Here is a 57,671-nt window from a genome sequence, read left to right as displayed (position 1 = left end):
GCATACGACCTCTATGGCGAGCGCCTTGCAGGCCGAACCCATATGATCGACTACGACAACGGCGACGAATACTACGAGGCCGTCGCCGGTCACGTCAACGATTTCATCGAGGCAATCGCCGCGAAACTCAGCGTGGACGAATCATCCATTCTCGGCGTCGCGTTCGCCGTGCAGGGCATCGTCTCGCCGGACGGCAGCCACCTGACCTTCGGCATGATCCTCGGCAACACGGGTCTGACGCTCAGCCGCCTGAGCGAACGCATCCCCCACCCCTGCCGGCTCATCCACGACTCGCATGCCTCGGCCATCGCCGAGCTCTGGCTCGATGACGCCATAGCCAACGCCACCTGCATCTACCTCGATGAGCATGTGGGCTGCGCGGTGATCTCCGACGGACAGATCAACGAGGGCGAGAACCTGCGCAACGGCACCTGCGAACACATGACCCTCGCCATCGACGGGCCGGAATGCTATTGCGGGCAGCGCGGCTGCATGGATGTCTACACGTCGCGGGCGGCATTGCTCGACGATTCGGGATGCGACAGCCTCGCCGAATTCTTCAGCCGCGCGCACGACGGCGACGACGACTGCGCACGGCGGCTCGACAGGTACCTGACGTACCTGGCCCACGCCATCAAGAACGCGCGAACGGTGCTCAGCAACGACGTCATCATCGGCGGTCGCATCGCCTACCTGATGTCGGACGACGATTTCGCCGCGCTGCGAAAGAAGACCGACGCCATCGCCTCGTTCCCCGACGACCGGTTCGCCATCATCCGCAGCGTATGCTCCCAAGGCCAGAACATCCTTGGCGCGGCATTGTCATATATCAAGCCGTTCCTCGACGAGGAGATCGACACCCGCGCACGACGCTAGGACCCATAAACGATAAAAACCGAAATATGGTAAATCCGGTCATGGAGGCCCGACAAACGACCTCTGCATGACCGGATTTACCAAATAACCGAAGAATGAGTCGGATCAGTGGGTGGCGATCTCGTCGACCTTGGTGACGTGGCCGCCGAACTGGGCGCGCATGGCGGTGACGACACGCAGCACGTCGTCCGCACCGCCGCGCGACGCCTGGCGGGCGTAGAGCGCGGCGCCGGTGGCGGGCGTCGGCACGCCAAGCTCGAGCGCCGCCTCGACCATCCACTTGGCCTCGCCGGATTCGTTGGCGACGGCCGGCACGTCACGCAGTTCGGGATCGTCCTTGGTGGCGTTCTCGAACAGATCGAGCAGCCAGGATGCGACGACCGAACCCTCGCGCCACGAGACCATGGTCTTGGCGGCGTCGTCGATGTATTCGCTGCGCATCATGGTGGCGAAGCCTTCGCCGAACGCCTGCATCATGCCGTATTCGATGCCGTTGTGCACCATTTTGGCGAAGTGGCCGCCGCCGACTGGGCCGGCCAGCACCAGACCGTATTCGCCTTCCGGCTTGAGGGTCTCCAGCAGGGGCCTGACGTGGTCGAAGGTCTCCTGCTCGCCGCCGAGCATGAGCGCGTAGCCGCGTTCGGCGCCCCACACGCCGCCGGAGACGCCGCAGTCGAGGAATTTGATATCCTTTTCAGCCAGTGATGCGGCGTGGGCACGGTCCTCGGTGTACTTGGAGTTGCCGCCGTCGATGACGATGTCGCCCGGCTCGAGCAGTTCCCTGAGCCCGTCGATGGTCGATTCGGTGGGCTTGCCGGCCGGCACCATTACCCATACGACGCGAGGGGCGTCAAGCGCGGCGACGAGCGATTCGAGGCTGTCGACGTCGCGGGCGGAGTCGGGGTCCATGTCGAAGCCGACGACCTCGTGACCGCCGTCGCGAAGGCGCTTGACCATGTTGCCGCCCATGCGGCCGAGTCCGATCATTCCGATCTGCATGATGTGCTCTTTTCTTGTGTGGTGCGGATGGTGAGGAAATGAAGATATGAGGCGCGAAAGGCTCCGGACATCCGAAGGATCCGCAGAGAAACGATTATGGGCGAGGAACGATGCGAGAGCATGGATGAAAACGACGCAGGCAAGAAGGACACCCACGCAACATCTGGACGGCACCCGGACGCCCGAACGACGTCCGCGCCGCATATGAATGACGCCGGCTCCCCTCCCCCGTGAGGGGAGCCATGCGCGACGATTATGCGGCCAGGGCGCGCTCCTCGGCGGCGGCGTGCGCCTTGACGGCCTCGATGGCGCGGGCGACCATCTCGTCGACGCTGCCTTCGATGGAGACCTTGATGCCCGGCTCGTCATCCTCGAGCGGTTCGAGATCGGCGAACTGGCTGGGCAGCAGCGACGGCGGCATGTAGTGCCCTTTGCGGGCGGCCATGCGCTTGCCGATGACCTCCTCGCTGCCGACCATGTGCACGAAGAACACGGGGATGTCGCGGCGCAGCACGTCGCGGTAGGCGCGCTTGAGCGCCGAACAGGAGACGACGGTGGAGTTGCCTTCGGCGGACTGGTCGCGCATCCACTTGTTGATGGTGTCGAGCCAGGGCCAGCGGTCCTCGTCGGTCAGCGGGATGCCGGCGCGCATCTTGTCGACGCTGGCCTTGGGATGGAACTCGTCGCCTTCGGCGTAGACATAGCCCAACTGGTCCCGAACGGCCTCCGCGATGGTGGTCTTGCCGCATCCGGCGACGCCCATAACCACGACGTGCACTGTCATCGTCTGCTCCTTTGCTCGGCGGCCGCGTTGCGGCCACGATATGACTGCGATTTGATGGGATTATTATAATCAGATTTCGTAATCTTTGTCAATTTAAAAAGAGTACTTTTAAAAATTATCGTGATGCCCATTAGTTGGATTGGCATTCTTTTCGTTGATTGGTAATCTTTTTATTATGACTGATACGCCGAAATCCAACGATGGGAAAACCAACGATGCCAAGCTGATGCATCTGCCCATCGCGGACCAGCTGGCCACCGACATCATCGACGGACCATGGCCCGTGGGTACAAGCACGACGCTCGAGGACATCCAGCGTCGGTTCGGCGTCTCAAGGACGGTGGCGCGCGAGGCCGCGCGATACCTGGAGGCCACCGGCGCCGTGACCATCCGGCGCCGTGTGGGGCTGGTCGCGCAGAGCCCCGAGACGTGGGCCGCGTTGAACCCGCAGGTGATTCACTGGAAGCTGCATTCGAACCAGCGCAAGCAGGAGCTGCTGTCGCTCACCGAGCTGCGTCTCGCCGTGGAGCCGGCCGCCGCCGCATGCGCCACGCACCGCGCATCGTTGGAGACGCGGGCGAAGATGCCGGTGCTGGCGTTGGAGATGCGCAGGCACGGCGAGGCCGGCGACCTCGACCCGTTCCACGAGCTCGACATCGAGTTCCATTCGACGCTGCTGCGCAACAGCGGCAACGAGCTGTTCGCCTCGCTTGCCCCGATCGTGGAGACCATCCTGCGCGGGCGCGTGGAGATCAACATGTATCCGAGCCGGCCGTCCGCCAGCGCACTCGACGCGCACGACGAGGTGGCCGACGCCGTGTGGAAGGGCGACGCCGAACGCGCCCGCAAGGCCATGCACGACATCGTCGACGAGGTCAGCACGGTCATCGCCGCCAGATAGCCCCTCCCCCACGCGCCTCATCGCGCACCCCGCACGGCCATGTCCGAAGGCACGGCAAAAAACGCCGAAATCCGCGATCCATGGTGCCTTCGGGACGTTTCTGACGAGTAAAACGTCCCTTTCGCACCGCGAATCGCGGATTTCGGCTGTTGCGGCCCGTATGTCACGGGCCGATGGGGGATGTTCCCGGTCTTACTTCACCAGGTAGCCGCCGTCGACGGGGATGACGGTGCCGTTGACGTAGTCGCTGGCGGAGGAGGCGAGGAACAGGACCGGTCCCTTGAGGTCCTCGGGCAGGCCCCAGCGGTTGGCCGGGATGCGGACCGTGCACTCGTCCTTGCGCTCCTGGGTCATGTTGGCGCACATCTCGGTGTCCATGTAGCCGGGGGCGATGGCGTTCACGCAGATGTTGTAGCGGGCGCAGTCCACGGCGAGGCTCTTGGTGAGCTGGCTGACGGCGCCCTTGGAGGCGGTGTAGGCCGGGACGGTGGTGCCGCCGAACCAGGTGACCATGGAGCCGATGTTGATGATCTTGCCGCCGGTGGGCTGGTCCTTCATGATGGCGACGGCCTTCTGGCACATGAACCACACGTGGTTGAGGTTGATGTCGATGACGAGCTTCCACTCGTCCTCCGGGAACTCCCACGGCTGGTGGCGGCGCTGGATGCCGGCGGCCGGGATGAGCACGTCGAGACGGCCGTCGAGGATCTCCATGGCCTCGTCGAACATGCGGTCGATGTCGGCCTTCTTGGAGAGGTCGCCGACGACGGCGTAGGCGTCGTAGCCCTGGGCGCGGTACTCCTCGACGACCTTCTCCAGCTTGTCCTTCTGGACGTCCATGACGACGACCTTGGCGCCGTTCTCCAGCAGGCCCTCGGCCATGCCGCGGGAGAGGCCCTGGGCGCCGCCCGTCACGATGCAGTTCTTGCCGGCGACGTTGAACTTGTCCTGGTAGTTGAAAGCCATCATTGGCTCCTTTCAATTGTTCCTATTGGATAGGTGTTGTTTGGTTTCGGTTGGTTTGCTTGGTGGATATTAAGTTATGGGTCTGTGTTTTATGGATCCGTGATGGACGGTCCGGCGGGCGCCGGCCGGTCACGGGGTGACGAGGGCGCCGTCGCGGCGGCGGGTCTGCGTCCACGTGGTCACCGTGTTCTCGCACGGGTACTTGGCGGCCTCGGCCTCGTCGAGGTCGACGCCCAGGCCCGGCTTGTCGTTGGCGTAGACGTAGCCGTCCTTGTACTCGGGCAGTCCGGGGAACACGTCGAGCAGTGCGCCGTGCGGTCCCTTGAGCTCCTGGATCACGAAGTTCGGCGGCTCGATGCCCGACCATTCCTGCACGCCGAAGTTCTGCGCGGCCAGGTCGATGTGGATGTTCGCCGCGTGGGCCAGCGGCGACATGTCGCCCGGGCCGTGCCATGCGGTGCGCACACCGAACTGCTCGGCGAAGATCTGCAGCTTGCGGGCGGCGGTGATGCCGCCGATCTGGCTGATGTGCACGCGGATGAAGTCGATGAGGTGCTCGGTGATGAGCGTCTTCCATTCGGCCGAGTTGTTGAACAGCTCGCCCTGTGCGATCGGGATGCTGGTCTGCTGGCGCAGGCGGCGCAGCCAGTCGGTCTGCTCGATCGGCACCGGGTCCTCGAGGAAGAACAGCTCGTAGGGTTCGAGAGCCTTGGCGAGCTGCAGGGCCTCGACCGGGGCGATGCGCTCATGCACGTCGTGCACGAGGTTCATGTCGTAGCCGATGCGGTCACGGATGCCGGCGAACAGCTCGACCGTGTCGTGGATGTACTTCTTGGAGTCGAGGTAGACGCCTGGGTGGGCTCCTTCGGGGGCGGTGGCCGGGGTGTTGCCGTAGTCCTCGCCGCCGTAGCCGCCGCACTGGCAGCGGATGGTGGTGATGCCCATCTCCTGGAACTGCTGGATGTTGTCGCACAGCTCCTCGAGGTCACGGCCGTCGGCGTGGCGATAGACGGGGATGCCTTCGCGGACCTTGCCGCCGAAGAGCTGGTAGACCGGCATGCCGGCCATCTTGCCCTTGATGTCCCACAGCGCCATGTCGACGCCGGAGATCGCGTTGTTGGAGATCGGTCCGTTGCGCCAGTAGGCGTTCTGGTGCATGAGCTGCCAGATCTCCTCGATGTTCTCCACATCGCGGCCGCGCAGCAGCGGGTCGAGGTACTCCTCCACCACGGTCTTCACCGCGAGGTGGCGGTAGGCGTAGGTGGCGCAGCCCAGACCGTAGAGGCCCGGCTGGTTGGTCTCCACGCGGACGACGACGAGGTTGATGCCTTCGGGCGCCGTGCAGATGACGCGCACCTTGTCGATGGTGACTGTCATGTCGTTCTCCTTGGATTTGGATGGTCGTACGGTTCGGATGATTGTTGCGGTTGTGTTTGATTGTTGCGGTCGGGGTCGCGGCCTGGCCCCGCGACCCCGGATTGCACGTCGGTTACATCGCGTCTTCTCGGGTGGTGAGGTCACGGCCGGCGACTTCCGGCATGACCACCGCTGCGAGGAAGGTGAGCACGAGGCAGACCGCCATGATGGCCGCGATCGCGATCCACGATCCGCCGAACGCCGTGACCAGCGCGGCTGCGGTCAGCGGGCCGAAGCCGCCGGCGATGAGGTTCGGGATCTCCTTGGAGAGGGCGAGCTGCTCGTAGCGGTGTGCGGAGCCGAAGCACTCGGCCATGGTCAGGTTCTCCAGCGAGGCGAGCGAGAGCACGGCGAGGTTGTGCAGCACGATGTAGCCGATGAAGAACAGCAGGTCGGGGTTCGAGAAGTGCGGGACGAGTCCGGAGGAGGTCTGCTCCATGGTGGTCTGCGTGCCGAGGTTGTTGACCATGAGCAGGAAGCAGGGCACCAGCAGGAACACATCGATGATGGTGACGACCATGTACATGCGCTTGCGTCCGAAGACATCGCCGAGCCAGCCGATCAGCGGCACGGTGGCGAATCCGACGAGCGAGGAATACACGACGACGCTGGAGGCGACGGACTTGGAGACGAGCAGGTTGGCGGTCATGAAGGTGATGAGGTAGGTCTGCACCATGGCGGAGGTGCCGCACTGGCCGAAGCGCAGGATGCAGGCGACGATGAACGCCTTGAGGGAGCGCGGGGTCTTGGCGATCTCGGCGGCGGCCTTCTTCTCGGCCTCCTTGCGGGCCTTCTCGGCCTCGGCGTCGGCGGTCTTGTTCAGCGGCTTGTCGTACTCGGCGATGGTCTCCTCCACCGAGGCCTCATAGACCGGGGTCTCCTTGAGGTGCATTCGGATGAAGACGGCGGCGCCCATCACGATGACGGAACCGAGGAACGGGATGCGCCAGCCCCAATCGACCACGGCGTCGTTGCCGAGCCATGCCAGCAGCACGGCCCAGATGGCGCCGGCCAGCAGGGTGCCGGAGTTGGTGCCAAGCGCGGTGAAGGCGGAGACGATGCCGCGATGCTTCTTCGGGGCGTATTCGGCGAGGAGCACGGAGGAGCCGGCGATCTCGGCGCCGGCGCCGAAGCCCTGGGCCAGTCGGAGAACCACCAGCAGCGCCGGGGCGAGGAGTCCCACCTGGTCGAATGTCGGCAGCGCGCCGATCAGCGTGGTGGCGCAGCCCATGATGGCGATGGTGATGAACAGCACCTTGGTGCGGCCGATGCGGTCGCCGAGGCGACCGAAGTACCAGGCGCCGATCGGGCGGGCCACATAGCCCACGCCGTACACGGCCATGGCCGACATGATGGCCACGGCGGCGGAGCCGTGTCCGAAGAAGATGTCCTTGAAGACGAGTGCGGCGGCCAGCGAGTACAGCTGGAAGTCCATGAACTCGAGCGCGGTGCCGAGCCAGCCGGAGACGGCGGCCTTGATGAGATCGGCGGTGGTGCGTTCGGCCAGGGTGGGATCGGATTTCTCGGCCGCGGGTTCGACGTTGACCGCGGTCATTTCGGCGGCGACCTCGGTCGTTCCGTCGATGGTCATAGCAGACGACATGGTTTGCTTCACCTCATATATATATACGTAATCGGTTATCGGCACGGGCGGCATTGTCCGCGCCGCAGTATCGGAATCGTTTTGTCCGTATCGTTCGTATTTCGGGGAATCGTGTGATGTCGGGGCCTTTCGGCGTCGAGAGGCCCCGACATGATGTATGGCCTCTATGCGGCTCAGAATTCGACGAGCACCTTGGAGGACTGCGAGGAGTCCCTGGCGACGGCGAATGCGTCGGCGACCTTGTCGACCGGGTAGACCTGCGTGATGACCTCCTTGAGCGCCGGGGTGTCGGCGAGGATCTGCAGCGCCTGGTCGATCTCGTCGTAGAAGCGGAAGCTGCCGATGTAGGTGATCTCCTTGCCGTTGATGGCGGAGAGGTTCAGCGGCACGTCGCGGTCGAGCAGCATGCCGACCTGGACGATGGTGGCGCCGGGGGCGGCGGCCTTGAACGCGGCGCTGATGGCGGGGGCGGCGCCGGCGCATTCGAACACCAGATCGTAGGTGTTGGCGGGCAGCGACTCCTGCGCAACGTTGAAGACGCCCTGCGCACCGACCTTCTTGGCGACCGCAAGCGGGGCGTCGAGCACGTCGGAGACGTCCACGCGGGCGGCGCCGAGCGAGACGAGCGCGCCGGCGGCGAGCAGGCCGATGGGGCCGGCGCCGGAGACGAGCACCTTCTTGCCGCGCACATCGCCGGCGAGGCGGATGGCGTGCAGGCCGACGCTGAGCGGTTCGGCGAGTGCGGCCATGTCGAGGGAGAGACCCTCGGGGAGCACGCGGAGCTGGTCGGGACGGACGACCATCTTCTCGGTCATGCCGCCGTGGGTGTGGGGGAAGTACTGTGCGGAGCCGAAGTAGGAGCCGTTCGGCCAGATCTCGGGCTTGTCCTCGATGCCGGGGAGCTTGTCGCCGAAGGTGGCGGGATGGACGGCGACCGGGGTGCCGGCCGGGACGTTCTTGCCGTCGATGACGGCGTCCTCGTCGAGCACGGCGCTGATCTCGTGGCCCGGGGTGAGCGGCTCGCGGATAACGGACAGGCCACAGGAGCCATCGGCCAGGTAATGCAGATCGGAACCGCAGATGCCGATGAACTTCGGACGAATGACCACGTGCGTATCGTCGGCGACGGGTTCGGGGGCTTCGATGACCTCGAGCTGGCCCTTGCCGGGAATCTTGACTACCTTCACAGCATCCTCCTTGATTGCATGTGTTGTGCTGTTAGATGTAACGATACACTAAGTTTTTATAACCAAAGTATTTTTCGCATGTTTTCAACGTTTTATCGGCGTGTTGCGATTAGTTTATCGTTTCAGTAAAATGAAATCGCAACGATGTGAGCGGACACATGCCGCAGCCCGGAAAAACCATCTTGGTCGAAGGCGGCGGTAGAATTCCCTTCATTCCCCCTATCACCCACAGGATCGAAGAAACCATGGCCAGACGCAAAACCATCACCATCAAGGAGGTCGCACGCATGGCGGGGGTCTCCGTCACCACCGTGTCCAATTACCTCAACGGACAGATGGCCCGCATGAGCGCCGACACCCGCGAGAAGGTGGGCAAGGTCATCGAGGACCTGCACTACCAGCCGTCGTCGGCCGCGCAGAGCATGCGATCGAACTCCACGAAGATCATCGGCGTCATCGTCGGCGACATCTCCAACATCTTCTCCTCGATGCTGTTCGGCGGCATCCAGAAGGTCATCAAGCCGAGGAACTACAGCCTGATGCTGCTCAGCACCGGCAACGACCCGGCCGACGAGAACCTGTGCATCAACAAGCTCATACGCCAGAACGTCGACGGCCTGATCATCCAGCCCACGCAGGACGACCCGGAGGCCTTCTACCCCATCGTCAACGCGCATACGCCGCTGGTCATCGTCGACGGCATCGTCAAGGCGACGCCGAAGAACGCCGCGCACGTCATATCCGACAACACACCGTCGAGCAAGGCCATGTGCCGGGAGCTGCACGAACGCGGATACCGCCGCATCGTCACCGTGAGCGAAACCACGGCGCCGACGTCGTCGCAGCTGCCCAGGCTCGAGGCGGTCCGGCACTGCACGGCGAAGCTGGGCATGGAGCATGTCATGCTGGACGTCCGCGGCCATGATGACGCATGGCTCGCGGAACGGCTGCGCGAGAACGCCGGTCCGGACGCCCCGCGCACGGCCGTGTTCCCGCTGATGGGACCGCTGCTGTTCCGCACACTCACCGCATTGCAGGCGGCCGGCCTCGAATTCCCCGGGGACCTCGGCCTCGTCAGCTTCGACGACTGGAACTGGGGACGGTTCATCGGCGGCGGCGTCGACCTGCTTCAGCGAGACATCGACGAGATCGGCCGCCTCGCCGGCGAAAGCATCCTGCAGATCATCGAGCAGGGCCACCCGGAGCAGACGGAGATCAGTGTGCCGACCCGTCGCATCGCCGGGCACTCGCTGTAAGCCGGACACTCGCCGTAAGCTCCGCGGGGTCGCATGGCAATCGTCATGCGACCCCGCGAACGTCTTCAAACAACGGTCCCGCATATACGCCGATGCCGGTTCGCGCCCTCCGGGGAGGGAACGAACCGGCATCGTGCAATCAAGGGATTTCAGGGGTAGGTCTTATATCACATCGCATCCTCTCGGACGGTCAGGTCGCGGCCGGCGACCTCGGTCATCACGACGCTGGCGCCGAAGGTGACCGCGGTGTAGAAGAACATCAGCACGGCGAGGGCGACCCAGGAGCCGAACACGGTGACCAGCGCGGCGGCGATCAGCGGGCCGAAGCCGGCGGTGATCAGGTTCGGGATCTCCTTGGAGAGGGCCAGCTGCTCGTAGCGGTGGGCCGAGCCGAAGCACTCCGCCATGGTCAGGTTCTCCAGGGAGGCCAGGGCCATGACCGTGAGGTTGTGCAGCACGATGTAGCCGATGAAGAACAGCAGGTCGGGGTTCGAGAAGTGCGGGACCAGACCGGTGGAGGTCTGCTCCATGACCGTGTCGGTGCCGCGGTTGTTCAGCATCATCAGGAAGCACGGCACGATGATGAAGAAGTCGATGACGGTGACCACGGTGTACATGCGCTTGCGGCCGAACTTGTCGCCGAGCCAGCCGATCAGCGGCACGGTGGCGAATGCGACGAGCGAGGAGTACACGACGATGTTCGAGGCGACGGTCTTGGAGACGAGCAGGTTGGCGGTGAGGAAGGTGATGAGGTAGGTCTGCACCATGCCGGAGTTGCCGGACTGGCCGAAGCGCAGGGCGGAGGCCACGAGGAAGGCCTTCCAGGAGCGCTTGGTCTTGGCGAGCTCGGCGATGGCCTCCTTGCGGGCCTCGGCGGCGGCCTCCTTCTTGGCCTTCTCGGCCTCGCGGTCGAGCGGCTTGTCGTACTCCTCGATGATCTCGTCCACGGAGGCCTCGAAGACCGGGGTCTCCTTGAGGTGGATTCGGATGAAGACGGCCACGCCCATCACGATGACGGAGCCGAGGAACGGGATGCGCCAGCCCCAATCGACGACCGCGTCGTTGCCGAGCCAGCCGAGCAGGATGGCCCACACCAGACCGGCGAACAGGGTGCCGGAGTTGGTGCCGAGGGCGGTCAGCGAGGCGATGATGCCGCGCTGCTTGGTCGGTGCGTACTCGGCGAGGAGCACGGAGGAGCCGGCGATCTCGGCGCCGGCGCCGAAGCCCTGCACGAGTCGCAGGATCACCAGCAGTGCCGGGGCGAGGAGGCCGACCTGGTCGTAGGTGGGCAGCGCGCCGATCAGCGTGGTGGCCACACCCATGATGGCGATGGTGATGAACAGCACCTTGGTGCGGCCGATGCGGTCGCCGAGGCGGCCGAAGTACCAGGCGCCGATCGGGCGGGCGATGTAGCCCACGCCGTATACGGCCATTGCCGACATGATGGCCACGGCCTGCGAGCCGTGTCCGAAGAAGATGTCCTTGAACACCAGAGCCGCCGCCAGCGAGTAGAGCTGGAAGTCCATGAACTCGAGCGCGGTGCCGAGCCAGCCGGAGACGGCGGCCTTGACCAGGTCGCCCATCGTGCGCTTGACCAGCGAGGGGTCGCCGCCTCCATTGGCGGCAGTCGAAACTTCAGCAGAAGACATAGGAAACTTCACCTTTCCAACAGGGTTCTCTCTTGGTTGCATAGGGAGGGTTCCTCCCCTCCCATTCCCCGTAAGGCACGCATGCCATGGCATGCCCTCCGGCAGGTCCGCACAGGTAAGGGGAAGGAAACCAGTGCGGCACCCGTATGTTCACCGTCGCGTCTTCGTCGCCGCGACCGGTGGACGGGAGAGCGGCCGAAACCGCAGGCCCTCTCCCGATTCCCGCGCCGGGTCCATCCCGACGCAAGTCTTGTTCGGCGGACCGGCCGCAGCCGGCCCGCGTCGTCATCGCCCGACGACTAGCGCAGCAGGTAGCCGCCGTCGACCGGCAGCATCACGCCGGTGACGTAGTCGGAAGCCTCGCTGGCCAGGAACACCATCGGGCCCATGAGCTGCTCGGGCACGCCCCACTCGCCGGAGGGGATGTGCTCGCGGATTTCGGGACCGCGGACCGGGTCCTGCTGCAGGGAGCGGGTCATGTCGGTGATGATGTAGCCGGGGGCCAGGCCGTTGACCTGGATGTTGTACGGAGCAAGGGCGTCGGCGTAGGCGCGGGTGAGGCCGAGCACGCCGTGCTTGCTGGCCGCGTACGGGAAGATGCGCTTGCCGGCGCGGTAGGACTGCATGGAGCCGATGTTGATGATCTTGCCGTGCTTCTGCTTGGCCATCACCTTGGCGGCGGCGTGCGAGAGCATGTACAGGCCGTTGAGGTTCACGTCGATGACCTTGTACCAGTCCTCGTCCTTGAAGTCGAGCACGTCGTTGCGGATCTGGATGCCGGCGTTGTTCACGAGGATGTCGAGGTGGCCGAACTTCTCGATGACGGCGTCGACGATGGTGTCGGCGGCGCCGGGCTTGGTGATGTCCTGCTTGATGAAGCCGATCTGACGGCCGTTGGCCTCGACGATCTCGCGGATCTCGTCCCAGCCCTCCTCGTTCTCGGCGGCGACGAAGATGTCGGCGCCGTACATGGACAGCGCGATGGAGTAGTTGCGGCCGAGTCCTCGGGCGCCGCCGGTGATGAGGGCGACCTTGCCTTCGAGGTTGTAGCTGTTGCGATCGAACTTGGGCATGGTTTCTCCTTAGAAACGTGTCTTCGGAATCGCAGTCGGTCTTCCATGATCGACGCGAAATCAGATGATGATTGCGGCGATCGCCGTGATACAGGCGATCGGCCGGGGTTGATGATTATCGGGAGGGAGGCCGGGAGACCGCGCTTTTGGCGCGTCCCCCGGCGGAGACGTCACATGGCGATGAGCACCTTGGCGGACTTGGACGCGTCGGCCGCGGTGGCGAACGCCTCGCGGTAGTCATCGACGTCGAAGACCTGGGTGATGACCTCTTCGAGGTTCGGGTTCTTCGCCAGCACCTCGACGGCGTCGCGGATCTCCTGGAAGAAGCGGAAGCTGCCGATGTAGGTGATCTCCTTGCCGTTGATGGCGGAGATGTTGAGGCTGGCGTCGCGGTTGACCATCATGCCGACCTGGATGATGGTGGCGCCGGGGGCGGCGGCCTTGAAGGACGCGCTGATGGCCGGGGCGGCGCCGGAGCATTCGAGGATGAGGTCGTACTCGTTGTCGGGCAGGGACTCCTGCGCCACGTTGAAGACCTTGGTCGCGCCGAGCTTCTTCGCCACGGAGAGCGGGTGGTCGAGCACGTCGGAGACGGCGACGCTCGCGGCGCCCTCGGTGAGGGCGGCGCCTGCGGCCAGCAGGCCGATGGGGCCGGCGCCGGAGACGAGGACCTTCTTGCCGCGCACTCCGCCGGCGAGGTTGATGGCGTGCAGGCCCACACCCAGCGGCTCGGCCAGGGCGGCGGCCTTGAGCGAGACGCCTTCCGGCAGGACGATGAGCTGGTCGGGGCGGACGGCCATCTTCTCGGTCATGCCGCCCTGCTCGTGCGGCAGGTACTGGGCGGAGCCGAGGTAGCGGCCGTTCGGCCAGATCTCGGGCTTGTCCTCGATGCCGGGCTGCTTCTCGCCCCACGTGGAGGGGTGGATGGCGACCGGGGTGCCGGCCGGGATGACCTTGCCGTCGACCTCGACGTCCTCATCGGTCACGGCGCTGATCTCGTGGCCGGGGACGATGGGCTCGCGGACGACGGACATGCCGACCTGTCCGTCGGCCAGGTAATGCAGATCGGAACCGCAGATGCCAATGAACTGCGGACGGACGACGACCTTGCCGTCCTGATGCTCGGGTTCGGGGCGTTCAGCCAGGTCAATCAGTCCCTTGCCGCTGATAAGTACCGACTTCACTTCGACATCCTCCTTGATGTTCGATGATTTCATTTCCCAAGGTATATCGTTTCCCTTGTGGGGTTAACGTTACACCTAAATCAGTTATAATGTCAATATACATTGAAATTTGAGGCGTGTCTTAAGGTTTACAGCATGGTTTTAACGTTTTCCTAAAAACTGTATAACGACACGTTTGCGAAAGACGGCGCAGATAAGGAGCGAACCGTAGAATGACCAATGACCACAACCGTTTCGACCGATATTGAGCACCATGAACAGCCGAAAGACCATCACCATCAAGGAAGTAGCCAAAGTGGCGGGAGTCTCCGTCACGACCGTGTCGCGCTATCTCAACGGCAATCTCGGCAAGATGAGCGTCGCCACCCAGCAGAAGATCCAGCAGGTGATACAGGACCTCAACTATCGGCCGTCCGCCGCGGCGAAGAACATGCGGTCGGACAGCACACACATCATCGGCGTCATCGTCGGCGACATCTCGAACGTCTTCGCGTCCATGCTGTTCACCGGCATGTACAAGGCGCTGCAGCCGCAGAACTACAGCGTGATGCTCCTCAACGCCAACGACGGCGCGGACGAGGAGCGAGAATGCGTGGAGAAGCTGCTGCAGCAGAACGTAGACGGGCTGATCATCCAGCCGAGCCGCAGCAATTTCGAGGACTACTACCCCATCGTCAACGCACGCACGCCGCTCGCGTTCGTCGACCGATACGTGGACGCGACGCCGCCGTCGGTGATCCACGTGACGTCGGACAACTACGAGGCCAGCCAGCGCATGTGCGAGGAGCTGGCAGGCAAGGGATACCGGCATATCGTCGTGGTGAACATCACGACCGTGGGCACCTCGGCGCAGATCCCGCGACTGCACGCCATCACCGAGGCCGCGCGTCGGCTCGGGCTGCGCCTGTCGGTACTTGACCTCGCCGGCGGGGACAATGCCTGGCTGACCGACACGCTGCGGGTCATCAGCGCGAACAGCGCACAGGAGCGGACCGCCGTGGTCTCGCTGATGGGACCGCTGCTGCTGCGCGTGCTCGCCGCGGCACGAGAACTCGGCATGGATTTCCCCCGCGACATGGGGCTGCTGAGCTTCGACGACTGGGAATGGGGGGAATACGTCGGCCACGGCATCGACCTGATTCTCCAGGACCCGGAAACCATCGGCCGCAAGGCCGGGGAGGCGCTGCTCGCCACGATCCGCAAGCAGCCGCCCGTCAGCAACGAGATCGTCGTCCCCACGAAGCGGGTCCTCGGCCACTCGCTGTAATCACATGCGCAAATGGCCGAAATCCGCGATTCACGGTGCTTTCGGGTCGCTTTCAACGAGGAAAGCGACCCTTTGGCACCGCAGATCGCGGATTTCGGCCATTACGGACCGCATTACGACCCATCAGCCATCTCAGCGGTCCTACGACTCAACGGACCGACGGCTCAGACGACCTTGCGCTCGAACGGATCGGAGCTGATGCCCTTGGCGAGGATGTCCTTGCACCATTCCTTCGCCGTGAACAGGCTGTGGTCGCGGTAGTTGCCGCAGCTCTCGATGGTGGTGGCGGGCACGTCGTCCCACGTGGCCTTGTACGCGATGAACTCCAGCGACTCCTTGAGCGCCTTGGCCACGTCCTCGGTGGAGTGCTCGCCCCAGGTGAGCAGATGGAAGCCAGTGCGGCAGCCGAACGGCGAGCAGTCGATGTAGCCGGGGATGCGCTCGCGCAGCAGCACGGCGATGGTGTGCTCGATGGTGTGCAGGCCGCCGGTCGGGATGGCGTTCTCGTTCGGCTGCACCAGGCGCAGGTCGTAGTTGGAGATCACGTCGCCGTGGGGGCCGGTCTCCGTGTCGATGTAGCGCACGTACGGCGCCTTGACCTTGGTGTGATCCAACTGGAAGCTTTCGACGACCGGCTTGTCTGCCATGATGTCCTCCTTGAAAGACGGGATGCATACTCGCATGCCGGTAACGCATGCGACCGCTATCTACTGTCGTCGCAAAACCGTCAATCGTCAACCGCATGGTCGCCGTCATGTCATAGTTGTCGTCTATCGCCGGCCATCATGGCCGGTTATCGGACGGCCGGCACCACGGTCGCCAAATTGCGACGTGCCGGCCGGCGGCGCTATCGCCGGTCGTTGCGCTGATAGGCCAGTCGTTCGGCGTCGCCCTCGCGCCGCACCAGCGTGATCACTCCGCAGCGTGTGAAACCGCTGGATTCCAGCACATGCTGCATGCCGTGGTTGTTGCGGTGGGTGTCCATGCGCACGTTGCCGTAGTGCTTCACGGCCCAGTTCAGGCAGTCGCGGCCGGCATGGCCTCCAAGGCCCGACGCGGCCACGCGATGCACGGCCATGTAGTCGTCGTCATCCAGCCACGCGCCGTCGATCTCGGCGTACGACGGGTCGGGGCCGGGGCACAGCACGAATACGGCGAGCGCCCGCTCCGCGCCGGGGTTGCCGTCGTCGTCCGTTCCGGCGTGGTCGACGAGCAGACGCGTGCGCCCTTCGGCGATGTCGGCGCGGACGGTGGATTCCAGCGGGAACCGGTCGGCCCATTGCGTGGGGTTGCCGTTTTCGGCCATGAGCTTTCGCGCGCGGGCGTACATCGTCTGGATGACGTCGAAGTCGGCGGCGGTCGCCGTACGGACGATGCGGGTGGTGGACGGAGTGGAATCGGATGTCACGATGGTCCTTTCGTCTGGGTTGATGGATTGGCAGTATTCTCGGCTCCCCTCATGATTGAGGGGAGCTGGCCGCCAAAGGCGGTCTGAGGGGAGTTGAAACATCCGACCACACGCCCCCTCAGTCGGCCGCACCGACAGCTCCCCTCGCTGAGGGAAGCCATTGCATGAGGCATCCGTAGCGCCGTCATCCCGGGCAGAGCAATCGGCAGAGAGGCAGATAGGCGATACCTAAGCGAGGAAGTCGCGGATGACGGGGAGGAAACGATCGCCGTAGAGCTCGAGCTTGTGCTGGCCGACGCCGTTGACCTCGAGGAATTCGTCGTCATCGGTCGGCTTGAGCTCGCACATGCTGCGCAATGATTTGTCGGAGAACACGATGTACGGCGGCTTGCCGATCTCGCGCGCGATCTCGGTGCGCAGCTCGCGCAACCGGTCGAACAGTTCGGCGTCGGTTCCGGAAAGCTCCTCGGGAACGGCGGAGCGTGTGCCGCGCGACGGGCCGGACGAACCGCCGTATGATGATTCGCCGTCCCGGCCGGCGGGACGTTCCACCTGCTTGATGACCATGTGGAAGTCGTTGCGCACGGTCTGCGCGGCACGCGTTCCGAATGTGATGGTCTGGTATTTGCCGTCCTCCACGGCAAGATAGCCGTCCGACGTCATCTGCGATATGACGTCGCGGATGCGCGCCGCCGGCACGTCGCGAAGGCTGCCGTACGTGGGCGCGGAGTCGAGATGCCGCCAGTCGTGCATCTCCTGCGCGTCGGAGCCGCGCAGTATCTGGGTGAGCTTGCCGGCGCCGAGATTGCGCGGCCGGCCGTTCTCGCCGAGGCCGAGGAGCACCTGCACGTCATGCACGCATCGGCTTACGGCCACGGCGATCTTCGTCACGTCGACGGTCTCGAACTCGCTGTCGCAGTTGGAGCAGCCGGAGCATGGCGTATCGTCGGTCTCGCCGAAATACGACGTGATGTATCTATGCAGGCAGTCGGTGGTGCGGCAGTAGCCGATCATGCCGTCGAGCAGCACGCGTCGGCGGTTTCGTATGATTTCGGCCTCGTCGGCGCTGAGGCGTTCGTTGTCGCTGCCCATCTCGATGAAACGGCGTCGGGTGGTGATGTCGCCGTCGCTCCACAGCAGGGTGCATCGGGCGGGTTCGCCGTCTCGCCCGGCACGGCCGGCCTCCTGATAGTAGGCTTCGATGCTGTCGGGCATGTTGTGGTGGACGACGTAGCGCACGTTGGATTTGTCGATGCCCATGCCGAATGCGTTGGTGGCGACGACGACATGCGCATCGTCGTTGACGAAGTCGCGTTGCGCCCGGCTGCGTTCGTCGGCCGGCAGCCCCGCGTGGTAGCAGACGGCGGCGATGCCGCGGCCGCGCAGGTCGTCGGCGAGCGCTTCGGTCTCCTTGCGCGTGGCACAGTAGATGATGCCGGATTCATCGGGCCGGGCGGTCACGTATCGTTCTATCCATTGGCGTTTGGCGGTGGGCGTGGCCTTGATGACGTCGAAGTACAGGTTGGTGCGGTCGAAGCCGGTGACGCTGACCTGGGGATTGCGGAGCCCGACGAGGTTCACGATGTCGTGGCGCACGCGTTCGGTGGCGGTCGCGGTGAACGCGGCGATGACGGGACGGTATGGCAGGCCGGCGCTGAAGTCGCCGATGCCGAGGTAGGCGGGGCGGAAGTCCTGCCCCCATTGGGAGACGCAGTGGGCCTCGTCGATGGCAAGCAGGGCGATGCGGTTCCGGGCGGCGAAATTCGTGAACTGCTGGGTGCCGAGGCGTTCGGGCGCCACGTAGACGGCGTCGCATCGTCCGGAGGCGGCTTCGGCGAGCGCGGCGGACTGCTCTTCGAGGCTTTGCGTGGAGTTGACGTAGACGGCGTGGATGCCGTTGTCCTCGAGTCCGGCGACCTGGTCGGCCATGAGCGACACCAGCGGCGAGACGACGACGGTGAGACCGCCGAGCAGTACGGCGGGTATCTGGTAGCAGATGGATTTGCCGGCGCCGGTGGGCATGACGCCGAGTGCGTCGCGGCCCTGCAGAATCGCTTCGATCAGCGGCTCCTGACCGGGTCGGAACCCGTCGTAGCCGAAGTAGTGCTTGAGCGCCGCCCGCGCATCGTTCATGTCTGCCATGCTCCCGAGTCTATGGCCGGGCGGCGAAAACCCGACGCGCCGGTCAGCGCACGGCAAGACGGATGTTCTCACGCAGGGAGTCGATGCCGGCGGCCCTGGTGGTGGAGCTGATGATGGCGGCCATGAATTCGATGGATTCCTTCCGCCCGTTTCTGAACCAGTCGCGAATCACGTTCATGACGCCGCCGAGGATGTAGTCGAACTGGTAGTCGCGCACCATCCGCGCGTGTTCGATGTCCACGTCGTCCGCGCCTTCCAACGCCGCCGAAACGGGGTCGAGCGCATCATTGCAGATGTCGCGGATACTGTCGGCAAAGTCATTGAACAACGCATTGCCGAAGGACGACATAAGCACGGAGAACAGCCCGTCATGCTCGTCGATGTAGGTGAGCGCGGCGACGGCGAACGGTCGGTACTCCCCCGCGATCATCTCCTGCGCGTGGTTCTCGACGACGTCGCGGAACTGTTGCACGGCATCGTCCTCGATCCGGCCGAGCAGCTCCTGCACGTTGTTGTAGTGCGCATAGAAGGTCACGCGGTTCACGTCGGCACGGTCGGCCAGCTCGGTCACGGTGATGGATTCCACCGGCTTGGTGCGCATGAGCTCGATGAGCGCGTCCGCCAGGCGGGCGCGGGTGCGTCGCACCCGTCGGTCGCCGTTCGGTTTCGTCGTGCGCACTGCCGTCTTCGTCATTGTCGATGCTCCTGACCGTTGTTGAAGGACCGTCCCGTAGGAAAAACGATATGTATTGTATATCGATTTTTCCTTACGATTGATTATTACACTACACTTGTAGTATAACTTATATCCGTAAGTTTTCGCTGCGACGACCATACGTCGCGCAAGCCGCAGGACATCAACGAGATTCACCGAGGGACAATGAAACACGTATTCCAGGTATTCGCGCGCGACATCCGCCGCATACTCGCCGTGCCCATGGCCGTGATCACGGTGCTGGGCATCTGCACGATTCCCGCGTTGTACTCCTGGTTCAACGTCGCCGCGTTCTGGAACCCGTACGACAACACCGGAGCGCTGCGCGTGGCCGTGGTCAACGAGGACAGGGGCGCGAAGGACGAGACCATGGGCGAGCTGAACATCGGCGACCAGGTGGAGACGTCGCTGCACGACAATCATCAGCTCGACTGGACGTTCATGGAGCGCGAGCAGGCGCTTGACGAGGTACGCGCCGGCAGAAGCTACGCGGCCATCATCATCCCTAGGGATTTCTCGGCCGACCTCATGACCATCGCCACCGGCGACTTTCATCAGCCGAAGATCGACTACTACGCCAACGAGAAGACCAGCCCCATCACGCCGCGCATCACCGACACCGGCGCCGGCACATTGGAACGACAGATCAACAGCCAGTTCCTCTCCACGGTGAGTAAAACGGCGGCCGAAGCCATGGCCAAGGCCGCGAACACGACCTCGGCCCATGCCGATGCGGCGCACCGCGAGACGTCGAACGGCGTGAACAAGGCGCTGGACGGCATCGACGACGCCGAGACCAAGCTTGATTCGCTCATCGCCGCCGTGGACGACGGGTCCGCGAAGGTCGCCGAGGCACGGAAGGCATTGAACGGCATCTCCGGCAAGGCCGCGAAGGCACAGAACACGCTGGACTCGGGCATCGCGTCGCTGAGCGACGCACAGAACGGGCTGACCTCGCTCAGCTCCGGGCTGGCGGTGAAATCGGCAAGCGCCTCGGCGGCGCTGTCCACAGGATCGCAGAATGCGAACTCGTTCATCGGCAAGGCGTCCGGCAGCGTGCTCGGCGCCAAGGAACGGGCCGATTCCGCGGTGGACTCCGCGCAGGATGCGGTGGATGCGAACGCCGCCATCGTCGACGCGCTGAAGGATTCGGAGTTCGCCGGCACGGACTCCGGCAAGGCGCTCATCACCCAGCTGGAGCAGCGCAATCAGGAAAGCCGGAAGGCCCTGGACGCCCTGCGCACGGCCGGCACGAACGTCGGCGACAGCGCCACCGCCATCGCCGGCGCCGCCAACGACATCGACGCGGCCAATCAGAACACCATCGCCGCACTGCAGAACACCCAGTCGACGCTCGGCGGCACCACGACCTCCGGTCTCAACAGCGCGCTCGGCTCGTTCTCCGCGAGCGCGACCACGCTTTCGGGAACGCTCGCCAAGGTCGGGCCGGCCGTGGACGAGGCGGATACGGCGCTCAATCAGCTCAGCACCACGCTCGCCAAGACGTCGAAGGCTCTCAAGGGCTCGAAGCAGTCCCTGGCCGCGACCCGCACCACGTTGAACGACATCGGCTCCGACATGAACGCCGCGTCCAGCGCCGGCACGTTCGACAGGCTTCGGTCGGCGCTCGGCGCCTCGTCCGACGAGGTGGCCTCGTTCGTGGCCTCCCCCACCGCACTGGAGACCCATACCGTGTATGCGCTGAACTCCTATGGTTCGGCCGTGGCTCCGATGTTCACGAATCTGGCGTTGTGGATCGGCGCGTTCACGCTGGCGATGATGGTGCATCTCGAGGTCGACGACGAAGGCATCCCCGGACTGACCTCGAGCCAGAAGTATCTGGGACGCTGGCTGCTGCTGGCCGTATTGTCCTGCGTGCAGGCGCTCATCACGACCACCGGCAATCTCGTCATCGGCGTGCAGTCGGCGAATGTGCCGGCGCTGTATCTGACGACGATGTTCATCGGCGTGGTGTACGTCTCCATCATCTACGCGATGTGCATATCGTTCGCCCATGTGGGCCGAGGCCTCACCGTGCTGCTGACCGTGCTGCAGGTGCCGGGCTCGTCGGGCATGTATCCGATAGAGATGATGCCGAAGGAGTTCCAGCGCATCTACCCGTTCCTGCCGATCACCCACGGCAACAACGCGTTGCGCGAGACGATCGGCGGGTTCTACGGCGACCACTACTGGCGGTATCTCACGACGCTGACGCTGTTCGCGGCCGTGGCGTTCGTGGTCGGCATGACGTTGCGCCCGTATCTCAACAATCTCAACACGATGGTCTCCCGGCGGTTCGCGGCCACGGACCTGCTGGCCGCGGAGAAGCCGGTGGCCATGAGGAACCGGTACCGGCTCGACCAGATGCTGCGCGCGCTGAGCGATTCCGAGGAGTTCCACGCGGGCATCATGCGACGGGCGGCGATGTTCGAACGATGGTATCCGCGGCTCAAGCGCGGGGCGCTGGTCGCCGGCATCATCCTGCCTATAGGGCTGACGGCGTTCTCGCTGACCACCGGCGAGAAGATAGGCATCCTGATGGCCTGGGTCATCTGGATCGTGGCCATCATCACGTTCCTCATCGGCATCGAATTCATCTACGACGGCATCCAACGACAGATTCGATTGGGGAACATGGACGGCGATGAGCTGCGCAACGTCTACCGCGAACAGCGTCTGCACAAGAAACCGTTGAATCCGCTGAGCATATTGGACGCCGGCGAGCGCGGAGGCAGGACGCCGAAGCATTCGGCGGCTGCCGGTACAGCACGAAAGGAGGCGTGACGCCATGACTGCACGAAAGACACCGGTCATGACGGCGATCACGACGACGATCGCACGGAAGTTCAGGAACGTCGGCCGCATCGTCGCAGGCGACGTGCGGCGGATCACGTCGAACGTCACGGCCGTGACCCTGGTCATCGGCCTGGTGGCCATGCCATCGCTGTTCGCGTGGTTCAATGTGGCGGCCAATTGGGATCCGTTCGGCAGCACGGGCGAGCTCAAGGTCGCCGTGGCGAACAACGATGCCGGCTACCGCAGCGACCTCGTGCCGGTGAAGGTGAACGTGGGCGAGAACGTCGTCTCGGCGCTGCGCGCCAACGACCAGCTCGACTGGGTGTTCACCGATGAGCGGGACGCCGTCGACGGCACCGAATCCGGCGAATACTATGCCGCCGTGGTGATTCCCAAAACGTTCAGCCGTGACATGATGACGCTGTTCTCCGCCGACACCCGGCAGGCGAAGATCGCCTACTACACGAACGAGAAGAAGAACCCGCTCGCCCCGAAGGTGACCGGACAGGGCGCCGACGCGGTCACGGCGCAGGTGAACGACACGTTCAACACGACCATCTCCAGTGCGGGCCTGACCATCGCCTCACAGCTCGCGGAGTCCCTGGACAGCGATTCGGCGCAGACGCTCATCGGCAATCTCAACGCGAACATCGACCGTACCTCCAAGCAATTCGACCTCGCCGCCGACAACCTCGACCAGTACGGCGACGTGCTGGATTCGGCGCAGACGCTGGTCGCCACTTCGGCGGGGCTTGTGGGCAAGGCGGGCGGCAGCGCGGCGGACGCGCGCAAGGCCACCGACCAGGCGAAGCAGGGTGTGGCCACGGTCGCCGCCACCCTGGATTCCTCGGCCGATACGGTCGGCGATGCGCTCGACGCCAGCGCGAACAGCTATCAGGCCGCCGAGGCGAGCCTCGACAAGGTGTTCGACGCCGTGGGCACGCAGGGCGCCGACTCGGCCAAGCAGCTGCGCGCCGTGGCCACGAAGATCGGCGACCAGGTCACCGCATATCAGGACCTTCGCGGCAAGCTCGCGGCGCTGACCCCGACCACCGACGAGGGCACGCGGCTGCAGCAGTCGCTGCTCGGCGATATGGACGAGGCGATCGCCAAGCAGACCGCCGTGCGCGATTCGCTGAACTCCGCGGCCGACGGCATCGACAAAGGGCTGACCGACGGCGACCGGAAGCGGGAGGAGGCCAAGACCAAGGCCGAGGAGGCACGCAAGACCATGGCGCAGGTGAGCGACGACTTCGACAAGGGGCTCAAGACGAAGCTCGCCGCCATGTCGTCGGCCGCGTCGGACGCGTACACGGAGACGGTCGAGGCGACCTCACGGCTGGAGACCATGTCGTCGGAGCTTTCCGGATCGGCGGATTCCATCGCCGCGAGCATGGCCGGCGCGCATACCGACATCGCCGCCACGGCGAAATCCCTGCGCGCCTCGGCGAACAGGCTCAGCGACCTGCACGGCAAAATCGCCAAGGCGCTGAACAGCGGCGACCTGAAGACCGTGCGCAAGATACTGGGCGACGACCCCGAGGCCCTGGCCACGTCGCTGGTCTCGCCGGTCGGGCTCAACCGCAACGCGGTCTACAAGGCCGACAACTTCGGTTCGTCCATGGCGCCGATGTATACGACGCTGGGACTGTGGATGGGCGCGCTGCTGCTGTCGCTGGCCATACTCGTGCAGGTGTCGGGAGAGCGCAAGGCCGCGCTGGAACGGCCGACGCCCGGTGAGATGTTCCTCGGCCGCTTCGGCATCTATGCGATTCTGGCGCTGCTGCAGAGCACGGTCATGTGTCTGGGCGAGCTCGTGTATCTGCGCGTGCAGTGCGACGATCCGTGGCTGTTCATGCTGGGAGGCTGGGCGACGTCGCTGACGTTCGCATTCATCGTCTACACGATGGCGGCCGCGTTCGGCGCGCCCGGCAAGGCGTTGTGCGTGCTCGTCATGGTGATGCAGATCACCGGCGCCGGCGGCTCGTTCCCGGTCGCGGTGCTGCCGGACTTCTTCCAGGCGGTGCATCCGTTCCTGCCGGCCACGCACGCCATCGACATGTTCCGCGCCGCCGTCTTCGGTGTCTACCGGAACGACTACTGGATTGCCATGGGCCGTCTGGCGGTGTTCATACTGCCGATGCTGCTGCTTGGTCTGGTGCTGCGCCGCCCGCTCATGCGGCTCACCGCCAAATCGGAGGCCAATCTGCGGCGCACCAAGGTGCTGGGATAGCGGCTGGGATAGCGGGCTCCCCGTTCACTCTTTTCCAAACCCCGCGAAGAGCGAACGGATCGTTGTTCGCAAAACGCCAAAGCGCACATGCTCAACCTGCAAAACGGCTGAGCATGTGCGCTTTTGGACACCTGCGGATTCACTCTTTCCCATCCCCTGAAAAGAGTGAATCCACAAGACCTTACTTCGCGCGTTCGAGGGCCTGGTCGAGGTCGGCGATCAGGTCGTCGACGTTCTCGATGCCCACGGAGAGGCGGATGAGGTTGTCGGGCACCTGCAGCGTGGTGCCGGCCACGGAGGCGTGGGTCATGGCGGCCGGGTGCTCGATGAGCGATTCCACGCCGCCGAGCGATTCGGCCAGCGTGAAGATCTCGGTGGATTCGGCGAACTTCAGCGCCGCGTCACGACCGCCGGCGAGCTGCACGGAGACCACGCCGCCGAAGCCGCCGTGCATCTGACGGACGGCGATGTCGTGGCCCGGATGCGATTCGAGGCCCGGGTACAGCACCTTCTCCACCTCGGGCAGGCCGGCGAGGTGCTCGGCCACGGCGAGCGCGTTGGCGCTGTGGCGCTTCACGCGCAGCTCGAGGGTCTTGAGGCCTCGGGTCTGCAGCCAGGAGTCGAACGGGGCGGGCACGGCGCCGGCGGAGTTCTGCAGGAAGGCCACGGCGTCGCGCGTCTCCTCGTCGTTGGTGACGATGGCGCCGCCGACCACGTCGGAGTGGCCGCCGATGTACTTCGTGGTGGAGTAGACCACATGATCGGCGCCGAGTTCGAGCGGGTGCTGGAGCACCGGCGAGGCGAACGTGTTGTCGACGACCACCTTGGTGCCGTGCTCGTGGGCGAGCGCGGAGACGGCCTCCACGTCGGTGATGCGCAGCATCGGGTTCGACGGGGTCTCCACCCAGATGTAGGCGTAGTCGTTGGCGGCAAGCGCCTCCTTGACGGCGTCGACGTTCGAGATGTCGACCACGTCGAGGCCGACGCCCCACGGCACGAACACCTTGCTCAGCAGTCGGTAGGTGCCGCCGTACACGTCGTCGCCGAGCAGGATGCGGTCGCCGGGCTTCAGGGTGGAGCGCAGCAGCACGTCGATGGCGGCAAGGCCCGAGGAGAACGCGAGCGCGTACCTGCCGCCCTCGATGGCGGCGAGCTGGGTGTCGAACGAGTCGCGGGTCGGGTTGCCGGAACGCGTGTAGTCGTAGCCCTTACGCAGGTTGCCGACGCCGTCCTGCTTGTAGGTGGACGTCAGGTACAGCGGCGGGACGACGGCGCCGGTGGTGGCGTCGGGCTCCTGGCCGGCGTGGATGGCGCGGGTGGCGAGCTGGGTGGCGGTGAAGTCAATGGTCATGGGGATGTTTCCTTTATATCTGTAGTTGTGGTTGGTTATCTATTTTGCTGTTTACGGTTTGCGTGATGTCAGCCAGGTGTGCCGGTCGGACGATGTCCATTCCGCGACACACTCAAGGCCGTTCGGCCGCCACTCCGGTGTCTGCTTGGCGGAGCCTAGCAGACACCTTCGTTAGCTTACGGTCGCGGAACAGACATCGTCCTCCCTGCGCGAGGGATACAATCTCCTTCACCGTCAGTCCTGGGAGGGAGAGGTCGCGGGAATGGAGCTGGGACGGGAGGTGCGCCTGACGACGTCCTCGAAGCCGTTGTCGATCATCCACTGGTCATTGAAGATCTTGCCGAGGTAGCTGCGTCCCGAGTCGGGCAGCAGCACCACGACGACCGCGTCCTTGCCGAGCTTGTGCTCCTTGGCGTACTTGATTGCGGAGACGACCGCCATACCGGAGGAACCGCCGACGAGCAGCCCCTCTTCGGCGGCGAGGCGGCGGGTCATCTCGAATGCCTCGGCGTCGTTGACCTGCACGACCTCGTCGACGACGCTCGGGTCGTATGCCTTGGGATAGAAGTCCTCGCCCACGCCTTCGATCTTGTACTGGTGGACCTCGTCGGGGCTGGAGGCCGAGTAGATGGAGCCTTCCGGGTCGGAGCCGACCACGGTCACGGCGCCGTCGGAGACCTCCTTGAGGTACTTGCCGGCGCCGGAGATGGTGCCGCCGGTGCCGATGCCGGCCACGTAGTGCGTGACCGTATGGTCGGTCTGCTCCCAGATCTCGGGACCGGTGGTGTAGTAGTGGCTCAAGGGTCCGTTGGGGTTGTCGTACTGGTTGGGCTTGAACGCGCCGGGGATCTCGCGGGCGAGACGGTCGGAGACGTCGTAATACGACCTTGGGTCGCCGGGGCCGGCGTCGGTGGGCGTGACGATGACTTCGGCGCCGTAGGCACGCAGCACTGCGCGCTTGTCTTCGGAGACCTTGTCGGGCAGGGTGAAAATCGCGTGGTAGCCGCGCTGCTGGGCGACGAGCGCGAGGCCGACGCCGGTGTTGCCGCTGGTGGGCTCGACGATGGTGCCGCCGGGCTTGAGCTGGCCGGATTTCTCGGCCGCGTCGATGATGCGCGCGGCTATGCGGTCCTTGGATGAGCCGCCGGGGTTCATGTATTCCACCTTGACCGCGATGGTGGCGTCGATGCCTTCGGTCACGCGGTTGAGCTTGACGAGCGGGGTGTTACCGACGAGTTCGGTGATGGAGTTGGCGATGGTCATGTCTCATATCCCTTCGAAGTGCTGGGTTCCAAGTACTGCTTGCGTTCGTTGCGTTGCGTTCGTGGCCAGCCGCCGCCCCTTCGGCGCTGGTGCAATGCGGTACTGGAATGAGACGATACCGGATGCCGGTTTCCGTTCGGTTGAGATTTCCCGTGAATCCCGTGGTGTCGTTATAGATAAATCCGCTAGCCTGTTCGAGATTGCCGAATCCGTATGGTTTTCGCCGTTTCACGGGAAACTTTCGTCAATCGGATATGACAGGACCGTGAGGATTTTCGTTTGGGATTCCAGGAAGAAGAATCGTCCTATTTCCAGTTATGCGTCACTGACCAGCGCCCGCACGATTCGCGCGACCAATGCGCGGATGCCTCGTGCCTCGGGGCGGCGGCTAGCGACAACAACAGGAAATGAACGTCATGGCTCAAACAGTAGCACACGCAATCGCGCCGGCGTGTCGAAACATCACGTTTCAACCCCGCCGGCGCGGTTCGTCCGCTGTCTTCGCCGTCTTTTGCGTGGGACTTGCACCACACATGACCGATAGTCGTCGGCACGTCGATGGACGGCGGCGCATATCGACGAAAATGCGGCATCGTCCATGAGAATCGGATGGTTTTTCATGGACGACGGCGATTTTTCGGGAAAATACACCGCCGTCCATCGGAAATTCATGAATCGGAAATCATCATCGTTGGAATCATGCGGTTTTCAGGGAATCGAATTCCGAATCATGATGGACGACGATGCATTTTCGTGGTTTTGCGGCGTCGTCCATCGGAAACGACGGGATTCCCGTGGACGACGACACAGTTTCGTGGGTTTTGCATCGTCGTCCATCAACATCGGCGGGATTCATGGACGGCGATGCGTTTTGGTGGATTATGCGGCGTCGTTCATCGGCGAGGCGTCGTCCTCCGCGATCTCGCCGCTGGCGAGCTTGGCTTCGAGTTCCTCGACGATCCGCGCGTGCATTTTTTCGTCAATCTTCACGGTGAACATGAAGACGAGCAGGCTGGCGACGATGAGCGCGAGCGGCGTATAGAAGGCGAACATCTTGAAGGTGCGGATGTTGGCGGCGGTCATGTCGGCCGCGGTGGCGGTGCCGACCATGCCGGCGGCCACGGCGATGAATCCGACGATGCCGTTGGAGAACGCACCGGCGATCTTGTCGAGCATCGGGCGCACGGAGAGGGTCACGGCCTCGTTGCGGCGGCCTGTCTTGAGCTGGCCGTATTCGATGGAGTCGGTGAGCGAGAGGATGGCGGTCATCTGGATGAACGTGCCGGGGATGTAGAACAGCACGAGCGCGATGATGACCATCGTGAGGCTCTGTGCGCCGATGATGAACATGACGTAGCCGGCGATCATGAACACCATGCCTGCAAGATACAGGTAGCGGCGCGGAATGTAGCGGTTGAGGACCGGGTAGAGCGGCGCGGCGACGAGTCCGGTGATGATGGGGATGACGCCGGCGATGGAGAATGCGGCCGGCTGGCCGAGCACGAATTTGAACAGGTAGAGCAGCACGCCGGTGGTGGCCACGTTGGCGATGGCGTACAGCAGGTAGCTCAGCGCCACCCACAGCAGCTGGTCGTTCCTGGCGAGCGCGGCGAATGCCTGCAGCGGGCTGCCGTTCTTCTGGGCCTTGGAACGCAGCGCGCTTTCGTTCTCCTTGGTGCCGAACGCCACGGTGAGCGCGGTGATGATGCCGAGCAGGGCCACGATGACGCCGAAGGCGGTCCAGCCGGCCTGGCTTTCGGCGTGGGAGCCGGTGAACACGTAGCTGAAGTAGGTGACGATGGGGATGACGACGACGGTGATGCCGTTGTAGCCGATGGAACCGGTGAACGAACCGAGCGCGGCGTAGACGCTGCGCTCGTGTGAATCCTCGGACAGGGCGGGGATCATGCCCCAGTAGGAGATGTCACGCAGCGAGTAAAGCACGTCGAGGACCACGAACACGACGACGAACAGCACGATGAACCACGTCTCGCTCACGTTGACGAGGTCGAACAGGCCGGTGTAGACGAGGGCGAGCAGCAGCGCGGAGACGCAGCCGCCGATGACCTGCCATGGGCGGAAGCGGCCGAACCGTGTGGTGGTGTTGTCGATGAGGTTGCCGAGCAGCGGGTCGAGGAAGATCTCGGCGATGCGGATGATGACGATGAGACCGGTGATGATGCCGATGAGCTTGGCGGCGAGCGCCTTGTCGACGCCGGCGAACATGGTGCTGGTCACGTAGACGACGAAGTAGGTGCTCAGGGCGTTGTAGAACGCGGCCTGACCGAGGTTGCCGACCGCGTAGCAGATGCGTCGGCCGATGTTTCGGGTCTTGGGTTGCGGCGAATCGGGTTGCGTCGACTTGGATTGGGCCGTTTGGGATTGCGTTGCCTGTTCCATGATTGCTCTTTTCGTTGGAGGCCATGGCGATGACGTCATGCTGGTTGTTGTGGGGAAAGGTGACGAGGAGGTCATTCGTTGACCCGACAGTCATGAAGTGTATTTCATTACTGATAAAAAGTAAAATTCATTACTTATTTCAGTAAATAACGGCGTGTCGGAAACAATCGAAATCAGCGATTCCAACGCGTCAAATACGAAGAATTTCAACACACATACAACGTCGCCACCACCAAAGCATCAATCTCCAAGCCGCCGCAAGCTTCAATACACCCGCACCGCAGTTGCAGCATCATGAAATCTACGCTATGGTTTTAGTAAAGAGTTTTACTAACTCTTACCTATTGCATTACTTAATGCGATTATCATTGGCAATGACGCGATGAGCATCAGGAAGGCGAAATCATGAGCACCACGGAATCCACCACCAAGTCCGGCACCGAATTACAGCAACATATCGTCATCGGCAAGGCCGCGGAGGCGTCGGCCGACTGGCTCACCGATCCGCAGGTGTTTGCGGTCAATCGCATGCCCGCCCACTCCGACCATCGTTTCTTCGACCACGCGCCGCTGCCGAACGAGTCGATGACTCTGAAGCAGAGCCTTGACGGCGAATGGCACGTGAACGTCATCGACGCCGCGACGGAGCGGTTCGACGTTGCCGACTCCCCCGCCTTCGCCGCCGTCGACTTCAATGACGAGGCCTTCGGCGCCATCGCCGTGCCGGGACATCTGGAGACGGCCGGATATCTGCCGCCGAAGTACGTGAACATCCAGTACCCGTGGGACGGCCACGAGAACCCGACAGCGCCTGCCGTGCCGGAACATAACCATGTGGCGCTGTATCGTCGCGAATTCATGACAGGTCCCGAGACCGCCGCGGCGATCCGCGGGCACCGCACGGTGACGCTTACGTTCCAGGGCGCGCAGACCGCAATCTACGTATGGCTGAACGGCACGTTCGTCGGCTACGCCGAGGACTCCTTCACCCCCAGCGAGTTCGACGTCTCCGACATGATCCGAGAAGGCCGCAACGTGCTGGCGGTGGCCTGCTACGAATACGCGAGCGCCAGCTGGCTGGAGGATCAGGACTATTGGCGTCTGCACGGCCTGTTCCGCAGCGTTGAGCTCACCGCATGGCCCGAGGCCCACGTCATGGACCTGCGTGCCGTCGCCGACTACGACCACACGACCGGGACGGGCTCGATCGACGTCGCCGCGCGGATCGCCAACGCCGCAGCGGTCGGGGACGGCCTCGCCGAAATCTTCGACGGCAACGGCACCGTCATCCGGAGGCAGGAGTTCACCGCCGCGGACATCATCGACGGCACACTGCACATCAGGGACGGCGTGGGCAAGGTCGCCCCGTGGAGCGCCGAGGATCCGAGGTTGTATACGCTTTCCCTCACGCTCAACGGTCCGTTGAACGATACGGTCGACGACATCATCGAAGTGTCGCGGACCCGCATCGGATTCCGCCGGTTCGCCATCGAAGACGGCCTCATGAAGCTCAATGGCAAACGCATCGTGTTCAAGGGCGTGGACCGTCACGAGTTCGACGCCCGCCGTGGCCGCGCCGTCACCGAGGAGGACATGCTATGGGACGTCCGCTTCCTCAAGCGGCATAATCTCAACGCCGTGCGCACATCGCACTATCCGAATCAGAGCCGCTGGTACGAGCTGTGCGACGAATACGGCATCTATCTCATCGACGAGACGAACATCGAGACGCATGGCACCTGGTCAGCCCCCGGCGATCAGGTGACGCCCGAGACCAATGTTCCGGGCAGCAAGCCGGAATGGGAAGGAGCCTGCCTCGATCGCGTGAACTCGATGATCCGCCGTGACTTCAACCATCCGAGCGTGGTCATCTGGTCGCTGGGCAACGAATCGTATGCCGGCGAGGTGTTCCAGGCCATGCACGACCTGGTGCATGAACTCGACGGCGTGCGACCGGTGCATTACGAGGGCGTGTATTGGAACCGTGAATTCGATGCGGCCTCCGACATCGAAAGCCGCATGTATGCCAAGCCGGCCGAAATCGAGGAATATCTTGCGAACGACCCGAAGAAGCCGTATATCTCCTGCGAATACATGCATGCGATGGGCAATTCCGTCGGCGGCATGCAGCTGTACACGGATTTGGAGCGTTATCCGCATTATCAGGGCGGATTCATCTGGGATTATATCGACCAGGCCCTGTGGCAGCGGCTCGGCGACGGAACGGAGCGTCTCACCTACGGCGGCGATTGGGATGACCGGCCGCACGACTACGAGTTCTCCGGCGACGGCATCGTGTTCGCCGACCGCACCGTCTCTCCCAAGGCGCAGGAGGTCAGGCAGCTGTATGCGAACGTGAAGATTGTGCCGGATGATTCGGGCGTGACGATCACGAACGGGAACCTGTTTATCGACACTTCCGATTCCGTGTTCACGGCCCGCCTGCTGGTGGACGGCGTCGAGCGCTGGAGTGCGGATTACGATTTCGTCGTGCCGGCCGGCGAAACCCGCCGATTCGACGTCGCGTTTCCCGACGCTGCGGAATATGCGAACGCGGCCGGCGGAAGCGTGGAGGTGACGTATGAGGTCGACCAGCGACTGCGCCATGCGACCCCATGGGCGGACGCCGGCTATGAGCTGACGTTCGGCCAGCATACGGCGGCAGTGGCGTCAGACGGCACGACTGGCGGCGATGGCATCGCGGACGCGGGCGCAACGAAGGCCGGCGGCAAGGCCGTGGTCGTCGACGGCCGCTGGAATCTCGGCATTCACGGCACCGGCACCGGCGCGGCAGGGGGCGCCGACTTCGAGGTGCTGCTTTCTCGCACGCAGGGCGGCATGGTGTCGTTGCGTCGGGGCGGCCGCGAAATGGTCATCCGTCGACCGGATATCGTCACGTTCCGCCCGTTGACCGACAACGACCGTGGCAATGGCAGCGGATTCGACCGGGCGCAGTGGTTCGGCGCGGGGCGTTACGCCCGTGTGGCCGATACGAGGTTCGAGACCTCGGAGCATGGCATCGCCGCCGAATACGCATACGAGCTGGCGGAGCCGAACCGCACCCGCGTGACCGTGCGCTACGAGGCGGACGCCAACGGCCGCGTGCATCTGACCGCCTCCTACCCCGGCGGCGTGGATGCGCCGACCCTGCCGGCGTTCGGCCTGGAGTGGATGCTGCCCGCACAGTACACGAACCTGCGGTTCTACGGCCTTGGACCGGACGAGACGTATCTCGACCGCAAGATCGGCGGCAAGCTGGGCGTCTATGAGACCACGGCGCCCGATTCCGCGGCGCCGTATCTGGTGCCGCAGGAGACCGGCAACCATGAGGACGTGCGTTGGTTGGAGGTCACCGATGAGTACGGCCACGGCATGAAGGTGAGCCGGTCGGGCTCCGACACGTTCTGCGCCAGCCTGCTCCCCTACTCCACGCTGATGCTCGAGGAGGCGCGTCATCAGGACGAGCTGCCCGCGCCGCGCCACACGTTCCTACGTCTGCTCGCCGCCCAGATGGGCGTCGGCGGTGACGACTCGTGGGGCGCGCCCGTGCACGACCGGTTCCAGCTCGACGCCGCCAAGCCGCTCACGCTCGACGTGGCCATCGAGCTGCTGTAGCAGGCGATCCGAGGGGGGCTGAGCACGACCCCGTAGCCAGCCTCTCCTCAGCCGACTACGCAGACGGCTCCCCTCGACAAGGGGAGCCGAACACCCTCACTTTCCGCCGCGTATGAAGCTGCCGCGTTCGACGAGCGTGGTGGAGAGCAGCATATGATGCCGTACCGTGCGTTTGCTGGCGATGGCGTCGGCGAGCGTATCAATGGCGGCGCGCACAAGTTCGCCCTGGTCGATGGCGTAGGTGCTCAATGCCGGTGACGTGTATTGAGAAATCGGCTGGTTGTTGATGCTGATGAGGCTCACGTCACGCGGCACCAGCACGCCGGCCGCGTTGAACGCCTGCAGCACGCCGACGGCGATGACGTCCGCCGCCACGATGAACACGTCGGGCATGGCTCCATGGCGCTCCTCGACGATGCGTTCGCCGAGCCGCTGCCCGCTCGACACATTGAACGGCCCGTCGATGTAGACGAGTCCCTCGGTGTCGAGGCCCAAACGTGTCGCCCAATTACGGAACGCCAGCAACCGCAGGTCCTCGGGATATTCATGCATGCCCATGATGCGGCCGGTTCCGCCGATATAGCCGATACGAGTCATGCCGGCGGCGACGCATTCGTCCAAGGCGTCAAGAATCGTCTGGGAAAGATCCGGCCGGACGGAGTCGAACAGATTGGGCGCGGGGTTCGTGTCGATGAACACGCCATAGGGCAGCACGTCGTGCAGACGGCGCAGGGCGCCGTTGTCGACGACCTCGGCGCCTATGGCGATGAACCCGTCATAATGCCCGCCCTCGGCGATGAGCCGCTCCACATCGGTGATGAACGTCACGTTCATATGGTGCCGTTCGGCGCTGGACCGCAGCACCTCACGCAGCTCGTTGAAGTAGGCGTCCTGCAAGTGGTCGCCGGGGTCGATGACGTCGAGCACGGCCACTTCGCGGGGCAACGCGATGCGCTTGGATTGCGTGGCATAGCCGAGTTCCTCGCTCACCTGGATGATGCGGCGTCGCGTCTCCTCCTTGATGGACAGCGTCGGGTCGCCGTTGAGCAGACGCGAGACCGTGGCCTGGGAGTATCCCGCCTTCCTGGCGATTTCCTTGATGGTGACCATGCCGCAGCTCCAATGCATATCGTTTAGTAAACAATTTACTAAACGAGTATAACGCACGGAATCATGAACGAACAGGAACCGTAACGACCACCCGGTTCCCGTCCGTCAAATACTTCACGACAAACAGGAATCCCGCCCAACGTTCGGTTCCCATTCGTTCGATGAGGCGCGACGAACAGGAACCGTAATGGTCACCTGATTCCCATCCGTTGTAGTTTCCACAACGAACGGGAATGCAACCCTTAAACGAAAACCGGAGGATGGAGTGCGTCTTGCAATTGCACACCCTAACGAGAAAGGGCCGATATGCGTTTCGCAACCGTAAGCTTGGGAGGCGAAGCCTCCCGGCCGAACGGCCTTGAGTGTGTCACGAAACGCATATCGGCCCTCGGAGTGCTATGCGGGGCGGATGACGAGCTCCTGGATCTTGCCGGCGTCGTCCACGTTCTCGATCTGCGCCAGCGCGTGGATGATGGTGCCGGCGTAGTTGGCGTAGAAGTTGACGGTGCGGCTGTTCACCACATGGGGGTCCTCCACGGAGAATCCGCCGATGACGAACTGGTTGTGGAAGTACATGTCGATGGCCTTGTCGCCAAAGAGGAACGTGTTCTCGCGCCCCACCAGCGACGGGCAGTAGTCGAACATGCGGCTGCGTTCGGCGAAGCAGGCGGAAAGCGCCTCGTAGTCCTTGTTCTGCAGCGCCTTGATGTAATCGTCGATAATCATAACGGTGTGTGCTCCTGTCTGGAAAGCTTAGCGAATCGTAATGCGCGAACGCGCGGGACCGGTCTTTAGTAGACCTTCTCGGAATGCAGCAGGGCGTCGGTGCCGCCGTCGGCGAAGAGCACCACGCCGTTGAGGCCGCGCGCCTCGGGGGATGCGACGAAGGCGATCACGTTGGCGACCTCCTCCGGGTCCATGAGCGGTTCGTCGCCGTAGTGGGTGGGAACCTGGATGGCCTCCATGGCCACGCGCTGCTCGGGCAGGAGATTGTCGGTCATGGCGGTGCGCACGTTGCCGGGGGCCACCGCGTTGAGGCGCACGCCGGAGGCGCCCCACTGGGCGCTCATGCGACGGGCCCAGCGGGCGAGCGCGTACTTGGTGGCCGCGTAGAAGGCGTGGCCGCCGGCGGGGTCGTAGTCCTTGACCAGGTTGACGATGCGCGCCTCGTCGGGGTTGTTGTTGAGCATACCGACGACGTCCATGCGGGCGTCGCCGTGTGCGATGGAGTTGGAGGAGGTCACGGTGCAGCTGCCGTGCTTCTTCTTCAGCAGGTCGAACACGCCTTCGGCCATCACGGTGGCGCCGAAGTAGTTCAGGGATACGATCAGCGGAATCGGCGCACGGCCTCCGGCGACGCCGGCGTTGCAGATCATGCCGTCGATGCCGTCGGGGTACTGCTCGTGCAGCGCGTTGAGCGCGAACTGGCGGCCTTCCTTGGTGGCGAGGTTCGCGCTGATGTCGCCGTCCTTCAAATCGATGTTGACGACCTCATGGCCGTGCTTCCTCAGAATCTCCGCGGTCTTGGCACCGATGCCGCTTGACGCGCCTGTGATGACATAAACGCCCATGTTTCCGTCCTTTCACCGATTCCGAATCCGCCACCATCATTGTGAATACCGATAAACGAAACCGAATAATGTTACTTTCCCCTCCGAAAGCGCCTCTGCCGGAAGGTAATCATCACTGTATATCGTTGCGGTTGGAAGGCGTCATCGGTTGCCAGCGTTTGCGGGAAAGTTGTTCACGGTCACATGCAGTCGCGCATCGCAGGAATGACGCGGACGCCGGGTGTGAGGAAGATTACATCGGCAATTGTTGGCATGAAGTGGCGGCATCGGCCCCGCGATCATTAGACTTGTATCGGCTTTGACGGGGACTTCCCGCAGAGACTGACGAACTGGCGGCCCACCGTAGGGTGATTTCGCCGTATCGTATGGAGGCAGCGTAATGAGCGCCAATCACAGCAGCGGCACCCGTCCGCGTCATATTCTTCTGGGCGTCACCGGCTCCATAGCCGCGTTCAAGGCGTGCCAGCTGGCATCGAACCTCACCAAGCACGGCCATGAGGTCCGTGTGATGATGACGGCCTCGGCCACGAAGTTCGTGGGCCCCGTCACCTTCGACTCCCTCACGCACACCGCCACGCGCACGGCCATGTTCCCGGCCGCCGAATACGCCACCTACACCGACGAGTTCGGCGAGGCGCGCGTGGGCGTCAGCCATATCGAGGACGCCAAGTGGGCCGATGTCGTGGTCATCGCGCCGGCCACGGCGAACGTCATCGCGAAGTTCGCGTCCGGCATCGCCGACGACTATCTGACGAGCACGACGCTCGCCGCCACCTGCCCGAAGCTGGTGTGCCCGGCGATGAACGTGCATATGTACGAGAACCCGGCCACGCAGCGCAACATCGCCGAATGCCGTGAGCTCGGCTTCCGTTTCGTCGACCCCACGTCGGGTCTGCTGGCCTGCCAGGACGTCGGCAAGGGACGTCTCGCCGAGCCGGAGGACATCGAGAAGGCCATCGACGCGCTGCTCGCCGAAAACGACGCCGCCACCGATGCGACGACGCCCGCTCCGGCCGCGACCGGTGATGGCCACGCCGATCAGCCGCTCAAGGGCCTGAACGTGCTGGTGACCGCCGGCCCCACGCAGGAGCCGCTCGACCCGGTGCGATACCTGACCAACCATTCCACCGGCAAGATGGGCTACGCCCTCGCCGCCGCCGCCCGCGATATGGGCGCGCATGTGACGCTGGTCTCCGGCCCCGTGAGCCTCGAGGCCCCCGAAGGCGTGGACGTGGTGGATGTGACGACCGCACGTGACATGTTCGCCGCCGTCAGCGAGCGCTTTGACGCCACCGACGTGACGGTGATGGCCGCCGCGGTCGGCGACTTCCGCGCCGAGACCGCCAGCCCGCAGAAGATCAAGAAGCATGGGCGCACCACCCTTACGCTGGAGCTCGTCTCGAACCCGGACATCCTCGCATGGGCCGGCGAGCACAAGCGCGACGACGGCTCGCAGGTGCTGTGCGGGTTCGCCATGGAGACCGAGCATCTGGTGGAGAACGCGGCGAAGAAGCTCGCCGAGAAGCACTGCGACATGCTGGTGGCCAACAACCTGCGCGACCCCGGCGCCGGATTCGCCACCGATACGAACGTGGTGACGATTCTCACCCCGCCCGACGACGTGGAGCACGACCACAGCATCGCCGACATCGAACGCATCGGCCAGATGCCCAAGACCGACCTGGCGAGGCTGATCCTCGGCCGGCTCGCCGCGCTGCGCAAGGCGGGCGTGCCGCAGGCGGCCTGACAGACGCGCGAAAGCACGGAATCATACGAATTCATACGAAGAGAAGAACCTGAGACAGGCACTGGGAAGAGAGAGGAAGACCATGCTGATCGCCGTGGACATCGGCAACACGAACATCGTCATCGGATTCATCGACGGCGACGACATCATCGGCACGTATCGTCTGACGACGAAGACCCGTCGCACGAGCGACGAATACGCGATGATGCTTTCGACGTTCATGACGATGTCGCATATCCGCCCCGAGGAGGTCGATGACGTCATCATCTCCTCCGTGGTGCCGAAGGTCATGTACGCGTTCCGTTCGAGCATCAAGAAGTTCCTCGACCTCGATCCCATCATCATCGGGCCGGGCATCCGCTGCGGCATCAATCTGCGGCTGGACGACCCGAAGACCGTGGGCGCGGACCGCATCGCGGACTGCGCCGGCGCCTACTACCTGTATGGCGGCCCGGTGCTGGTCATCGATTTCGGCACGGCCACGACCTACGACTACGTGGACGAGAACGGCACGTTCAGCGCCGGCGTGATCGGCGTCGGACTGGAGACCAGCGCGAACTCGCTGTGGAGCCATACGGCCCAGCTGCCGGAAATCGAGATCGAGCAGCCGGAGACGATCCTGGCGACGAACACGAAGACGGCCATGCAGGCCGGCATCTACTACCAGTATCTCGGCGGCGTGGAGTACACGATCGCCCAGTTCCGCAAGGAGATCGGCCATGATTTCAAGGTCGTGGCGACCGGTGGTCTCGGACGCGTGCTGTACAACGCCACCGACTCCATCGACGTCTACGACCGTCAGCTCATCTTCAAGGGCCTGGCCATCATCTACGCCCGTCTTCAGAAGCAGGGCGCGCGAGGAAAGGGACGCCGGTCATGAGGATCGGATTCGTCGGCGCGGGCAAGGTGGGATGCGCACTCGGCGCGCATCTTCGCGGGTCGGCGTCCGTCACCGTCAGCGGCTACTGCAGTCGTTCGATGACGTCATCGCAGGCCGCGGCGGACGCGTTGAATGCGGCCGCGCGCCAGGCGGCCGATTTTGACGCGACGACGGCCGCCGTCGCGTTCCCGTCGCTGATGTCGGCCGTGGAACTGAGCGACATGCTCATCGTCACCACGCCGGACGACGCCATCGCCGGCGTATGGCATGACCTGCGCGACCTGCCCGAAGATGCGGTCAGCGGCATGGCCATCGGCCACTGCAGCGGATGCCTGTCGTCCCGGGTGTTCGACGGCAGTGACGAGGCCGGAGTCTCCGCGTTCTCGATGCATCCGATGCAGGCGGTGAGCGAGCGCTTCCCGACCGACGGCCGAGACCAGCTCGCCGGCGCGTTCTTCGCACTGGAGGGCGATGCGCGGGTCACCGAGGCGATGTCACAGCTGCTTGCATCGCTCGGCAACCCAAACCGGACGATGGAGGCCGACAGCAAGACGCGTTACCATGCGGCGGCGGTCATGGCGAGCAACCTGCCCATCGCCTTGTGGAATCAGGCGGTGGAGACGCTGCGGTCGTGCGGATTCGGCGAATCCGACGCCCGCGAGGCGTTGTCGGCGATGATTCGCCACAACGCGGACTCCTTCTGCGAGCGCGGCGCGAAGGCGGCGCTTACAGGCCCCGTCGAGCGTGCGGACGCCGGCACCGTCGAGGCGCATCTCAAGGCGCTTCCGGACGATGCGCTGGCCGTATACCGGCCGCTTTCGCAGGCGCTGATCGACATCGCCGCCGCGAAGAACCCCAATCGCGACTACGACGGGCTGCGAACGATACTTTCACCCATAACCGAATAACAAGTAAAACAGGCGTGGATCGGCCCGGCCGACCGCGACCAACGAAAGGATAACCAACAATGAAGCACACTGCGGTAACGTTCCGTGCGGCCAAGGAGAGCGGCGAGAAGCTTTCGATGCTCACCGCCTACGACTACACGACGGCCAAGCTGCTTGACGAATCCGGCATCGACGGCATCCTCGTCGGCGATTCGCTGGGCATGGTCATGCTCGGCTACGACTCCACGCTGCCGGTGACGATGGAGGACATGATCCATCACGCCAAGTGCGTGACGCGCGGCGCGAAGAACGCGCTCGTGGTGGTGGACCTGCCGTTCATGGCCTACCACACCGTGGACCAGGCCGTGGAGAACGCGGGACGCCTCGTCAAGGAGGGCGGCGCCCAGGCCGTCAAGCTCGAGGGCGGCGTGGCGTTCCACGACCAGATCAGGGCCATCGTGACCGCGTCCATCCCCGTGATGGCGCATCTGGGCCTCACCCCGCAGTCGGTGAACGCGTTCGGCGGCTTCAAAGTGCAGGGCAAGAACGTCAAGACAGCGCAGCAGATCCTCGACGACGCGCGCGCCATCGAGGACGCCGGCGCCTTCGCCGTGGTGCTTGAGGGCATTCCCACGTTGCTCGCCAAGAAGATCACCGAGGAGCTTTCCATCCCGACGATCGGCATCGGCGCGGGCGATGTGACCGACGGCCAGATCCTCGTCTACCAGGATCTGCTCAACATGTACGGAGAGATGAAGACGAAGTTCGTGCGCCACTATGCCGAGATCGGCACGCAGATGCGAGAGGCGTTCGGCAGCTACATCAAGGACGTCAAGTCCGGTGCCTTCCCCGACAACGCCAAGGAGGGCTTCGCGATGAACGAGGAGATCCTCGCCGAACTCAAGTAGCGAGCCCGGCATCGACCGCCATACCGCCTCCTCCTGTCGGAGGAGGTAATGAAATCAACGTATATAACGCAATATTCACACCATAAGAGGTAATCATCATGACTGAAACCAGTGAATTCGCCGTCGTCCACACCATCGCCGAGGTGCGCGAGCAGGTCAAGGCCTGGAAGGCCCAGGGCCTGTCCGTCGGCCTCGTGCCGACCATGGGCTTCCTGCACGAGGGCCACAGGAGCCTTATCGAGCGTGCCGTGGCCGACAACGACCGTGTGGTCGTCTCCGACTTCGTCAACCCCGTGCAGTTCGGACCGAACGAGGACCTCGAGGCCTACCCGCGCGACCTCGACCGCGATTCCAAGCTCGTCTCCGGCGCCGGCGCGAACCTGCTGTTCAACCCGTCCCCCGAGGAGATGTACTACCCGAACCGCACCACCGCCATCACCATGGCCACGATCACCGAGGAGCTGTGCGGCAAGAGCCGTCCGGTGCACTTCGGCGGCGTGTGCACGGTGGTCGCCAAGCTGTTCAACATCGTGACGCCGAACCGCGCCTACTTCGGCCAGAAGGACGCGCAGCAGCTGCTGGTCATCAAGCGCATGGTACGCGACCTCAACTTCGACATCGAGATCATCGGCTGCCCGATCATCCGCGAGGCCGACGGCCTGGCCAAGAGCTCGCGCAACACGTACCTGAACGCCGAGCAGCGCGCCGCCGCACCGATCCTGCACAAGGCGCTGGAGGCCGGCCGCGAGCTGGCCGAGTCGGGCGAGAAGAGCGCCGAGGCCATCAAGGCCAAGGTGCGCGAGGTGCTGGCCACCGAACCGCTCGCCGACCCGGAGTATGTTGAGGTGGTGGACCTCGAGAACGTGCACCCCGTCGCCACGCTCGACCAGCCCGTGCTCGTCGCCATCGCCGTACGCATCGGCAAGACCCGCCTGATCGACAACTTCTTCTACCCCGAACTCCACTGAGTCCCCGATGGTCTTCCACTGAGGCCATCGGACGATTCGCCCCCTTCGGCTCCCCGCCATATTCGGCTCCCCTCGCAACCGAGACCAGCCGTCCGCGAAGCGGGATGAGGGGAGCCCATCAATTCCACAACTTCAATCAAGGAAACAATCATGCAGCTCAATATGCTCAAGGGCAAGATCCATCGCGTCACCGTCACCGAGGCGCGTCTCGACTACGTCGGCTCCATCACCGTCGACTCCGAACTGCTCGACGCCGCCGGCATCCTCGAATACGAGAAAGTCGCCGTCGTGAACGTGAACAACGGCCAGCGCCTCGAAACCTACACGATCGCCGGAGAGCCCGGCAGCGGCATCATCTGCCTCAACGGCGCCGCAGCCCACTTCTTCGACCCCGGCGACACCGCCATCATCATGTGCTATTGCCAGATGGACGCCGAGGAGGCCAGGACGCACAAGCCGAAGGTCGTGTTCGTCGACGGGAAGAACCACGCCACGCGCGTGACCAATTACGAGAAGCACGGCCAGATCGCCTAGGACCCCGTGCAATCCCCCTGGCTCCCCTCCTCGAGGGGAGCCATCCGCGACAGCGGACCAAGGGGAAGTCCTCTTCACATCCATAATCCGCAATCCACACATCACACCGTCATCGGCTTGCCATCCATATCGTCGGACTCTATGATGAAAGAAAACGGTAAGCGCTTACCATAATGTCTGCATACCGACGAGGCACCGAAACGCAAGGGATTCGATAACCCGTCATAAGTTTTCCTTTCAGGAAAACGCGGGCAAGGGATGACGCAAACCGATATCGTATCTGTAGACTGATGCGCACTATCAACACCAAAGGAGCTGCACATGGGGAATACTGTGGGGAATACGGCAGCGTATTCCAATCCGTTGCGTGATTCGCGCGACCTGCGCCTGCCACGCGTCGCCGGACCATGCTCGCTGGTGATCTTCGGCGTCACCGGCGATCTTGCGAAGCGCAAGCTGCTGCCCGCCGTCTACGACCTCGCCAACCGAGGCCTGCTGCCCGCCGGATTCGGTCTGGTCGGATTCGGCCGCCGCCCGTGGAGCAACGAGGAGTTCGCCAACTACGCCGAGGAGCAGGTGCGCGCCCACTGCCGCACCCCGTTCAACGAAAACACCTGGGGACACCTGCGCGATTCCATCCGCTTCGTACAGGGCGAATTCCACGATTCCGAGGCGTTCACCCGCCTGAGCGACACCGTCTCCGAACTCGACCGTGACCGCGGCACCCGCGGCAACCACGCGTTCTACATGGCCGTGCCGCCGCGCGACTTCCCCGTCGTCTCCAAGCAGCTGGCCGCGTCCGGCCTCTCCCACTCCTCCGAAGGCGCCTGGCGCCGCGTGATCATCGAGAAGCCGTTCGGCCATGACCTCGAAAGCGCCAAGGAGCTCGACCGCGTGGTCGGCGAGGTGTTCAGCCCCGAATCCGTGTTCCGCATCGACCACTACCTCGGCAAGGAGACCGTGCAGAACCTGCTGGCCCTCCGCTTCGCCAACATGATGTTCGAGCCGGTCTGGAACGCCAACTACGTGAGCCACGTGCAGATCACCATGGCCGAGGACCTTGGCATCGGCGGCCGCGCCGGCTACTACGACGGCATCGGCGCCGCGCGAGACGTGATCCAGAACCACCTTCTGCAGCTCATGGCCCTCACCGCCATGGAGGAGCCGGTCTCCTTCGCCGCCAGCGACCTGCGCGCCGAGAAGACCAAGGTGCTCTCCGCCGTGCATCTGCCGAAGGACCTCTCCCTGCACACCGCCCGCGGCCAGTACGCCGAAGGCTGGCAGGGCTCCGAAAAGGTCATCGGCTACCTCGACGAGCACGGCATCAGCCCGGACTCCACCACGGAGACCTATGCCGCCATCCGTCTCGACGTCGACACCCGCCGCTGGGCCGGCGTGCCGTTCTACCTGCGCACCGGCAAGCGCCTCGGCAAGCGCGTGACCGAGATCGCCGTGCAGTTCAAGCGCGCCCCGCACCTGCCGTTCGAAACCACAGCCACCCGCGAACTCGGCGCCAACGCCGTGGTCATCCGCGTGCAGCCCGACGAGGGCGTGACCCTGCGCTTCGGCGCGAAGGTGCCGGGCACCGCCATGGAGGTGCGCGACGTGAGCATGGACTTCAGCTACGGCAGCTCCTTCACCGAGGCCTCCCCCGAGGCCTACGAGCGACTGATCCTCGACGTGCTGCTCGGCGACCCGCCGCTGTTCCCGACCACCAAGGAGGTCGAGCTCTCCTGGGAGATCCTCGACCCGATCGAGGAGTTCTGGAGCACGCTCGGCCAGCCCGCCCCCTACCGTGCCGGCACCTGGGGACCGAAGGAAGCCGACGACATGCTTGCCCGCGACGGACACCATTGGAGGATGCCATGATTTTCGACCTGCCCAACACCACTACATCGGCGATCTCCCGCAAGATCGAGGAGCTGCACGAGGAACGCGGCGAGGCCGCGCAGAGCCGCGTGCTCACCCTGCTCGTGGAGACCTACACCGAGGAGCTGGAGAACTCGCTGGAGACGGCCAACGCCGCAAGCCGCGAGCATCCGTGCCGCGTCATCGTGATCGTCAAGCACGCCCGTCCGGCCGACGCCGAGGACGGCTCCACGCTCGACGCGCAGATTCGTTTCGGTGCGGACGCCGGCGCCGGCGAGATCATCGTGCTCAAGCCGGCCGACGAGCTCATCCGCCATCTCGACACCCTCGTCATCCCGCTGCTGGTGCCCGACGCGCCCGTCGTGGCCTGGTGGCCGACCAAGGCGCCGGAGAACCCGTCCGTCAACGCCATCGGCCGCATGGCCCGCAGCCGTATCACCGACGCCACCCGCGCCCCGAACCCCGAGGCCGCGTTCATCGCGCTGCGCGCCCACTACAGCGCGCAGGACGTCGACATGTCGTGGACCCGCCTGACGATCTGGCGCGCCCTGCTCGTCTCCATGCTCGACCAGCCTCCGCATCTGCCCATCACCGCAGTGAAGCTCACCGGTCCGACGCACGACCTGCCGCTGGAGCTGCTGGCCTCCTGGCTCGCCTGGAGCCTGCATGACGTTCCCGTCACCGTCGAGCGTTCCGACGACCTCAACGCCATCTCCGGCGTGTACTTCACCCGCGAGGACGGCGTGCTGAGCATCGAGCGCGCCGCCGAGGACGCGGCCGTCATCTCCCAGCCCGGCCAGTCGCCGCAGAACGTGACCGTGCCGATCCGCACGCTCGGCGACTGCCTGAGCGAGGAGCTGCGCCGCCTCGACCCCGACGAGATCTACGCCGAGGTCATCCAGCACGGCTGGGAGCTCGTCGAGCACGAATAGTCCTCGGACGAACGATTCGAATCAAATCAACGAAAAGGGGCGGCGCGACGTCGGATTCCGACGCGGCGCCGCCCCTTTTCACATTCGGATGACGCGACGGACGACGTCCGTCCGTTCCGCATCCAATCTGAAATCCACATGACATCCGCGTGGATGTCGTGTCACAGAACAAGAAAATCCACCGCGCACGCAATGAAGGTGCGCTAGTCTGACATCGATTGAATATGCCTGCCGCCAAATGGACGAACGATATGACAATGGCGCGGCGGATTTTGGAGGAAACCATCATGGCAATGATCGATAGGAAAGTCATCATCTACCCGACCGCCGATGTACTGCGCGAAGCGCTGGCATCGCGGTTCCTGCTGAAGATATCGGACCGTCTGGCCAAGCGCCAGCGCGTGGACGTGGCGCTTACCGGCGGCACCGACGGCATCGCCATGCTGCGCACCGTGGCCGAAAGCCCGCTGGCGACCGCCGTGGACTGGAGCCGCGTGCACCTGTGGTGGGGCGACGAGCGGTTCGTTCCCGCCGACGACCCCGACCGCAACGCGCTGCAGGCCCGCGAGGCATGGTTCGGCAAGCTCGTGGAAAGCGGACAGATGCCCGAATCGCATATCCACGAGATGCCGGCCGACACCCGCTCCGAGGAGGAACGCGCCAACGCCACCGACGTGGAGAACTACGACGCCGTGAACAAGGCGGCCAAGGCGTACGAGCACGAGATCGTCAAGGCGCTGGGCAAGAAGCAGGCGTTCGACATCGCCCTGTTCGGAGTGGGGCCCGACGGCCATTTCGCCTCGCTGTTCCCGAACCATCCGGTGCTGCGCAACCACGACAAGAAGACCCGTGTGATCGGCATCACCGACTCCCCCAAGCTGCCGCCGATGCGCATCAGCCTCACCGTGCCGTTCATCCGCCGCTGCCGCCGCGTATGGGTGTTCGCCTCCACGCCGCGCAAGGCCGAGGCCGTGGGCAAGGCACTGTCCGGATACAACAACCCGCACGTGCCGAGCTCCTTCGCCGGCGGCGACAAGGAGACGCTGTGGCTGCTCGACAAGGACGCCGCCGCGAACCTGTAAGACGCCGTTCGCAACGGACTGGGCATAACGTCGCAAACACAAAGGAGGTGCATCCCCACGTCGGGGATGCACCTCCTTTTTCCGTATCAGCGGCAATCGGAAATCAGCATCAGGACTGCTTGATCTCCTCCTGGCCTTCCTCAGTCCACAAGGTGTGGAAGACGCCGGGCTCGTCGACGCGCTGGTAGGTGTGGGCGCCGAAGAGGTCGCGCTGGCCCTGGATCAGGGCGGCGGGCAGGCGCTTGGAGCGCAGGCCGTCGTAGTAGGCCAGGGAGCTGGAGAACACCGGCATCGGGATGCCGAAGCTGATGGCGCGGGAGATCACGCGGCGCCACGAACGCTGCACGGTCTCGACGGCATCCTTGAAGTACGGGGCGAACAGCAGCGACACGTTGGCCTCGCCGGATTCGAACGCCTCGGAGATGCGGTTGAGGAACTGGGCGCGGATGATGCAGCCGCCACGCCAGATGCGGGCCACGGCGGCGAGGTCGATGTCCCAGCCGTACTCCTTGGCTGCCTCGGAGATCTCGTTGAAGCCCTGCGCGTAGGCCACGATCTTGGAGGCGTACAGCGCCTCGCGGATGTCGTTGATGAACGCCTGACGCTCCTCAAGCGGCATCGGTACGACCTCGGACGGACCCTCAAGCCCCTGCTTGGCGGCCTCGGCGCGCAGCTCGGTCTGGGAGGACAGGCCGCGGGCGAACACGGCCTCGGCGATGCCCGTCACCGGCACGCCCAGCGACAGGGCGGTCTGCACGGTCCAGGTGCCGGTGCCCTTCATGCCGGCGTGGTCGAGCACCACGTCGATGAACGGCTTGCCGGTCTTCTTGTCCACGTGGTGGAGCACTTCGGCGGTGATCTCGATGAGGTAGGAGTTCAGCTCGGTCTTGTTCCACTCCTCGAACAGGTCGCCGATCTCGGACGGCTCCATGCCCAGGCCACGGCGCATGAGGTCGTAGCTTTCGGCGATGAGCTGCATGTCGGAGTACTCGATGCCGTTGTGCACCATTTTCACGAAGTGGCCGGCGCCGTCGGAGCCGATGTGCGTGACGCACGGCTCGCCTTCGGCCTTGGCGGAGATGCTCTCGAGGATCGGACCAAGGGTCTTCCAGGATTCCTTGGTGCCGCCGGGCATCATGGACGGGCCCTTGAGGGCGCCTTCCTCGCCGCCGGAGACGCCGCAGCCGACGAAGTGCAGGCCGCGGGCGCGGATGGCCTTCTCACGGCGCATGGTGTCCTTGTAGTAGGCGTTGCCGCAGTCGACGATGATGTCGCCCGGCTCCATGAGGTCGGCGAGGGCGTTGATCATGTCGTCGGTGGGCTCGCCGGCCTTGACCATGATGATGGCCGTACGCGGCTTGGTCAGCGATGCGACGAACTCCTCCAGCGTCTTCGCGGGAACGAACTTGCCCTCGTCGCCATGCTTGTCAATCAGCGTTTCGGTACGGGAGTAGTGACGGTTGTAGACGGCGACCGTGTTGCCCTTGTGCGCCAGGTTGCGAGCCAGGCTCGCTCCCATCGCCGCAAGACCTACAACACCGATATTGGCTTGTGCTTCGCTCATCATTGCCTTTCGATAGAACGTTCGGGCGGCCTCGCAGCCGCCATGGGCACGGTTATCGCGCTGGTAAAAGTATACCATTGCGATTAAACGTAGTACTTTTTACGTCCAGAGTTTTCCGACCGTTCATTCGGCGAGCGCCAACGGCATGCGCGAATCGAATCGGCGAGGCTCCCCGGTGTAGGGGTCGGTGAACTCGAGCGTGCGGGCCACGAGCTGCAGCGGGTTCGAGAAATCGTCGTAGGCGCGGTCGATGACACGCGGGTACATGGGGTCGCCGAGGATGGGCAGGCCCAGCGAGTTCATATGCACGCGCAGCTGATGCGTCTTGCCGGTACGCGGATGCAGGGCATAGGCGCGAATCGAGCGATGACGGCACCCGGTCCCCTCATCATTCCGAATGCCGCACTCCCCTGAAGCACCCAGTTCGATCGTCGTCTCCGCGTTGACCCGCCCCGGCTCCTCGTATGCCTGCAGGATGCCGCGGTCCTTGACGATGCGCGAGCGCCTCCGCAGCGGAAACACGCGCGGCGGCTCCAATCGTTCGACGGTACCGTATCGAGGCCGCACAATCGGCCGCGCCGGAGCCAGGCATTCGTAGGTCTTCGTCGTCCGATGTTCCTGGAACAGCATCTGGTAGGCGCCACGGGCGGAGAGCTCGCGCACGAACACCACCACGCCGGCGGTGTCGCGGTCCAATCGGTGTGCAGGCGTGATCTGCGGCTCCCCCAGACGCTCCCGCAGCCGTATCAGCGCCGTGGACCGATACCACATGCCACGCGGCGTGGTGGGCAGGAAATGCGGCTTGTCGATGACGATGATGTGCTCGTCCTCATACAGCACGTCGAAGTCGAACGGAATATCCGGCTCGTCCGTCACCCAGCGGTGTCGTTGCGGCATGATCACTCCCCCAAATATTCGAAATCCGCATTCTCCCCGCGCAAATCATCGAAAACAGGACCGTTTCACGACAACTTGCGCGAGGAAAATGCGGATGACGTACAAACGCTGCCCGGCCGTTACTCGACGGTGACGGACTTGGCGAGGTTGCGCGGCTTGTCGACGTCGTAGTTCTTGAGCTTGGCCATGTCCATGGCGAACAGCTGCAGCGGCACGACGTCCACGAGCGGGCTCATGAGCGTGGGGCACTTGGGACGCCAGAACACGACGTCGGCGTAGTTCTCCACGTCCTTGTCGCCCTCCTCGGCCACGGCGATGATGTAGGCGCCGCGGGCCTTGACCTCCTCGATGCCGGAGATGACCTTGGCGTGCAGCACATTGCGTCCGCGTTCCGGCGGCACGATGAACACGACCGGCTCGCCCTCGTCCACCAGCGCGATCGGGCCGTGCTTGAGCTCGCCGGCGGCGAAGCCCTCGGTGAACGTGTAGGCGATTTCCTTGAGCTTCAGCGCGCCCTCGAGCGCGACCGGATAGCCCACATGACGGCCGAGGAACAGGAACGAGTTCGCGTTCACCATGCTTTCGGCGGCCTTGCGGATGGTTTCGGTCTGCGTGTCGAGCACCCACTGGATCTTGCGCGGCATGTCCTTGAGGCCGCCGAGGATCTGATGGATCTCGTCGCGGAACATCGTGCCCTTGATCTGGGCGAGATACAGGCCGAGCACGTAGGCGGCGGTGATCTGCGCGACGAACGCCTTCGTGGAGGCCACGGCCACCTCGGGGCCGGCGTGCGTGTAGAGCACGGCGTCGGATTCGCGCGGGATGGAGGCGCCCTGCGTGTTGCAGATGGCCAGCACCTTCGAGCCCTGCTCGCGGGCGTGGCGCAGCGCCATGAGCGTGTCCATGGTCTCGCCGGACTGCGAGATGGCCACCACAAGCGTGCGCGGGGTCAGAATCGGGTCGCGGTAGCGGAACTCGTGGGCGAGCTCCACCTCCACGGGGATGCGCACCCAGTGCTCGATGGCGTACTTGGCGACGAGGCCGGCATAGCTGGCCGTGCCGCAGGCGATGACGATGATCTTGTCGATGGCCTTGAAGTCGTGCTCGTCGATATGCACCTCGTCGAGGTTGAGGTCGCCGTTCTTGTCGAATCGTCCGAGCAGCGTGCGCTGCACGGCGGCCGGGTCCTCGTGGATCTCCTTGTCCATGAACGAATCCCATCCGCCCTTTTCGGCGGCCGAGGCGTCCCAGTCGACGGTGTAGGTCTTCGGATTCTCCACGACGTTGCCGTTGAAGTCGGTGACGATGACCTTGTCGGCGGAGACGCAGACGGCCTGGTCCTGGTCGACCTCCAGCGCACGCTTCGTGTAGGCGACGAACGCGGCCACGTCGGAGCCGAGGAAGTTCTCGCCGTCGCCGAGGCCGACGACCAGCGGCGAGTCATGGCGGGCGCCGACGATGATGTCGGGCTGGCGGCAGTCGGTCGCCAGGATGGTGAACGCGCCCTCGAGCATGCGGGCCAGCCGGCGAACGGCACGGAACAGGTTCGGCTTGCCCTCGTCGGCGATGATGGTGTCGACGATCTTGCCGAGCAGCTTGGCGGCCACCTCGGTGTCGGTGTTTGACGAGAAGCGGTAGCCCTCGGCCTGCAAATCGAGCCGCAGCTGGGATGCGTTCTCGATGATGCCGTTGTGGATGATGGCGACCTTGCCGTCCATGCTGGTATGCGGGTGGGCGTTCACGTCGCTTGGCACGCCGTTGGTGGCCCAGCGGGTGTGGCCGATGCCGACGGTCGCCAGCGGCATGGGCTTGCGTTCGATGTCCTCGACGAGGTTCGCGAGACGTCCCGCCTTCTTGCGCACCTCGACGTGATCCATGCCGGGTGCCGTCAATGCCACGCCGGCAGAATCATATCCGCGGTATTCCAGGCGCTTCAGACCCTGAAGGCAGACCTCCAACGGCTTGCCGCACGCGGTTTCGATGTTTCCTGCATATCCTACGATTCCACACATGAAAAACCAGTGTATGCAATGAATGTTGCATACGCCCCAAGCAAAACGCCACCTTGGCCGAACCTATACAAGGCGCCCCCACGCTCCCGCGCCCGCCCGAAATCATCTCGTCTCTTCCCGACCCCGGCTATGCCCGCGCTTCTGGCTTCCCGCATCTGCCACGACCGCGACGGCCGCTGCTGGGTGGTGCAGACACCAAGGGCTCCGGCATGCGTTTCGCGACCGTAGGCTTGGGAGGCGGAGCCTCCCGGCCGAACGGCCTTGAGTGTGTCGCGAAATGCATGCCGGAGCCCTATGCAGCGGGCCACGAGGGCTAGAGCACGTGGTTGAGGAAGTCCTTGAAACGGGGTTCCTTGGGGTTGTCGATGATTTCAGGGCCGCCCTTCTCCACGACCACGCCGCCGTCCATGAACACGATCTGGTCGGCGACCTCGCGGGCGAAGCCGATCTCATGGGTCACGCAGATCATGGTCATGCCGGCCTGGGCGAGCGAACGCATGACGTTCAGCACCTCGCCCACGAGTTCGGGGTCGAGCGCCGAGGTCGGCTCGTCGAAGAGCATGATGTCGGGATGCATGGCGAGGGCGCGTGCGATGGCCACGCGCTGCTGCTGGCCGCCGGAAAGCTGCATCGGATAGTAGTTGAGGCGTTCGCCCATGCCCACGCGGTTGAGCTCCTCGATGGCCTCGTTGCGCGCCTTGTCCTTCGGCATGTGCGCCACGTGAACAGGCGCCTCCATCACGTTTTCGAGGGCGGTCATGTGCGGGAACAGGTTGAACTTCTGGAACACCATGCCGAGCTTGGCGCGCTGGCGTGCGATGTCCTTGTCGTCGAGGGTCTGGAGCACGGTCTGGCCGTTCCTCGTGACCTCCTTGTAGCCGATCATCTCGCCGTCGACCTCGATGCGGCCGCCGGTGAGCGTCTCGAGCTGGTTGATGAGACGCAGCAGCGTGGACTTGCCGGAGCCGGAGGGGCCGAGAATCACGGTGACGGTGCCGGTTTCGACGGTGAGGTCCACGCCCTTGAGCACGTGGAGGGATCCGAAGGCCTTGTGCACCTGCGTGGCCTTGACCGCGATGTTCGTTGTCGTCATTTCGTTGCCTCCACTCACGCGTTCAATCCGACCATGGTGGCCTGATTCGTCTTGTGCACGTCGTCCTTGGGTTCGCCGTCGGTCTTGCCGGGCAGCGGCGTCTGCTTGCCCTTGGTGCCGATCGGGCGGGCCTCGAAGCCCTTGCCGAAGTACTTTTCGAGCCTGGACTGGATGACCATCAGCACGGAGGTGATGAGCAGGTACCAGAAGCAGGCCACGATGAGCAGCGGGATAGGCTTGTATATGCGGTTGGCGATGGCGTTCGTGGCGAACTGCAGGTCGAGCGTGAACGGCACGGCCAGCACGAGGGACGTGGTCTTGAGCATGCCGATGGTCTCGTTGCCGGTCGGCGGGATGATGATGCGCATGGCCTGCGGCAGGATGATGCGGCGCATGATGAGCGAACGGCGCATGCCGAGCGCCTCGGCGGCCTCGGCCTGGCCGGGGTCGACGGCCTCGAGGCCGGCGCGCACGATCTCGGAAAGATAGGCGGCTTCGTTGAGCGCCAGGCCGATGACGGCCGCACGGAACGCGGTGACGACGTTCTGCGAGTCGATGGACCAGAATTCGATGGACGTGAACGGAATGCCGAGACCGAGCTTGGGCACGAGCACGGAGAACAGGCCCCAGAACACCAGCTGGGTGTACACAGGGGTTCCGCGGAAGAACCAGATGAAGAACCAGCTCACGCCGCGCAGCACTGGGTTGATGGACTTGCGCATGATGGCGAGGATCACGGCGAGCACGGTGGCGATGACCATGGAGAGCACGGTGATCCACAGCGTCCAGCCGATGCCGGCCAGCACGTTCTCATTGAAGAGGTACTTCCACACGACGTCCCATTCGAACCGCTCGTTGGTGACCATGCCGTACACCAGCATGGCCGCAAGGAGCGCCACGATGACGCCGGCGACGACGGGTCCGATGCGTCGCACGGGCAGGGCGTTGATCCGGTTGGGGATGTTCAGCCCGTCTGATTCTGTGTTCTTCGCTGCCATGATTACGGCTTTCTTCTCTTTCCACTAATACAACGGAGTCATCCAAGACACTACCCGATGGGTGGCATCTTGGATGACGATGATTCCGTTTTCACGAATCCGCTCGGAAAATCACCGGGATTCGGGCAAACGGGAGTCCGACGGCGTTCGCCGCCGGTCGGCCGCCGCGTTATTCGGCGGCGGGGTTGATTTCGGCCTTGTCGATGGCGCCGGAGGAGACTCCCCACGTGTCGAGGATCTTCTTGTAGGTGCCGTCGTCCATGAGCTTCTGCACGGCCTTCTGCATGGCCTCGGCGGTCTTGGTGTCGCCCTTCTTGATGGCGATGGCCTCGGGGGTCACGCCGACGTCCTCGCCGAGGGCCTCGAGCGTGTCGCCGGTCTGCTTGATGGCGTAGCCGGCGACGGGGGTGTCGGCGTAGAAGATGTCGGCCTTGCCGGAGGCGACGGCCGTGGTCACGTCGGTCTGCAGCTTGGACGACTGGATGTCGATGCCGCTCTTGCCGGCGGCCTTGCATGCGTCGTTGGCCTTGTTGATCTCCTCCTCCTGCGTGGTGCCGGTCTGGACGGCCACCTTCTTGCCGCACAGGTCGGAACTGTCGATCTTCGAGGGGTTGCCCTTCTTCACGACGAACGTGGAGCCGGCCTTGAAGTAGGTGACGAAGTCGACGGCCTGGAGACGTTCCTTGGTGACGGTGAACGAGGAGATGCCGATGTCGTACTTGGAGCCGACGGACGGGATGATGGAGTCGAAGGTGGCGGTGGTGGTCTCGGGCTTGAGGCCGAACTCGGCGGCCAGCGCCTTGGTCAGGTCCACATCGAACCCGACGGGCGTCTTGCCGTCCTCGGCGAGGAACTCGGCCGGGGCGTACGAGGTGTCGGTGCCGACCTTGAGCACGCCGTCGCCCTTGATGGAGTCGGGCAGCATGGCGGCGAGCTCGTCGTCCTTCTTGATGGAGCTGGTGTCGAAGCCCTGCGTCGAGGACTTGGACGAGCTGTCGGACGACGAGTCGGACGAGGAGTCCGACGTGCCGCACGCGGCCATGGAGAACAGCGTGGCCGCGGCGAGCGTGGCCGCGGCGATGGCCTTGATTCGAGTGGTGAGTGACATTGTTTCTTCCTCTCGGAAAGTTCATTTCCTAACCGATTACCGAAAGTAAGTTCGCAATGTCACGAGCAGGTTACCAACCAAACTTTTATGGACACCAGCCAAACTCGAACCGCGCCATCCCGTCGGCTCCCCTCATGGCCAAGGGGAGCCGATGCCTTACGCGTCGACCTTGGGATTGACCTCGGGCCTGTCGATCATGACGTTCTCCACGCCCCACGTCTTCATGATGGCCTTGTATGTGCCGTCGGCCATGAGCTTCTCGAGCGCCGCCTTCACCGCCTTCACGGTCCGCTCGTCGCCCTTCTGCACGGCGATGCCCATCGGCTGCACGCCCTCGTTCTCGCCGAGCGTCTGCAGCTGGCCGTCGGTCTGGGCGACGGCATAGCCGGAGACTGGCGTATCGGCGTACATGAGGTCCACGCGGCCGGCGATCAGCGCCGTGGTCACGTCGGTCTGGTTGCGGTACGGCAGGATCTCGATGCGTTCCTTGCCGGCGGCCTTGCAGGCGTCCTGCGCCTTGTACATCTCGGTTTCGGCGACGACGCCCACCTGCACGGAGACGCGTGTGCCGCACAGCTGCTTCGGGTCCGCATGCGTGGGGTTGCCCTTGCGCACGGCGAAGGTGAGGCCGGCCTTGGCGTAGGTGACGAAGTCGACCGCGTCCATACGGTCTTTGTTCACGGTGAAGCCGGAGATGCCCAGGTCGTATTTCGAGCCGACCGAGGGGATGATGGTGTCGAAGGTGGCGTTCTCGATGTCGAGGTCGAGCCCGAACACCTTGGCAAGCGCCTTGTCCAAATCGATTTCGTAGCCGACGGACGTCTTGCCGTCGGAGGCCAGGAATTCGGCAGGCGCATAGGTGACGTTGACGCCGACGGAGAGCTTGCCGTCCTTGGTGATGGATTCCGGCAGCATCGCGGCGATCTTCTCGTCCTTCTGGATATGGCCGACGTCGTAGCTGCGCGCGATGTCGGGGTCGGAATCGGTGGCGTCGCTGGTGCCGCACGCCGCGAGCGGCACCATCATCGTCGCGGCCACGACGGCCGCAAGCATCATCTTCAGTCTTCGCATACTGCCATAGTAAACGGTCGGTAACGCCAAATCTAATGGCGCATGTTACGGAGGCGCATCTCGCGCTGCGCCTCGCGCTTGTCCTGTGCCTCGCGCAACGCCTGGCGCTTGTCGAACTCGCGCTTGCCCCGCGCCAGCGCGATCTCGACCTTCACACGGCCGTCCTTGAAATACAGGCTCAGCGGCACGATGGTGTAGCCCTTCGCCTGAATCTGGCGGGCGAGCTTCTCGATCTGCTGGGCGTGCAGCAGCAGCTTGCGCTTGCGCTTGGGCGCGTGGTTGGTCCACGTGCCGTTGAGGTACTCGGGGATGTTCGCGTTCTCCAGCCAGATCTCACCCCGGCGGTCGATGCTCACGAACGCCTCGGCGAGCGATGCGCGCCCCTCGCGCAGCGACTTCACCTCCGTGCCCGAGAGCACGATGCCTGCCTCGAGCCTGTCCTCGATCTCGTAGTCGTGCCGCGCCCTGCGGTTCACGGCGATCGGCTTGGCGCCCTGTTCCCTCTTGTCCTGCTTGGTCTGCTTTGCCGCCATACGGTCCTCCTTCCCTCTGTTGTATCGTCTTCCCTGCGTCTTCGAGCCCTACGGCTGCGTCGGTGCTATCGGTCCATAGTAGCGTGAACGCAACGATGGCGGGAATCCTGCGTGGATTCCCGCCATCGGCGAACGCTGGTGCGGACTTGCGTCCTGCATCACGACCCTATTGGATCAGTAGTGGACGTACTGGTGGTCGTAGGGATCGTACAGGGTGTCGTAGTGGACGTTGCCCTGCCAGATGGAGCCACCTTCGGAGACGAACACCGAACCGTCGGAGTTGATGCGTTCGACGATCGCCACATGGCCGTAGATGGGGCTGTGGCCGTCCTGGCCGGCACGGAACACCATGACGGCGCCCACGTGCGGCGTGTTGTTCACGTAGTAGCCGAGGCGCCTGGCCGAGTTGCCCCAGTCCTGGCCGTTGCCGAGGTAGGAGCCGACCGGCAGCCTGAGCTGACCGCGACGGATGTAGGACCACCAGGTGCACTGGCTCCACGGGTAGGCGTTGCCGACGTTGCCGGTGGCGTGGCCGTAGCAGTAGGTCGAACCCTGCGGGCAGTTGCCGGGCACGGAATAGTTCATGCCGGAGGGCCTGGAGCTGCTGTTCGACGACGAGCCGCTGTTCGACGGACGGCTGGACGAGGACGATGAATGACTGCTGTTGCTGTTCGACGGACGGCTCGTGTTCGTGCTGGTGGAGGGACGGCTCGAGCTGCTGGAGCTGCTGCCGGACGGACGCGTGCTGCCCTGGGCGCCGCTGTTCGCGGTGATCTGCTGCTGGGCGCTCGGCTTCTGGGCGGCGAGCTGACGGTTGTAGGAGTCGATCTGCGACTGCAGGAGCACGATCTGCGCGGCTTCCTTGGCCGTGGCGGACTTGAGCTGGCTCTGCTGCGACTCCAGGTAGGTGCGCTGCGAGGTGCCCTTGTCACGCAGGGCGTTGAGCTGCTCGGTCTTGGCCTGCGCGTTGGCGGCGGCCTTCTGCGCGGCGGCGGCGTCGGACTCGGCCTGCGTCTTGAGCTCGGTGATCTGCTTTTCGATGGCGGCGAGACGGTCCTTGCGGTTCATCTGCGTGCTCTGCGCGTTGGCGGCGTCGTTCGCGGCGTTCGACTCGGAGCGGGTGACGGCCGCGGACGACTGCATCGACTTGATGAAGTCGTCGGTGTTCTTCGCGCCGGTGACCATGCTCATCGTGTCGGAGGCCGCGGAGCCGTGGAAGCTGTCTCGGGCCAGTTCGGCGACGGCGGCGTGCGCGTCGTCGTAGTCCTCGCCGGTCTCCTTGATCTTCTTCTCGAGATCCGACTTGTCCTTCTGCGCGGCCTCGAGGCGGGCGGACGCGGCGTTGGCCTCCTCCTGCGCGGATTCGGCCGCGTCGGCGGCCTCGTTCGCGGCCTTCTGCGCGGCCGGGATCTGATTGTTGGTCAGATCGTCGAGTTCGATGATCTTCTGCGCCAAGGCGGAGTTCACGCCGCTGAGCTTGCTCTGCAGCGACTGCTTCTTCGCCTTGCTCTGCGCCAGCTGGCTATACGACGGCGTTGCCGCGGCGGCCTGCGGTGCCGGCGCCGCGATGTTCACCACGGCCATCGACAGCGTCAGTCCGAGGCACGCCATGATGCCGATGGCTTTGGTGCTCGTACGCAACATAGTCATATCGTCTCCTTACGCTTCAGGCACCCCATCGTACTGCATTCGCCTGAAAGCCCTTTGTTCGATTCTAACGTCCGGCTTGACTTTCGCTAGGCCTTGAGGTAGCGGCGCAGCGAGATGAGCGAGGCGACGATGGACAGGAGCACGGCGCCGCCGATCAGCGCCGGCGAGACCATGAGCACCGTCGTCAGGTTGACGAACGGCATCCACGTGACCGTCTTCGCCAGCCAACCGGTGACGAACACCTCCACGATGCCGCCGAGCGCCACGCATGAGAGGATGGACCCAAGCAGCGAGGCGATGACGCCCTCGAGAATGAACGGCAGCTGGATGATCCAGTTCGAGGCGCCGACGAGGCGCATAATCTCCGTCTCGTTCTTGCGCGACGCGGCGGACATGCGAATCGTGGTTCCCGTAAGCATGATGGCCACAAGCACCATCACGGCGGCGAGCACGACCGTCACCACGGTGCCGCGGTTGAGCACGGCGAACACGGGGTCGAAGATCTGCCGCTGGTCCTGCACCTCCTCGACGCCCTTCTTGCCGGAAAGCACCTCGGAGACCTGCTGGTATTTCTCCGGATTCGTAAGCTTCAAGCGCAATGACGCCTGCATGTCGTCCGCTGTGAGCGTACGGCCCTGATACACGCCGCCCGGATACTGCTTGACGAACGTGTCCTTGTAGAACTGGTCCTTGCTCACGTACGTGATCTTGGAGACGTCGCTGTGCAGCTCGTCCTTGATGGTGTTCTGGATGTCGATGATCTCATCGGTGGTCGGCGCCTTGCCGGTGGCGCAGTTGGCCGACTGGCTGGTGCCGTCCGGGCAGAGCCACACCACTACCTCGACCTTGTCGTACCAGTCGCCCTTGGCCTTGGTGATCTGCGCCTGCATGAGGCCGGATGCGCCGATGAACAGGAACGAGATGAAGGTGACGAGCATCACCGAAAGGATCATGGAACCGTTGCGCTTGATGCTGGTCCATGTCTCCGACAGGACGAAACGGAATCTCATCGGTCGTTCTCCTTCGTATCCTTCACATCGTGGTTCTTGTCGGCCTTGTCGCCGCCGGTTTTCGCGGCATCGGCCTTGTCGGTCTTCTTCTCCTCGCTCGGCGGAACGAAGCGTGGCGGGGACGGCAAGGATTCAGGCGCCGCCAAGCGTCTGCTCGAGGCCG

45 protein-coding genes (1 of these 45 running past the window's edge) are annotated in these 57,671 nt (G+C 64.2%); 16 read left to right on the top strand and 29 right to left on the bottom strand.

The annotated features are described in order from the left end of the window. A protein-coding gene (locus GFD18_RS00225; protein WP_100509926.1) for an ROK family transcriptional regulator crosses the window boundary here: on the top strand, positions 1 to 876 show its 3' portion. 285 nt of this gene lie to the left of the window's left edge; 876 of the gene's 1,161 nt are visible here — the last part of the coding sequence; its start codon lies off the left edge, out of view; the stop codon is at positions 874 to 876. A gap of 105 nt (positions 877 to 981) precedes the next feature. Here GFD18_RS00225 and gnd read toward each other — a convergent pair whose 3' ends face one another. Together gnd and GFD18_RS00215 are read right to left on the bottom strand one after the other, a co-directional pair. Beyond that, complete coding sequence (gene gnd / locus GFD18_RS00220; RefSeq protein ID WP_100509927.1) at positions 982 to 1,875, bottom strand: phosphogluconate dehydrogenase (NAD(+)-dependent, decarboxylating); 894 nt, start codon at positions 1,873 to 1,875, stop codon at positions 982 to 984. Between the two features lie 253 nt (positions 1,876 to 2,128). Then, the gene (locus tag GFD18_RS00215; protein ID WP_100509928.1) at positions 2,129 to 2,659 is read right to left on the bottom strand and encodes a gluconokinase; all 531 of its coding nucleotides are present in this window, start codon (positions 2,657 to 2,659) and stop codon (positions 2,129 to 2,131) included. A gap of 175 nt (positions 2,660 to 2,834) precedes the next feature. On the opposite strand from GFD18_RS00215, the gene GFD18_RS00210 reads away from it, so the two are divergent. Next, entirely contained in the window at positions 2,835 to 3,560 is a 726-nt protein-coding gene (locus GFD18_RS00210) for a FadR/GntR family transcriptional regulator (RefSeq protein WP_100509929.1), read from the top strand. A gap of 192 nt (positions 3,561 to 3,752) precedes the next feature. Here the strand turns inward: GFD18_RS00210 and GFD18_RS00205 are convergent, their stop codons facing one another. From GFD18_RS00205 to GFD18_RS11305, 4 genes are all read right to left on the bottom strand, one after another. Further along, on the bottom strand, positions 3,753 to 4,529 hold the full coding sequence (locus GFD18_RS00205; RefSeq protein ID WP_207759977.1) for an SDR family NAD(P)-dependent oxidoreductase: 777 nt from the start codon (positions 4,527 to 4,529) through the stop codon (positions 3,753 to 3,755). A gap of 126 nt (positions 4,530 to 4,655) precedes the next feature. Then, positions 4,656 to 5,903 (bottom strand): enolase C-terminal domain-like protein, encoded by a 1,248-nt coding sequence (locus GFD18_RS00200; RefSeq protein WP_100509931.1) that lies wholly within the window; start codon positions 5,901 to 5,903, stop codon positions 4,656 to 4,658. A 112-nt stretch (positions 5,904 to 6,015) separates the two neighbouring features. After that, complete coding sequence (locus tag GFD18_RS00195; protein ID WP_225432816.1) at positions 6,016 to 7,545, bottom strand: MFS transporter; 1,530 nt, start codon at positions 7,543 to 7,545, stop codon at positions 6,016 to 6,018. Between the two features lie 173 nt (positions 7,546 to 7,718). Further along, positions 7,719 to 8,732 (bottom strand): zinc-binding dehydrogenase, encoded by a 1,014-nt coding sequence (locus tag GFD18_RS11305; protein ID WP_100509932.1) that lies wholly within the window; start codon positions 8,730 to 8,732, stop codon positions 7,719 to 7,721. Between the two features lie 158 nt (positions 8,733 to 8,890). On the opposite strand from GFD18_RS11305, the gene GFD18_RS00185 reads away from it, so the two are divergent. Next, entirely contained in the window at positions 8,891 to 9,988 is a 1,098-nt protein-coding gene (locus tag GFD18_RS00185) for a LacI family DNA-binding transcriptional regulator (protein WP_100509933.1), read from the top strand. 167 nt (positions 9,989 to 10,155) lie between these two features. Here the strand turns inward: GFD18_RS00185 and GFD18_RS00180 are convergent, their stop codons facing one another. The 3 genes from GFD18_RS00180 to GFD18_RS00170 all read right to left on the bottom strand — a co-directional run bounded on the left by GFD18_RS00180 (position 10,156) and on the right by GFD18_RS00170 (position 13,894). Next, positions 10,156 to 11,637 carry an MFS transporter gene (locus GFD18_RS00180; RefSeq protein WP_163200099.1) on the bottom strand — a complete coding sequence of 494 codons (1,482 nt, stop codon included), beginning with the start codon at positions 11,635 to 11,637 and terminating at the stop codon, positions 10,156 to 10,158. Positions 11,638 to 11,936: 299 nt separating this feature from the next. After that, complete coding sequence (locus GFD18_RS00175) at positions 11,937 to 12,710, bottom strand: SDR family oxidoreductase (RefSeq protein WP_100509935.1); 774 nt, start codon at positions 12,708 to 12,710, stop codon at positions 11,937 to 11,939. A 170-nt stretch (positions 12,711 to 12,880) separates the two neighbouring features. After that, complete coding sequence (locus GFD18_RS00170) at positions 12,881 to 13,894, bottom strand: zinc-binding dehydrogenase (protein WP_100510432.1); 1,014 nt, start codon at positions 13,892 to 13,894, stop codon at positions 12,881 to 12,883. Positions 13,895 to 14,147: 253 nt separating this feature from the next. Here GFD18_RS00170 and GFD18_RS00165 point away from each other — a divergent pair, with 253 nt between their 5' ends. Then, the gene (locus GFD18_RS00165) at positions 14,148 to 15,161 is read left to right on the top strand and encodes a LacI family DNA-binding transcriptional regulator (RefSeq protein WP_100509936.1); all 1,014 of its coding nucleotides are present in this window, start codon (positions 14,148 to 14,150) and stop codon (positions 15,159 to 15,161) included. Between the two features lie 164 nt (positions 15,162 to 15,325). Here the strand turns inward: GFD18_RS00165 and GFD18_RS00160 are convergent, their stop codons facing one another. From GFD18_RS00160 to GFD18_RS00145, 4 genes are all read right to left on the bottom strand, one after another. Continuing rightward, on the bottom strand, positions 15,326 to 15,808 hold the full coding sequence (locus GFD18_RS00160; protein WP_225432814.1) for an S-ribosylhomocysteine lyase: 483 nt from the start codon (positions 15,806 to 15,808) through the stop codon (positions 15,326 to 15,328). Between the two features lie 200 nt (positions 15,809 to 16,008). Continuing rightward, positions 16,009 to 16,491, bottom strand: coding sequence for an N-acetyltransferase (locus tag GFD18_RS00155; RefSeq protein ID WP_191997265.1), 483 nt, complete (start codon positions 16,489 to 16,491; stop codon positions 16,009 to 16,011). A gap of 306 nt (positions 16,492 to 16,797) precedes the next feature. Beyond that, the gene (recQ, locus tag GFD18_RS00150) at positions 16,798 to 18,711 is read right to left on the bottom strand and encodes a DNA helicase RecQ (RefSeq protein WP_163200101.1); all 1,914 of its coding nucleotides are present in this window, start codon (positions 18,709 to 18,711) and stop codon (positions 16,798 to 16,800) included. Between the two features lie 43 nt (positions 18,712 to 18,754). After that, positions 18,755 to 19,405 carry a TetR/AcrR family transcriptional regulator gene (locus GFD18_RS00145; RefSeq protein ID WP_100509938.1) on the bottom strand — a complete coding sequence of 217 codons (651 nt, stop codon included), beginning with the start codon at positions 19,403 to 19,405 and terminating at the stop codon, positions 18,755 to 18,757. A 186-nt stretch (positions 19,406 to 19,591) separates the two neighbouring features. On the opposite strand from GFD18_RS00145, the gene GFD18_RS00140 reads away from it, so the two are divergent. Both GFD18_RS00140 and GFD18_RS00135 read left to right on the top strand, forming a co-directional pair. Further along, the gene (locus GFD18_RS00140) at positions 19,592 to 22,210 is read left to right on the top strand and encodes a YhgE/Pip domain-containing protein (protein WP_163200102.1); all 2,619 of its coding nucleotides are present in this window, start codon (positions 19,592 to 19,594) and stop codon (positions 22,208 to 22,210) included. Positions 22,211 to 22,214: 4 nt separating this feature from the next. Next, positions 22,215 to 24,455, top strand: a complete 2,241-nt coding sequence (locus GFD18_RS00135; RefSeq protein ID WP_163200103.1) for a YhgE/Pip domain-containing protein — start codon at positions 22,215 to 22,217, stop codon at positions 24,453 to 24,455. A 181-nt stretch (positions 24,456 to 24,636) separates the two neighbouring features. Here GFD18_RS00135 and GFD18_RS00130 read toward each other — a convergent pair whose 3' ends face one another. The 3 genes from GFD18_RS00130 to GFD18_RS00120 all read right to left on the bottom strand — a co-directional run bounded on the left by GFD18_RS00130 (position 24,637) and on the right by GFD18_RS00120 (position 29,469). Continuing rightward, positions 24,637 to 25,806 (bottom strand): cystathionine gamma-synthase, encoded by a 1,170-nt coding sequence (locus tag GFD18_RS00130; RefSeq protein ID WP_163200104.1) that lies wholly within the window; start codon positions 25,804 to 25,806, stop codon positions 24,637 to 24,639. A gap of 234 nt (positions 25,807 to 26,040) precedes the next feature. Beyond that, the gene (locus tag GFD18_RS00125) at positions 26,041 to 27,069 is read right to left on the bottom strand and encodes a pyridoxal-phosphate dependent enzyme (RefSeq protein WP_163200105.1); all 1,029 of its coding nucleotides are present in this window, start codon (positions 27,067 to 27,069) and stop codon (positions 26,041 to 26,043) included. Positions 27,070 to 27,948: 879 nt separating this feature from the next. Continuing rightward, the gene (locus GFD18_RS00120) at positions 27,949 to 29,469 is read right to left on the bottom strand and encodes a glycoside-pentoside-hexuronide (GPH):cation symporter (RefSeq protein ID WP_163200106.1); all 1,521 of its coding nucleotides are present in this window, start codon (positions 29,467 to 29,469) and stop codon (positions 27,949 to 27,951) included. Positions 29,470 to 29,874: 405 nt separating this feature from the next. Here GFD18_RS00120 and GFD18_RS00115 point away from each other — a divergent pair, with 405 nt between their 5' ends. After that, the gene (locus tag GFD18_RS00115) at positions 29,875 to 33,084 is read left to right on the top strand and encodes a glycoside hydrolase family 2 TIM barrel-domain containing protein (protein WP_163200107.1); all 3,210 of its coding nucleotides are present in this window, start codon (positions 29,875 to 29,877) and stop codon (positions 33,082 to 33,084) included. A gap of 96 nt (positions 33,085 to 33,180) precedes the next feature. Here GFD18_RS00115 and GFD18_RS00110 read toward each other — a convergent pair whose 3' ends face one another. The 3 genes from GFD18_RS00110 to GFD18_RS00100 all read right to left on the bottom strand — a co-directional run bounded on the left by GFD18_RS00110 (position 33,181) and on the right by GFD18_RS00100 (position 35,765). Continuing rightward, a complete protein-coding gene (locus GFD18_RS00110) occupies positions 33,181 to 34,194 on the bottom strand; it encodes a LacI family DNA-binding transcriptional regulator (RefSeq protein WP_163200108.1) in 1,014 nt (337 codons plus the stop codon). Positions 34,195 to 34,590: 396 nt separating this feature from the next. Then, entirely contained in the window at positions 34,591 to 34,920 is a 330-nt protein-coding gene (locus GFD18_RS00105; protein ID WP_163200109.1) for a hypothetical protein, read from the bottom strand. Between the two features lie 65 nt (positions 34,921 to 34,985). Then, complete coding sequence (locus GFD18_RS00100; protein ID WP_163200110.1) at positions 34,986 to 35,765, bottom strand: SDR family oxidoreductase; 780 nt, start codon at positions 35,763 to 35,765, stop codon at positions 34,986 to 34,988. A gap of 379 nt (positions 35,766 to 36,144) precedes the next feature. Between GFD18_RS00100 and coaBC the strand changes: the two genes are divergently transcribed. The 9 genes from coaBC to pgl all read left to right on the top strand — a co-directional run bounded on the left by coaBC (position 36,145) and on the right by pgl (position 45,572). Next, the gene (gene coaBC / locus GFD18_RS00095) at positions 36,145 to 37,512 is read left to right on the top strand and encodes a bifunctional phosphopantothenoylcysteine decarboxylase/phosphopantothenate--cysteine ligase CoaBC (protein WP_163200111.1); all 1,368 of its coding nucleotides are present in this window, start codon (positions 36,145 to 36,147) and stop codon (positions 37,510 to 37,512) included. Between the two features lie 82 nt (positions 37,513 to 37,594). Then, positions 37,595 to 38,392: a type III pantothenate kinase gene (locus tag GFD18_RS00090; protein WP_163200112.1), complete on the top strand. Its 798-nt coding sequence runs from the start codon at positions 37,595 to 37,597 to the stop codon at positions 38,390 to 38,392. Beyond that, the gene (locus GFD18_RS00085) at positions 38,389 to 39,300 is read left to right on the top strand and encodes a Rossmann-like and DUF2520 domain-containing protein (RefSeq protein ID WP_163200113.1); all 912 of its coding nucleotides are present in this window, start codon (positions 38,389 to 38,391) and stop codon (positions 39,298 to 39,300) included. The genes GFD18_RS00090 and GFD18_RS00085 overlap by 4 nt, the downstream gene beginning before the upstream one ends. Before the next feature lie 59 nt (positions 39,301 to 39,359). Beyond that, positions 39,360 to 40,187: a 3-methyl-2-oxobutanoate hydroxymethyltransferase gene (gene panB, locus GFD18_RS00080; protein WP_163200114.1), complete on the top strand. Its 828-nt coding sequence runs from the start codon at positions 39,360 to 39,362 to the stop codon at positions 40,185 to 40,187. Positions 40,188 to 40,285: 98 nt separating this feature from the next. Then, the gene (gene panC / locus GFD18_RS00075; protein WP_100509952.1) at positions 40,286 to 41,155 is read left to right on the top strand and encodes a pantoate--beta-alanine ligase; all 870 of its coding nucleotides are present in this window, start codon (positions 40,286 to 40,288) and stop codon (positions 41,153 to 41,155) included. 150 nt (positions 41,156 to 41,305) lie between these two features. Then, positions 41,306 to 41,689, top strand: a complete 384-nt coding sequence (gene panD / locus GFD18_RS00070) for an aspartate 1-decarboxylase (protein WP_163200115.1) — start codon at positions 41,306 to 41,308, stop codon at positions 41,687 to 41,689. Between the two features lie 321 nt (positions 41,690 to 42,010). Continuing rightward, the gene (zwf, locus tag GFD18_RS00065) at positions 42,011 to 43,558 is read left to right on the top strand and encodes a glucose-6-phosphate dehydrogenase (protein ID WP_163200116.1); all 1,548 of its coding nucleotides are present in this window, start codon (positions 42,011 to 42,013) and stop codon (positions 43,556 to 43,558) included. Further along, positions 43,555 to 44,490, top strand: coding sequence for a glucose-6-phosphate dehydrogenase assembly protein OpcA (locus GFD18_RS00060; RefSeq protein ID WP_163200117.1), 936 nt, complete (start codon positions 43,555 to 43,557; stop codon positions 44,488 to 44,490). Before zwf ends, GFD18_RS00060 begins: the two co-directional genes overlap by 4 nt. A 293-nt stretch (positions 44,491 to 44,783) precedes the next feature. Next, positions 44,784 to 45,572 (top strand): 6-phosphogluconolactonase, encoded by a 789-nt coding sequence (pgl, locus tag GFD18_RS00055; RefSeq protein ID WP_163200191.1) that lies wholly within the window; start codon positions 44,784 to 44,786, stop codon positions 45,570 to 45,572. A gap of 109 nt (positions 45,573 to 45,681) precedes the next feature. Here the strand turns inward: pgl and gndA are convergent, their stop codons facing one another. The 10 genes from gndA to ftsX all read right to left on the bottom strand — a co-directional run bounded on the left by gndA (position 45,682) and on the right by ftsX (position 57,508). Continuing rightward, positions 45,682 to 47,136: an NADP-dependent phosphogluconate dehydrogenase gene (gndA, locus tag GFD18_RS00050; RefSeq protein WP_163200118.1), complete on the bottom strand. Its 1,455-nt coding sequence runs from the start codon at positions 47,134 to 47,136 to the stop codon at positions 45,682 to 45,684. Positions 47,137 to 47,259: 123 nt separating this feature from the next. Further along, the gene (locus tag GFD18_RS00045) at positions 47,260 to 48,033 is read right to left on the bottom strand and encodes a pseudouridine synthase (protein WP_163200119.1); all 774 of its coding nucleotides are present in this window, start codon (positions 48,031 to 48,033) and stop codon (positions 47,260 to 47,262) included. Positions 48,034 to 48,152: 119 nt separating this feature from the next. Further along, on the bottom strand, positions 48,153 to 50,045 hold the full coding sequence (gene glmS, locus GFD18_RS00040; RefSeq protein WP_163200120.1) for a glutamine--fructose-6-phosphate transaminase (isomerizing): 1,893 nt from the start codon (positions 50,043 to 50,045) through the stop codon (positions 48,153 to 48,155). A 313-nt stretch (positions 50,046 to 50,358) separates the two neighbouring features. Further along, positions 50,359 to 51,138: an amino acid ABC transporter ATP-binding protein gene (locus tag GFD18_RS00035; RefSeq protein WP_163200121.1), complete on the bottom strand. Its 780-nt coding sequence runs from the start codon at positions 51,136 to 51,138 to the stop codon at positions 50,359 to 50,361. A 14-nt stretch (positions 51,139 to 51,152) separates the two neighbouring features. Further along, positions 51,153 to 52,136, bottom strand: coding sequence for an amino acid ABC transporter permease (locus GFD18_RS00030; protein WP_163200122.1), 984 nt, complete (start codon positions 52,134 to 52,136; stop codon positions 51,153 to 51,155). 169 nt (positions 52,137 to 52,305) lie between these two features. Next, complete coding sequence (locus GFD18_RS00025; protein WP_163200123.1) at positions 52,306 to 53,244, bottom strand: ABC transporter substrate-binding protein; 939 nt, start codon at positions 53,242 to 53,244, stop codon at positions 52,306 to 52,308. 156 nt (positions 53,245 to 53,400) lie between these two features. Continuing rightward, positions 53,401 to 54,315 (bottom strand): ABC transporter substrate-binding protein, encoded by a 915-nt coding sequence (locus tag GFD18_RS00020; RefSeq protein ID WP_225432812.1) that lies wholly within the window; start codon positions 54,313 to 54,315, stop codon positions 53,401 to 53,403. 32 nt (positions 54,316 to 54,347) lie between these two features. Then, positions 54,348 to 54,848, bottom strand: a complete 501-nt coding sequence (gene smpB, locus GFD18_RS00015; protein WP_163200124.1) for an SsrA-binding protein SmpB — start codon at positions 54,846 to 54,848, stop codon at positions 54,348 to 54,350. Positions 54,849 to 55,022: 174 nt separating this feature from the next. Continuing rightward, positions 55,023 to 56,498: a CHAP domain-containing protein gene (locus GFD18_RS00010; RefSeq protein WP_225432810.1), complete on the bottom strand. Its 1,476-nt coding sequence runs from the start codon at positions 56,496 to 56,498 to the stop codon at positions 55,023 to 55,025. Positions 56,499 to 56,584: 86 nt separating this feature from the next. Next, positions 56,585 to 57,508: a permease-like cell division protein FtsX gene (gene ftsX / locus GFD18_RS00005; protein ID WP_100509962.1), complete on the bottom strand. Its 924-nt coding sequence runs from the start codon at positions 57,506 to 57,508 to the stop codon at positions 56,585 to 56,587. Between the last annotated feature and the right edge of the window lie 163 nt (positions 57,509 to 57,671).

It is taken from the genome of Bifidobacterium saimiriisciurei (genome assembly GCF_010667655.1).
Taxonomy (GTDB): Bacteria; Actinomycetota; Actinomycetes; order Actinomycetales; family Bifidobacteriaceae; genus Galliscardovia; species Galliscardovia saimiriisciurei.
Note: the sequence above shows the minus strand (reverse complement) of the source record. Positions and strands in the feature narration are given on the sequence as shown.

Coding starts and splice junctions, on each gene's coding strand:
- gnd (WP_100509927.1), bottom strand. CDS start 1,875: ATGCAGATCGGAATGATCGGACTCGGCCGCATGGGCGGCAACATGGTC.
- GFD18_RS00215 (WP_100509928.1), bottom strand. CDS start 2,659: ATGACAGTGCACGTCGTGGTTATGGGCGTCGCCGGATGCGGCAAGACC.
- GFD18_RS00210 (WP_100509929.1), top strand. CDS start 2,835: ATGACTGATACGCCGAAATCCAACGATGGGAAAACCAACGATGCCAAG.
- GFD18_RS00205 (WP_207759977.1), bottom strand. CDS start 4,529: ATGATGGCTTTCAACTACCAGGACAAGTTCAACGTCGCCGGCAAGAAC.
- GFD18_RS00200 (WP_100509931.1), bottom strand. CDS start 5,903: ATGACAGTCACCATCGACAAGGTGCGCGTCATCTGCACGGCGCCCGAA.
- GFD18_RS00195 (WP_225432816.1), bottom strand. CDS start 7,545: ATGTCGTCTGCTATGACCATCGACGGAACGACCGAGGTCGCCGCCGAA.
- GFD18_RS00185 (WP_100509933.1), top strand. CDS start 8,891: ATGCCGCAGCCCGGAAAAACCATCTTGGTCGAAGGCGGCGGTAGAATT.
- GFD18_RS00180 (WP_163200099.1), bottom strand. CDS start 11,637: ATGTCTTCTGCTGAAGTTTCGACTGCCGCCAATGGAGGCGGCGACCCC.
- GFD18_RS00175 (WP_100509935.1), bottom strand. CDS start 12,710: ATGCCCAAGTTCGATCGCAACAGCTACAACCTCGAAGGCAAGGTCGCC.
- GFD18_RS00165 (WP_100509936.1), top strand. CDS start 14,148: ATGAACAGCCGAAAGACCATCACCATCAAGGAAGTAGCCAAAGTGGCG.
- GFD18_RS00160 (WP_225432814.1), bottom strand. CDS start 15,808: ATGGCAGACAAGCCGGTCGTCGAAAGCTTCCAGTTGGATCACACCAAG.
- GFD18_RS00155 (WP_191997265.1), bottom strand. CDS start 16,491: ATGTACGCCCGCGCGCGAAAGCTCATGGCCGAAAACGGCAACCCCACG.
- recQ (WP_163200101.1), bottom strand. CDS start 18,711: ATGGCAGACATGAACGATGCGCGGGCGGCGCTCAAGCACTACTTCGGC.
- GFD18_RS00145 (WP_100509938.1), bottom strand. CDS start 19,405: ATGACGAAGACGGCAGTGCGCACGACGAAACCGAACGGCGACCGACGG.
- GFD18_RS00140 (WP_163200102.1), top strand. CDS start 19,592: ATGAAACACGTATTCCAGGTATTCGCGCGCGACATCCGCCGCATACTC.
- GFD18_RS00135 (WP_163200103.1), top strand. CDS start 22,215: ATGACTGCACGAAAGACACCGGTCATGACGGCGATCACGACGACGATC.
- GFD18_RS00130 (WP_163200104.1), bottom strand. CDS start 25,806: ATGACCATTGACTTCACCGCCACCCAGCTCGCCACCCGCGCCATCCAC.
- GFD18_RS00125 (WP_163200105.1), bottom strand. CDS start 27,069: ATGACCATCGCCAACTCCATCACCGAACTCGTCGGTAACACCCCGCTC.
- GFD18_RS00120 (WP_163200106.1), bottom strand. CDS start 29,469: ATGGAACAGGCAACGCAATCCCAAACGGCCCAATCCAAGTCGACGCAA.
- GFD18_RS00115 (WP_163200107.1), top strand. CDS start 29,875: ATGAGCACCACGGAATCCACCACCAAGTCCGGCACCGAATTACAGCAA.
- GFD18_RS00110 (WP_163200108.1), bottom strand. CDS start 34,194: ATGGTCACCATCAAGGAAATCGCCAGGAAGGCGGGATACTCCCAGGCC.
- GFD18_RS00105 (WP_163200109.1), bottom strand. CDS start 34,920: ATGATTATCGACGATTACATCAAGGCGCTGCAGAACAAGGACTACGAG.
- GFD18_RS00100 (WP_163200110.1), bottom strand. CDS start 35,765: ATGGGCGTTTATGTCATCACAGGCGCGTCAAGCGGCATCGGTGCCAAG.
- coaBC (WP_163200111.1), top strand. CDS start 36,145: ATGAGCGCCAATCACAGCAGCGGCACCCGTCCGCGTCATATTCTTCTG.
- GFD18_RS00090 (WP_163200112.1), top strand. CDS start 37,595: ATGCTGATCGCCGTGGACATCGGCAACACGAACATCGTCATCGGATTC.
- GFD18_RS00085 (WP_163200113.1), top strand. CDS start 38,389: ATGAGGATCGGATTCGTCGGCGCGGGCAAGGTGGGATGCGCACTCGGC.
- panB (WP_163200114.1), top strand. CDS start 39,360: ATGAAGCACACTGCGGTAACGTTCCGTGCGGCCAAGGAGAGCGGCGAG.
- panC (WP_100509952.1), top strand. CDS start 40,286: ATGACTGAAACCAGTGAATTCGCCGTCGTCCACACCATCGCCGAGGTG.
- panD (WP_163200115.1), top strand. CDS start 41,306: ATGCAGCTCAATATGCTCAAGGGCAAGATCCATCGCGTCACCGTCACC.
- zwf (WP_163200116.1), top strand. CDS start 42,011: ATGGGGAATACTGTGGGGAATACGGCAGCGTATTCCAATCCGTTGCGT.
- GFD18_RS00060 (WP_163200117.1), top strand. CDS start 43,555: ATGATTTTCGACCTGCCCAACACCACTACATCGGCGATCTCCCGCAAG.
- pgl (WP_163200191.1), top strand. CDS start 44,784: ATGATCGATAGGAAAGTCATCATCTACCCGACCGCCGATGTACTGCGC.
- gndA (WP_163200118.1), bottom strand. CDS start 47,136: ATGAGCGAAGCACAAGCCAATATCGGTGTTGTAGGTCTTGCGGCGATG.
- GFD18_RS00045 (WP_163200119.1), bottom strand. CDS start 48,033: ATGCCGCAACGACACCGCTGGGTGACGGACGAGCCGGATATTCCGTTC.
- glmS (WP_163200120.1), bottom strand. CDS start 50,045: ATGTGTGGAATCGTAGGATATGCAGGAAACATCGAAACCGCGTGCGGC.
- GFD18_RS00035 (WP_163200121.1), bottom strand. CDS start 51,138: ATGACGACAACGAACATCGCGGTCAAGGCCACGCAGGTGCACAAGGCC.
- GFD18_RS00030 (WP_163200122.1), bottom strand. CDS start 52,136: ATGGCAGCGAAGAACACAGAATCAGACGGGCTGAACATCCCCAACCGG.
- GFD18_RS00025 (WP_163200123.1), bottom strand. CDS start 53,244: ATGTCACTCACCACTCGAATCAAGGCCATCGCCGCGGCCACGCTCGCC.
- GFD18_RS00020 (WP_225432812.1), bottom strand. CDS start 54,315: ATGCGAAGACTGAAGATGATGCTTGCGGCCGTCGTGGCCGCGACGATG.
- smpB (WP_163200124.1), bottom strand. CDS start 54,848: ATGGCGGCAAAGCAGACCAAGCAGGACAAGAGGGAACAGGGCGCCAAG.
- GFD18_RS00010 (WP_225432810.1), bottom strand. CDS start 56,498: ATGACTATGTTGCGTACGAGCACCAAAGCCATCGGCATCATGGCGTGC.
- ftsX (WP_100509962.1), bottom strand. CDS start 57,508: ATGAGATTCCGTTTCGTCCTGTCGGAGACATGGACCAGCATCAAGCGC.